At 42.3% G+C, this 57,671-nt stretch carries 51 protein-coding genes, 1 tRNA gene, 1 other RNA gene and 1 pseudogene (1 of these 54 running past the window's edge); 29 read left to right on the forward strand and 25 right to left on the reverse strand.

What is annotated here, in order from left to right:
* Positions 1–166: 166 nt before the first annotated feature.
* Both WDV74_RS12895 and WDV74_RS12900 read right to left on the reverse strand, forming a co-directional pair.
* Positions 167–408, reverse strand: a pseudogene (locus WDV74_RS12895) (Arm DNA-binding domain-containing protein); the annotation flags it as partial.
* 161 nt (positions 409–569) lie between these two features.
* A tRNA-Arg gene (locus WDV74_RS12900) sits at positions 570–646 on the reverse strand.
* Positions 647–836: 190 nt separating this feature from the next.
* Here WDV74_RS12900 and folD point away from each other — a divergent pair.
* From folD to sra, 3 genes are all read left to right on the forward strand, one after another.
* Positions 837–1,712, forward strand: a complete 876-nt coding sequence (gene folD, locus WDV74_RS12905; protein ID WP_338883176.1) for a bifunctional methylenetetrahydrofolate dehydrogenase/methenyltetrahydrofolate cyclohydrolase FolD — start codon at positions 837–839, stop codon at positions 1,710–1,712.
* The gene (gene ybcJ / locus WDV74_RS12910) at positions 1,712–1,924 is read left to right on the forward strand and encodes a ribosome-associated protein YbcJ (protein ID WP_338883177.1); all 213 of its coding nucleotides are present in this window, start codon (positions 1,712–1,714) and stop codon (positions 1,922–1,924) included. Before folD ends, ybcJ begins: the two co-directional genes overlap by 1 nt.
* A gap of 452 nt (positions 1,925–2,376) precedes the next feature.
* Positions 2,377–2,613, forward strand: coding sequence for a stationary-phase-induced ribosome-associated protein (gene sra / locus WDV74_RS12915; protein ID WP_338883179.1), 237 nt, complete (start codon positions 2,377–2,379; stop codon positions 2,611–2,613).
* A gap of 136 nt (positions 2,614–2,749) precedes the next feature.
* Here sra and cysS read toward each other — a convergent pair whose 3' ends face one another.
* A complete protein-coding gene (gene cysS, locus WDV74_RS12920; protein WP_338883180.1) occupies positions 2,750–4,132 on the reverse strand; it encodes a cysteine--tRNA ligase in 1,383 nt (460 codons plus the stop codon).
* Positions 4,133–4,403: 271 nt separating this feature from the next.
* On the opposite strand from cysS, the gene ppiB reads away from it, so the two are divergent.
* The 4 genes from ppiB (at position 4,404) to purK (ending at position 7,410) form a co-directional block, all read left to right on the forward strand.
* Complete coding sequence (gene ppiB / locus WDV74_RS12925) at positions 4,404–4,898, forward strand: peptidylprolyl isomerase B (RefSeq protein WP_338883181.1); 495 nt, start codon at positions 4,404–4,406, stop codon at positions 4,896–4,898.
* A gap of 17 nt (positions 4,899–4,915) precedes the next feature.
* Positions 4,916–5,638, forward strand: a complete 723-nt coding sequence (gene lpxH / locus WDV74_RS12930) for a UDP-2,3-diacylglucosamine diphosphatase (RefSeq protein WP_189759619.1) — start codon at positions 4,916–4,918, stop codon at positions 5,636–5,638.
* 177 nt (positions 5,639–5,815) lie between these two features.
* Entirely contained in the window at positions 5,816–6,340 is a 525-nt protein-coding gene (purE, locus tag WDV74_RS12935; RefSeq protein WP_223281696.1) for a 5-(carboxyamino)imidazole ribonucleotide mutase, read from the forward strand.
* On the forward strand, positions 6,337–7,410 hold the full coding sequence (purK, locus tag WDV74_RS12940) for a 5-(carboxyamino)imidazole ribonucleotide synthase (RefSeq protein WP_338883182.1): 1,074 nt from the start codon (positions 6,337–6,339) through the stop codon (positions 7,408–7,410). Before purE ends, purK begins: the two co-directional genes overlap by 4 nt.
* 67 nt (positions 7,411–7,477) lie before the next feature.
* On the opposite strand, the gene WDV74_RS12945 is transcribed toward purK, so the two are convergent.
* Positions 7,478–8,092: a riboflavin synthase subunit alpha gene (locus WDV74_RS12945; RefSeq protein ID WP_338883183.1), complete on the reverse strand. Its 615-nt coding sequence runs from the start codon at positions 8,090–8,092 to the stop codon at positions 7,478–7,480.
* Positions 8,093–8,501: 409 nt separating this feature from the next.
* Here WDV74_RS12945 and WDV74_RS12950 point away from each other — a divergent pair, with 409 nt between their 5' ends.
* The 3 genes from WDV74_RS12950 to WDV74_RS12960 are packed head-to-tail and all read left to right on the forward strand — an operon-like array spanning position 8,502 to position 11,720.
* Entirely contained in the window at positions 8,502–9,290 is a 789-nt protein-coding gene (locus tag WDV74_RS12950; RefSeq protein WP_338883184.1) for an outer membrane protein OmpK, read from the forward strand.
* 54 nt (positions 9,291–9,344) lie between these two features.
* Positions 9,345–10,622 (forward strand): MFS transporter, encoded by a 1,278-nt coding sequence (locus WDV74_RS12955; protein WP_338883186.1) that lies wholly within the window; start codon positions 9,345–9,347, stop codon positions 10,620–10,622.
* A 42-nt stretch (positions 10,623–10,664) separates the two neighbouring features.
* Complete coding sequence (locus WDV74_RS12960) at positions 10,665–11,720, forward strand: LLM class flavin-dependent oxidoreductase (RefSeq protein WP_338883187.1); 1,056 nt, start codon at positions 10,665–10,667, stop codon at positions 11,718–11,720.
* A 173-nt stretch (positions 11,721–11,893) separates the two neighbouring features.
* On the opposite strand, the gene ybbP is transcribed toward WDV74_RS12960, so the two are convergent.
* Entirely contained in the window at positions 11,894–14,326 is a 2,433-nt protein-coding gene (gene ybbP / locus WDV74_RS12965; protein WP_338883188.1) for a putative ABC transporter permease subunit YbbP, read from the reverse strand.
* The gene (ybbA, locus tag WDV74_RS12970) at positions 14,323–15,009 is read right to left on the reverse strand and encodes a putative ABC transporter ATP-binding protein YbbA (protein ID WP_189759625.1); all 687 of its coding nucleotides are present in this window, start codon (positions 15,007–15,009) and stop codon (positions 14,323–14,325) included. Before ybbA ends, ybbP begins: the two co-directional genes overlap by 4 nt.
* Between ybbA and tesA the strand changes: the two genes are divergently transcribed.
* The 5 genes from tesA to WDV74_RS12995 all read left to right on the forward strand — a co-directional run bounded on the left by tesA (position 14,980) and on the right by WDV74_RS12995 (position 18,866).
* Positions 14,980–15,612: a multifunctional acyl-CoA thioesterase I/protease I/lysophospholipase L1 gene (gene tesA / locus WDV74_RS12975; protein ID WP_338885611.1), complete on the forward strand. Its 633-nt coding sequence runs from the start codon at positions 14,980–14,982 to the stop codon at positions 15,610–15,612. The two genes, ybbA and tesA, sit on opposite strands and share 30 nt — an antisense overlap.
* 67 nt (positions 15,613–15,679) lie before the next feature.
* Complete coding sequence (locus WDV74_RS12980) at positions 15,680–16,459, forward strand: SDR family oxidoreductase (RefSeq protein WP_338883190.1); 780 nt, start codon at positions 15,680–15,682, stop codon at positions 16,457–16,459.
* 71 nt (positions 16,460–16,530) lie between these two features.
* The gene (locus WDV74_RS12985; protein WP_338883191.1) at positions 16,531–17,409 is read left to right on the forward strand and encodes a co-chaperone YbbN; all 879 of its coding nucleotides are present in this window, start codon (positions 16,531–16,533) and stop codon (positions 17,407–17,409) included.
* Between the two features lie 49 nt (positions 17,410–17,458).
* Positions 17,459–18,391, forward strand: a complete 933-nt coding sequence (locus WDV74_RS12990; protein WP_338883192.1) for an SPFH domain-containing protein — start codon at positions 17,459–17,461, stop codon at positions 18,389–18,391.
* A gap of 19 nt (positions 18,392–18,410) precedes the next feature.
* Complete coding sequence (locus tag WDV74_RS12995; protein WP_338883193.1) at positions 18,411–18,866, forward strand: NfeD family protein; 456 nt, start codon at positions 18,411–18,413, stop codon at positions 18,864–18,866.
* Here WDV74_RS12995 and cueR read toward each other — a convergent pair.
* The gene (cueR, locus tag WDV74_RS13000; protein WP_338883194.1) at positions 18,863–19,267 is read right to left on the reverse strand and encodes a Cu(I)-responsive transcriptional regulator; all 405 of its coding nucleotides are present in this window, start codon (positions 19,265–19,267) and stop codon (positions 18,863–18,865) included. The two genes, WDV74_RS12995 and cueR, sit on opposite strands and share 4 nt — an antisense overlap.
* Before the next feature lie 79 nt (positions 19,268–19,346).
* On the opposite strand from cueR, the gene copA reads away from it, so the two are divergent.
* The 5 genes from copA to WDV74_RS13025 all read left to right on the forward strand — a co-directional run bounded on the left by copA (position 19,347) and on the right by WDV74_RS13025 (position 24,440).
* Positions 19,347–22,094 (forward strand): copper-exporting P-type ATPase CopA, encoded by a 2,748-nt coding sequence (gene copA / locus WDV74_RS13005; RefSeq protein WP_338883195.1) that lies wholly within the window; start codon positions 19,347–19,349, stop codon positions 22,092–22,094.
* A gap of 129 nt (positions 22,095–22,223) precedes the next feature.
* Positions 22,224–23,036 (forward strand): TraB/GumN family protein, encoded by an 813-nt coding sequence (locus WDV74_RS13010; protein ID WP_338883196.1) that lies wholly within the window; start codon positions 22,224–22,226, stop codon positions 23,034–23,036.
* A gap of 75 nt (positions 23,037–23,111) precedes the next feature.
* Positions 23,112–23,588, forward strand: a complete 477-nt coding sequence (gene ybaK / locus WDV74_RS13015) for a Cys-tRNA(Pro)/Cys-tRNA(Cys) deacylase YbaK (protein ID WP_189759633.1) — start codon at positions 23,112–23,114, stop codon at positions 23,586–23,588.
* A 160-nt stretch (positions 23,589–23,748) separates the two neighbouring features.
* The gene (locus WDV74_RS13020; RefSeq protein ID WP_189760477.1) at positions 23,749–23,916 is read left to right on the forward strand and encodes a hypothetical protein; all 168 of its coding nucleotides are present in this window, start codon (positions 23,749–23,751) and stop codon (positions 23,914–23,916) included.
* A 167-nt stretch (positions 23,917–24,083) separates the two neighbouring features.
* Positions 24,084–24,440 carry an acetyltransferase gene (locus WDV74_RS13025; RefSeq protein ID WP_338883197.1) on the forward strand — a complete coding sequence of 119 codons (357 nt, stop codon included), beginning with the start codon at positions 24,084–24,086 and terminating at the stop codon, positions 24,438–24,440.
* Between the two features lie 170 nt (positions 24,441–24,610).
* Here the strand turns inward: WDV74_RS13025 and tnpA are convergent, their stop codons facing one another.
* Both tnpA and ushA read right to left on the reverse strand, forming a co-directional pair.
* Positions 24,611–25,066: an IS200/IS605 family transposase gene (gene tnpA, locus WDV74_RS13030; RefSeq protein WP_338882928.1), complete on the reverse strand. Its 456-nt coding sequence runs from the start codon at positions 25,064–25,066 to the stop codon at positions 24,611–24,613.
* Between the two features lie 230 nt (positions 25,067–25,296).
* The gene (ushA, locus tag WDV74_RS13035; protein ID WP_338883198.1) at positions 25,297–26,958 is read right to left on the reverse strand and encodes a bifunctional UDP-sugar hydrolase/5'-nucleotidase UshA; all 1,662 of its coding nucleotides are present in this window, start codon (positions 26,956–26,958) and stop codon (positions 25,297–25,299) included.
* Positions 26,959–27,199: 241 nt separating this feature from the next.
* On the opposite strand from ushA, the gene WDV74_RS13040 reads away from it, so the two are divergent.
* Positions 27,200–28,417, forward strand: a complete 1,218-nt coding sequence (locus tag WDV74_RS13040) for an MFS transporter (RefSeq protein ID WP_338883199.1) — start codon at positions 27,200–27,202, stop codon at positions 28,415–28,417.
* A 233-nt stretch (positions 28,418–28,650) separates the two neighbouring features.
* Complete coding sequence (ybaL, locus tag WDV74_RS13045) at positions 28,651–30,363, forward strand: YbaL family putative K(+) efflux transporter (protein ID WP_338883201.1); 1,713 nt, start codon at positions 28,651–28,653, stop codon at positions 30,361–30,363.
* Positions 30,364–30,430: 67 nt separating this feature from the next.
* Here the strand turns inward: ybaL and WDV74_RS13050 are convergent, their stop codons facing one another.
* The 9 genes from WDV74_RS13050 to apt all read right to left on the reverse strand — a co-directional run bounded on the left by WDV74_RS13050 (position 30,431) and on the right by apt (position 40,907).
* Positions 30,431–31,741 (reverse strand): inosine/guanosine kinase, encoded by a 1,311-nt coding sequence (locus WDV74_RS13050; protein ID WP_338885612.1) that lies wholly within the window; start codon positions 31,739–31,741, stop codon positions 30,431–30,433.
* 184 nt (positions 31,742–31,925) lie between these two features.
* Entirely contained in the window at positions 31,926–33,047 is a 1,122-nt protein-coding gene (wzz(fepE), locus tag WDV74_RS13055) for an LPS O-antigen length regulator Wzz(fepE) (protein WP_338883203.1), read from the reverse strand.
* 158 nt (positions 33,048–33,205) lie between these two features.
* Positions 33,206–34,171, reverse strand: a complete 966-nt coding sequence (gene hemH, locus WDV74_RS13060; RefSeq protein ID WP_338883205.1) for a ferrochelatase — start codon at positions 34,169–34,171, stop codon at positions 33,206–33,208.
* 224 nt (positions 34,172–34,395) lie between these two features.
* The gene (adk, locus tag WDV74_RS13065; RefSeq protein WP_338883207.1) at positions 34,396–35,040 is read right to left on the reverse strand and encodes an adenylate kinase; all 645 of its coding nucleotides are present in this window, start codon (positions 35,038–35,040) and stop codon (positions 34,396–34,398) included.
* 170 nt (positions 35,041–35,210) lie between these two features.
* Positions 35,211–37,100 (reverse strand): molecular chaperone HtpG, encoded by a 1,890-nt coding sequence (gene htpG, locus WDV74_RS13070; RefSeq protein WP_338885613.1) that lies wholly within the window; start codon positions 37,098–37,100, stop codon positions 35,211–35,213.
* Between the two features lie 201 nt (positions 37,101–37,301).
* Entirely contained in the window at positions 37,302–37,910 is a 609-nt protein-coding gene (gene recR, locus WDV74_RS13075; protein ID WP_338883208.1) for a recombination mediator RecR, read from the reverse strand.
* On the reverse strand, positions 37,910–38,239 hold the full coding sequence (locus WDV74_RS13080) for a YbaB/EbfC family nucleoid-associated protein (RefSeq protein ID WP_038219125.1): 330 nt from the start codon (positions 38,237–38,239) through the stop codon (positions 37,910–37,912). The genes recR and WDV74_RS13080 overlap by 1 nt, the downstream gene beginning before the upstream one ends.
* 47 nt (positions 38,240–38,286) lie before the next feature.
* Positions 38,287–40,248: a DNA polymerase III subunit gamma/tau gene (dnaX, locus tag WDV74_RS13085; protein WP_338883210.1), complete on the reverse strand. Its 1,962-nt coding sequence runs from the start codon at positions 40,246–40,248 to the stop codon at positions 38,287–38,289.
* Between the two features lie 107 nt (positions 40,249–40,355).
* Positions 40,356–40,907, reverse strand: coding sequence for an adenine phosphoribosyltransferase (gene apt, locus WDV74_RS13090; RefSeq protein ID WP_338883211.1), 552 nt, complete (start codon positions 40,905–40,907; stop codon positions 40,356–40,358).
* A 213-nt stretch (positions 40,908–41,120) separates the two neighbouring features.
* Here apt and WDV74_RS13095 point away from each other — a divergent pair, with 213 nt between their 5' ends.
* Positions 41,121–41,663 (forward strand): primosomal replication protein, encoded by a 543-nt coding sequence (locus tag WDV74_RS13095; protein ID WP_338883212.1) that lies wholly within the window; start codon positions 41,121–41,123, stop codon positions 41,661–41,663.
* Between the two features lie 19 nt (positions 41,664–41,682).
* Positions 41,683–41,847, forward strand: a complete 165-nt coding sequence (rsmS, locus tag WDV74_RS13100; protein ID WP_338883213.1) for a pleiotropic regulatory protein RsmS — start codon at positions 41,683–41,685, stop codon at positions 41,845–41,847.
* 50 nt (positions 41,848–41,897) lie between these two features.
* Here rsmS and mscK read toward each other — a convergent pair whose 3' ends face one another.
* Positions 41,898–45,281, reverse strand: a complete 3,384-nt coding sequence (mscK, locus tag WDV74_RS13105) for a mechanosensitive channel MscK (RefSeq protein WP_338883214.1) — start codon at positions 45,279–45,281, stop codon at positions 41,898–41,900.
* A 330-nt stretch (positions 45,282–45,611) separates the two neighbouring features.
* On the reverse strand, positions 45,612–46,262 hold the full coding sequence (gene acrR / locus WDV74_RS13110; protein WP_338883215.1) for a multidrug efflux transporter transcriptional repressor AcrR: 651 nt from the start codon (positions 46,260–46,262) through the stop codon (positions 45,612–45,614).
* Positions 46,263–46,404: 142 nt separating this feature from the next.
* Here acrR and WDV74_RS13115 point away from each other — a divergent pair, with 142 nt between their 5' ends.
* The 4 genes from WDV74_RS13115 (at position 46,405) to WDV74_RS13130 (ending at position 52,010) form a co-directional block, all read left to right on the forward strand.
* Positions 46,405–47,604: an efflux RND transporter periplasmic adaptor subunit gene (locus tag WDV74_RS13115; protein ID WP_338883216.1), complete on the forward strand. Its 1,200-nt coding sequence runs from the start codon at positions 46,405–46,407 to the stop codon at positions 47,602–47,604.
* Positions 47,605–47,618: 14 nt separating this feature from the next.
* A complete protein-coding gene (locus tag WDV74_RS13120) occupies positions 47,619–50,768 on the forward strand; it encodes an efflux RND transporter permease subunit (protein WP_338883217.1) in 3,150 nt (1,049 codons plus the stop codon).
* Between the two features lie 622 nt (positions 50,769–51,390).
* Positions 51,391–51,759 carry an Hha toxicity modulator TomB gene (gene tomB / locus WDV74_RS13125; protein WP_338883218.1) on the forward strand — a complete coding sequence of 123 codons (369 nt, stop codon included), beginning with the start codon at positions 51,391–51,393 and terminating at the stop codon, positions 51,757–51,759.
* A 47-nt stretch (positions 51,760–51,806) separates the two neighbouring features.
* Positions 51,807–52,010 (forward strand): HHA domain-containing protein, encoded by a 204-nt coding sequence (locus tag WDV74_RS13130; protein ID WP_047766794.1) that lies wholly within the window; start codon positions 51,807–51,809, stop codon positions 52,008–52,010.
* A gap of 87 nt (positions 52,011–52,097) precedes the next feature.
* On the opposite strand, the gene ffs is transcribed toward WDV74_RS13130, so the two are convergent.
* Positions 52,098–52,194: signal recognition particle sRNA small type (ffs, locus tag WDV74_RS13135), an RNA gene on the reverse strand.
* 544 nt (positions 52,195–52,738) lie between these two features.
* Here ffs and tesB point away from each other — a divergent pair.
* Positions 52,739–53,593, forward strand: coding sequence for an acyl-CoA thioesterase II (tesB, locus tag WDV74_RS13140; protein WP_338883220.1), 855 nt, complete (start codon positions 52,739–52,741; stop codon positions 53,591–53,593).
* A 73-nt stretch (positions 53,594–53,666) separates the two neighbouring features.
* Here the strand turns inward: tesB and amtB are convergent, their stop codons facing one another.
* The 4 genes from amtB to WDV74_RS13160 all read right to left on the reverse strand — a co-directional run.
* Entirely contained in the window at positions 53,667–54,947 is a 1,281-nt protein-coding gene (gene amtB, locus WDV74_RS13145; RefSeq protein ID WP_338883221.1) for an ammonium transporter AmtB, read from the reverse strand.
* 13 nt (positions 54,948–54,960) lie between these two features.
* The gene (gene glnK / locus WDV74_RS13150; RefSeq protein ID WP_047766799.1) at positions 54,961–55,299 is read right to left on the reverse strand and encodes a P-II family nitrogen regulator; all 339 of its coding nucleotides are present in this window, start codon (positions 55,297–55,299) and stop codon (positions 54,961–54,963) included.
* 168 nt (positions 55,300–55,467) lie between these two features.
* Complete coding sequence (locus WDV74_RS13155; RefSeq protein WP_338883222.1) at positions 55,468–57,237, reverse strand: SmdB family multidrug efflux ABC transporter permease/ATP-binding protein; 1,770 nt, start codon at positions 57,235–57,237, stop codon at positions 55,468–55,470.
* Positions 57,230–57,671, reverse strand: the final stretch of a protein-coding gene (locus tag WDV74_RS13160; protein ID WP_338883223.1) for a SmdA family multidrug ABC transporter permease/ATP-binding protein. It continues 1,307 nt past the right edge of the window; 442 of the gene's 1,749 nt are visible here — the last part of the coding sequence; its start codon lies beyond the right edge, outside the window; the stop codon is at positions 57,230–57,232. The genes WDV74_RS13155 and WDV74_RS13160 overlap by 8 nt, the downstream gene beginning before the upstream one ends.

Here is a 57,671-nt window from a genome sequence, read left to right on the forward strand (position 1 = left end):
TGGGCTGAAACTTTTTTTCATTATGTCACCTGTCTGATTGTTGAGGTCAGAATATTACCTTTACGACAGTGACCAAAATCAGTGCGCCACTTCATCAATAAACATGTTGCTATTGAGTTAGCTGGCTTCAGCTATAACCTCTCAAAGCAATAAGGAAGTCTTCTATCGGATCATTACCATCCGATAGCGTCCGCCGCGCATCATTTCTCTTGGTTCGAACTTCGGCAAGGGAGATTTCAGGATATACCCCTAACGCGAGCAATTTTTCTTTGCCTGCGATCCGATACGTTAACCTCCAATAGCGAAAGCCATTAGGGTTAACCAATAGATATAATCCGCCACCATCTGCAAGTTTAAGGGTTTTTCTTTCGGCTTTGCAGTGTCCACCTGTCGGGCTGTTAGCTTCACTTGGGGGTATCTCACTTCATTGAACCTGAATGTACCCCTAAATGTGCCCCTGATCGTAGATTTCAATATACCTTACTAGACTACAGGAGAACGGGAAAAGGCTAATACTGCGGATTTACTGGGGTTTTGTAGACTTTGGAAGACGTTACGATATGAATGGATGGTACGCCCTACAGGATTCGAACCTGTGACCTACGGCTTAGAAGGCCGTTGCTCTATCCAGCTGAGCTAAGGGCGCATTAGGGGATATAGAATAAGGAACATTATTAATGCCTTAACGCAGCACCGGATTATACGGGCATAATGGAATGAGTCAATGCCCTTTTCGCTCATATGTTCATTTTATGGTTATTAATAAAACTGACAGGCGGTTCATGTTCTGACAAAATAGTCCCCATTCCTATACTTGATAGTGGAATCTTAAATACATGTCAGCAAAAATTATTGATGGGAAAACGATTGCGCAGACAATCAGAAACGAAGTTGCAGAAAAAGTCAGGCAGCGCGTTGCCGCCGGAAAACGAGCACCAGGTCTTGCCGTCGTTTTAGTGGGAGAAAACCCAGCTTCTCAAATTTATGTCGCCAGCAAACGCCGCGCCTGCGAAGAGGTCGGGTTTATGTCCCGCTCTTATGACTTGCCTGATACTACCAGCGAGGCCGAATTACTCTCCCTGATAGATGACCTGAACGCCGATGCGCAAATCGATGGTATTTTGGTTCAACTCCCTTTACCTGCCGGCATTGATAATGTCAAAGTACTGGAACGCATTCATCCCGATAAGGATGTGGATGGTTTCCATCCTTATAATATCGGCCGTTTGTGCCAGCGCGCCCCTAAACTGCGCCCTTGTACTCCCCGTGGAATTGTAACTCTGCTTGAACGATGCAATATCAATACCTATGGGCTAAATGCCGTTATTATTGGCGCTTCTAATATCGTTGGGCGCCCTATGAGCCTTGAATTGCTGTTGGCAGGCTGTACAACTACTGTAACGCATCGCTTTACCAAAAACTTACGTCAGCATGTTGAACAAGCGGATTTACTCGTCGTTGCGGTTGGTAAACCCAACTTTATTCCTGGTGAGTGGATTAAGCCGGGCGCAATTGTGATTGATGTTGGTATCAATCGGCTGGAAAATGGCAAAGTCATTGGTGATGTTGATTTCGATAAGGCGTCCGAACGCGCAAGTTGGATCTCCCCCGTACCTGGCGGTGTCGGACCAATGACCGTTGCAACATTGATTCAAAATACCTTGCAAGCTTGCGAGGAATATCATGATGTGGATATAACTGAAGGTTATTGATGGAAATTTTTTATTTAGATGGTCACCCTTATGTCGAGTTATGTGATTTGCTGAAATTTCAAGGCTGGTGTGAAAGTGGTGCTGCGGCGAAAACCGTGATTGCAGAAGGTTTGGTTCAGGTTGATAGCCAACTCGAAACGCGTAAACGCTGTAAAATTACTGCCGGTAAGGTTGTTGCCTTTAATGGCGAATCTGTTCGCGTTGAAGCATAACTCAATAGGTAAACATTACCACTAATACTTTTCAGAAAAACAGTACCTTAATATACAAGGTACTGTTTTTTTTATTTTATATATACCAATCGTCTTTCAAGATGCGTCTTATTATTATCTCCCCGCTACGCGGGGAGATATAAACAATCACATTGAGTTGCAATTTACAACACGATATGAAACTTGATGTTTCCCCCGCTTCGCAGGGGCAATCATACGCATCTTGAAGTTAGATTGGTATAAACCAGTACAAGGTGATATATAAAATTAAATAATATGATGTCAATAATAACATCAATATTATTGGCAGATATTGTTTTTTCTGGCTACGGATTTATCTGTTTTTATTCGAAAAATATGTGACATTGACGATATATTGATAAACAATCATATCAATTTTTTAATAAGTCGCTATACTGGGAAACTTATGTACAACTGAAACGGAGTTAATTATGTTAAGTAATAGAGCTGCAAGAAGGTTGTTAGGTTTGCCTTATAAATTAAGTAATTCTAAACGCAGAGTAAAAATTTCTCTTCTTAATCCTGCTTCCAGTGATAACACTCATCAAATACCAGAACATCTGAGCCATTCTTCTTTCGTTGCCATGAAACGAGATGCGGTTTCTGGAAAAGTCACGTATCACGCTGGAAATGCTTTCTATCCTAAGCACTTAAGCAGTCATCAATAAATTTGTCGGTTTTATTCCGCTCATTTATACAAACCAAAACTACAACTAAAAAATCTCGCTAAGAAAGCGTAAAGACATTAAAAACTGAACCGCCCATCTAAGGGGCGGTTCTGGTGATCAAAAAAGCAAAAATCGATTATTTACGGCGCCATGTTGTTCCTTGTGGGCCATCTTCTAGCTCAATTCCCATTTCATTTAACTGATCGCGCGCCGCATCAGCCAATGACCATTCTTTGTTTTTACGGGCATCGTTACGCTGTTTGATTAATGCTTCAATTCGGGCAACATCGTCGTCCGCCTGTGCTCCGCCTTGCAAAAAGTGTTCTGGATCTTGTTCCAACAGACCAAGGATCCCTGCTAATTTACGTAACCTTGCCGCCAGACCATTAGCCGCAACCATGTCTTCGGTCTTCAAACGATTAAGCTCACGCGCCATATCAAACAAGACTGAATACGCTTCTGGTGTATTGAAATCATCGTTCATTGCTTCAACGAAACGAGCTTCAAACGCTTCCCCACCAGCAAGTTGGGCGAATTTATCCGTGCCACGCAGAGAAGTATACAAACGTTCAAGGGATGTGCGCGCCTGTTTCAGGTTCTCTTCCGTATAATTCAACTGGCTGCGATAGTGGCCGGACAACAAGAAATAACGCACGGTCTCAGCATCGTAATATTCCAGCACATCACGGATAGTAAAGAAGTTGTTCAATGACTTGGACATCTTCTCTTTATCCACCATGACCATGCCGGAGTGCATCCAATAATTGACGTAAGGACCATCATGGGCACAAGTGGATTGGGCAATTTCATTTTCATGATGCGGGAACATTAAATCAGAACCGCCACCGTGGATATCAAAGTGGTGACCCAGCGTCTTGCCGTTCATGGCGGAACATTCGATATGCCAACCCGGACGTCCTGCTCCCCACGGAGATTCCCAGCTCGGCTCGCCTGGTTTGGACATTTTCCATAATACAAAATCCATCGGGTTACGTTTTACATCTGCCACTTCAACACGGGCACCCGCTTGTAATTGCTCCAAATCCTGGCGGGAGAGCAGGCCATAATGAGGATTGGTGTCGATGGAGAACATGACGTCACCATTAGCGGCAACATAAGCGTGCCCGCGCTTAATCAGCTCTTCCGTGATGGCAATGATCTCTGGGATATGCTGCGTTGCACGAGGCTCTAAATCCGGGCGCAAGATATTCAATGCATCAAAATCGCTGTGCATTTCTGCCAACATGCGTGCGGTCAAATCGTCACAACTTTCATTATTTTCGATGGCGCGTTTAATAATTTTATCATCCACGTCAGTGACGTTACGGACATACGTCAGATTATATCCCAGATAACGCAGGTAACGAGCAATCACATCAAATGCCACAAATGTTCGGCCATGACCAATATGACACAAGTCATAAATGGTGATACCACACACGTACATGCCCACTTTTCCTTCGTGAATCGGCTTAAATTCTTCTTTTTGACGGCTGAGAGTGTTGAAAATTTTTAGCATCAGTGGGTTTCCGTAAAAATTAATGTACGTGTAATAAAATCAAATGAATTGGGTGATTATAGGCTTCTTTATCAGCAAGATAAATAAATGAGAATATAGAAAAGCCAGACGAGTATTTCACCTTGATATGCAATGCTTTGCAAGTGCCATAAACCGCCTTGTTCTGATACGTCTCAGAATACTGACTCAAAATCTGAGATATGATATAACAACGGTTGTTCCGAATCCCCTAAATACAGGGTCAATCAAAACTATTACTAGGATTTCTATTATGGTGACTTTCCACACCAACTTTGGCGATATCGTAATCAAAACCTTCTCTGATAAAGCACCTGTAACTGTTGAAAATTTCCTGAGTTACTGCTCGGAAGGTTTTTATGACAACACTATTTTTCACCGTGTTATCAATGGCTTCATGATTCAAGGCGGTGGCTTTGAACCAGGTATGAAGCAGAAAACAACTAAGGCTCCTGTCAAAAACGAAGCCAACAATGGACTGAAAAACAGCCGTGGCACTATCGCTATGGCACGCACCAATGATCCACACTCTGCAACTGCCCAGTTCTTCATTAACGTTGTCGATAACGATTTCCTGAACTTCCGTTCAGAGCGTCCAGATGGATGGGGTTACTGTGTATTTGCCGAAGTTGTTGAAGGCATGGACGTGGTTGATAAAATTAAAGGTGTTTCCACCGGTCGCAGCGGTATGCACCAAGATGTACCACATGAAGATGTGATCATTGAACGTGTCACTGTTGGCGAATAATTACTGTTAGACGCTACATGAGTACACTGTTTATTGCAGATTTGCATCTCAGTGAACAAGAGCCGGCAATTACTGCCGGTTTTCTGCGTTTTTTACGTGAAGATGCAATCCACGCTGAAAGTCTTTATATTCTCGGTGATTTTTTTGATTACTGGATTGGTGATGATGATCCCAACCCATTGCATACCAAAATCGCCCAGGCCCTTAATGAACTGAAACAACAAGGTATTCCCTGTTATTTCATGCATGGCAATCGTGATTTCTTGCTCGGCTCCCGTTTTGCCAGAGAGAGCGGTTTGATTCTGCTTCCACAGGAAGAAGTGCTGGAGTTGCATGGTAAACGTATTCTGATTTTGCATGGCGATACGCTATGCACCGATGATATCAACTATCAGCAATATCGTAAGCGGGTACATACTCCGTGGATACAACGGCTATTCCTGTTTCTCCCTTTATTTATCCGTTTAAAAATTGCAGCCAAAATGCGAGCAGGTAGCCACTATGCCAACAGCCAAAAATCCGCGTCTATTATGGATGTCAACCAAGAGGCTGTTATTGAGCATTTTAATAAATATCAAACAGATTGGATCATTCACGGGCATACTCATCGTCCAGCAATACACGATATTCAGATTGGCGATAAGACCGTGCATCGCGGTGTATTAGGGGCCTGGCATGAGCAAGGTTCGATGTTCAAAGTTACAGAAACGGCTATTGAATTGATATCCTTCTCTTTCTAAGCAACTTGCTTATTTTGTAAAAATCGATAAATCAAACGACGCAAACGTTTTCCTCATGCTATTGGCATGATATGATCCGCCATCTAAAATTTCATCTTTGTTCTGGTAGACACCCAATACAGGAGCATCCGATTTATGACGTCCAGCTCTGATCCCACACTAGCTATTACTCCTACAATGACTTTTCCAACAGAAATAGAATCCCAAAACCACGCCAAAGTCGCCATTGTCATGGGTTCTAAAAGTGACTGGGCAACCATGCAACATGCAGCCGATATCCTGACCGATCTCGCCATTCCTTTTCATGTTGAAATTGTTTCGGCACACCGAACGCCAGATAAACTTTTTCGTTTCGCAGAACAAGCGAAAGAAAACGGTTTTGATGTCATTATCGCGGGCGCAGGTGGGGCAGCACATCTACCAGGAATGTTGGCAGCCAAAACTTTAGTGCCTGTGTTTGGGGTTCCTGTACAAAGCGCTGCGCTTAGCGGTGTTGATAGCCTGTATTCTATCGTCCAAATGCCAAAGGGCATTCCTGTTGGTACACTGGCTATCGGCAAGGCTGGAGCCGCAAATGCCGCATTACTGGCTGCGCAAGTGCTGGCGTTGCATGACAGTGCACTGTTTCAACGTTTATCAGATTGGCGCAGTGAGCAAACCCAGGCTGTTCTGGATAATCCAGATCCACGGGAGGATGCATGAAGCCCGTTTGTGTATTGGGAAATGGTCAGTTAGGCAGAATGCTGCGTCAAGCCGGTGAACCGTTGGGGATCGCTGTTTATCCTGTCGGGTTAGATGCCGAACCAGAGGCAGTGCCTTACCAAAGCAGTGTGATCACCGCAGAAATTGAACGTTGGCCCGAAACCGCATTAACCCGCGAACTGGCTCATCATCAGGCTTTTATCAATCGTGAGATTTTTCCGCAACTGGCGGATCGTTTGCCACAAAAACAGCTCATGGATACGTTGGGTCTGGCAACCGCACCGTGGAAACTGCTTTCCTCTCCCGAACAATGGCCACAACTATTTGCAGAATTAGGCGATTTTATTATTGTCAAGCGACGGACTGGGGGCTATGACGGGCGTGGTCAGTGGCGTATCCGCCCAGGTGATGAAACAACGCTTCCACCTGAAATTTACGGTGAATGTATTGTAGAACAGGGTATTCCGTTTTCGGGAGAAGTCTCGCTGGTGGGAGCCCGTAATGCCAAAGGTGAATCAGTCTTCTATACTCTGACTCACAATTTGCATCAGGAAGGTATCTTACGTACCAGTGTTGCTTTACCTGATAATAGTGCCGATAAGCCATTTCAACAGCAAGCAGAGCAGATGCTATCCAGCATCATGAATCACCTGAATTATGTTGGTGTTATGGCGATGGAGTGTTTTATTATTGGTGATAATTTGCTGATCAATGAATTGGCTCCACGGGTTCATAATAGCGGCCACTGGACGCAAAACGGTGCTTCTATCAGCCAGTTTGAACTTCACCTGCGGGCGATCTTGAATCTTCCTATGCCACAACCAGAAATCTTTGCACCATCCGTTATGATCAATCTGATCGGCACAGAGGTGAATCCCGCATGGCTGAATTTGCCGCTGGTTCGTTTACATTGGTATGAAAAAGATGTTCGTCCTGCACGTAAGGTAGGTCACTTAAATGTTATCCATGCAGATAAAGGGACATTGGAAACAACGTTGCAAACATTAGCCTCGCTATTGCCAGCAGAATATCAAAGCAGTCTTAAATGGGCACAAGATAAATTAAGTTAATCGGTTATTTTAGGAAGTGGTAACGATTAACATAAACTACCACTTCCCATTCCAGCCCGGTCAGCGATTATCGCATTCTTGATAGCGTTCGGGACAGTGTATCCACGATAGTTCTTGTCGTTTGATCTATTTCATAATTAAGGAAATCACCGACCTTAATCTTACTGAGATTGGTCATTCTTAATGTTTCCGGGATCAGGTTTAAAGCAATTGTCTTATTTTCTTCATCAATGCCATTAATGGTTAAACTACAACCATGTAATCCAATAAAACCTTTCAGGAAAAAATAGTTAATATTGTCTTGAGGTATCCGAATAACTAACCGATAAGTTTCACCAGTCACAGTAAACTCTACCACTTCTGCTATACCTTCTATATGCCCATAAAGATTATGTCCGCCATTTTCTTTATGCATCTGATGTGAGCGTTCAATGTTGACTTCATCTCCCATGGAAAGCAACTTTAATGTGGTGGTATCGGCAGTAAAGTCAGAAATATCAAAAGAAACGCTATCGCCACTAAATTGGGTAACAGTCAGGCATGTACCATCAATCGCAACACTGGCCCCGACTGTAACATCATCAAAAAAATGATTATTATTGCTAATAATCAGTGTGCTAAACCCATTATTTTTATTGAGCGATAATACCCTTTCTTTTCCTTGTACAATACCTGTATACATAATTACCCTCTTCTACTTTATATCAAATCATTTCAATCTTAATACTTTTATCATAATTTAATTATTTTATTTAAAAGCAATTAAATAATTGTGATGAATATCGGCATATTAATATACCAATCTAACTTCAATATGCGTGTTATTTCTCCCCGCTTAGCGGGGAGAAATCAGGTTTCATTTAATGTTATAAATTGCAACTTAAAATTGCATTCGTATATATTCAATAACATCTTAGGTAAATTAAAAAAATATATCTATTTTATAAGGAAAAATTATTTACCTTCCCATTTATATGAAAAATAGCTTCAATTTGTTTTCATTCTCGAGAGAGAATTTTTTTGACAAAATTACCCTGTTAAGAGGATGCTATTATCCATCGCCAAGTCATAAATGTGAAAGGAGAAATCACTTGCGATTTACCAACAACTTGAAAGACCTTATGATTAGGATGGCTTTATCTCCGATCTTATTGTTATTTGTTGTCAGTTACGCCCACGCAAACAACTTTGTCAATTTTCAATCAATTGATACCAGCCTTTACTTCCAATTTGAGAATAAAGTTGCCCCTCAAAAAACCCTTTCCCCAATTGTGGAAGCGTTTGGTGATTACAAAATTGGCGATATGTATGTTTACAGTATTTGGCAAAATTCGCTGCAACACGATTACCAAGGCGACAAAAGTACCTATTACTATAAGTTTGTACCAAGGCTTAGTGCCAGCAAAATCACAGGGTATGACCTCTCCTGTGGCCCATTAAAAGATGTCTTGTTTGCCCAATGGATAGCCAAAACCAAAAACGTAAGATACGACTATTTCCCTGGTATCAGCTTTGATTGGCAAGTCGGCGGATTCAATTGGTTGCGCACTATCTTTTATTTTGAAAATAATGCTAAGGGAAACTGGAACGATCAGCGTATCCATATTGATTACGGTATTCCTTTCAGGAATCAATTGGGCGATTTCCGCATTGTAGGCACTTTCGATTATACACTGGGATTAGGTGATAACCCTGAAATGATCGATTTCAAACCCGAATTGCATTATGACTTAGGCAAAAAATTAGGCTATCAAACCGGCCATCTGTGGACTGGGGTTGTCGTGAATCCCGTCAAAAATAAGTACAAAATAAAAGATACGCCTGGCTTTCATACCAATCAATTTAGCTATGGTGTGTTTATTCGATACAGCTTTTTCTAATAAACACATAAAATAGTGCCGCTTTTAATCGTTTATATCCTTGATGGAGTCACAATGTCCATTCAACATGACAAATTCGGGCGTACTTATCAGTGGTTTTTGCTGATACTTTTAGGCATGGTCTATTTTCTATCCACAGCAACAACCTTTACGTCATTAGGTGTTGTCCTGCCGAGTATGATTAATGAACTGGGCTGGAGTTGGACAAATGCGGGGTTAGGGTTCACACTGCTCGGCCTGACTTGCGGGCTATCCAGTTTTCTGCCAACGATATTTATTCGTAAAATTGGTGTTCGTTTTACCCTGTTTACCGGCCTGCTGATTTTTCTGGCGGGTTTCTATAGCCTTTATCACACATACGCTATTTCATCCTATTTTATCGGTACGGCTTTAATGGGTATCGGTTTTACTTTTCTGGCGACAGTACCGGGCACTTATGTGATTTCACGGCTATATGAGAAACAATCCCTTGCGTTTGGTTTCTACTTCACAATCGGTGGGCTAGGTGGGGTAATTGGCCCGTGGATCTACTTTCTGGCAACTCGTATTTGGGGAACATGGCGAATGCATTGGATGATTTCCGCGATTATCCTCTCCATTTTCGTCATCCTGACGATTATTATTCTTCAGGAAGGTAAACGGGAAATCGCCCACGCCAAGGCAATAAACCAGAAACATAACAATCAGGATACACCCAGCATTTATCGCACTAAGCAACGCTGGACTGCACATCAAGCACTGCGGACGTGGCAGTTCTATGTGATTGCTGCCACTTATACCGCATTTTTGTGGTGTGGCATTACCGTCAACAGTTTTGCAGTTGCTCATATCATCGAAAATGGTTTCAGCGAAGCTATCGCCGCAGGGTTACTGAGCACGATGGCTTTTATCAATGCCTTTTCCCGCTTAGCCGGTGGTGCTGTTGGAGAGTGGGTAGAACCGAAAAAGTTACTGATTATCAGCCTGTCTATTATTATACTTGGCTTGATTGCACTGAGTATCGCCTCGTCATGGCCATTCTTGATTGCATTCACACTGTGTGTCGGAATGGGATATGGCATGACTTTCCTTGCATCCAGTGTATTGCTGGCTAACTATTTTGGCCGCAAGCCTTATCTGGAACTGTTTTCTATCATGAACCTGATATCCACCCTGGCTTGTCTGGCGCCTTTTTTCGCCGGTGCCATCAAAGATTATTCAGGCAGTTTTACCTCTGCATTCCTGATTATTGCTATTCCCGTATTTGTTGTTCTTATCGTAACATTAATGATGAAACCACCTGCTCATAAAATGAGAAAACCCGCGGTTGAAAACACCCAATTTACTCAATAAGGTAAATATGAACTGAAATAACGTAGAAACAAGGAAATAGCGATGTCAAAGAAAGAGTTCGGTGTATTTCTACCCATCGCCAAAGGTGGGTGGATCATATCCAAAAACACACCACTACTGGATGCGTCTTATAAACAGAACCGAGAGGCTGCTATTTTGGCCGACCAGATTGGCCTTGATTTCATTATGTCCATGGGAAAATGGCGCGGGTTTGGTGGTGAAACCGATCATTGGGGCTGCTCGCTTGAATCCGTCACCATGATGGCGGGCATTGCCGAAGTGACCCACCGCGCAAAATTAATCGCAACGGTTCATGCCGGGCTGCATAATCCGGCGGTTACAGCCAAAATGATCGCCACGCTGGATCATATTAGTCAGGGACGTGCGGGGCTGAATATTGTTTCCGGTTCATTCCAAGATGAATTTGAACAAATGGGTGCATGGGATGATAGTTTGAACCATGACCAGCGTTACGCCATGACTGAAGAGTGGACTCAGGTGATCAAACGACTTTGGCGTGAGAAACAAGTCAATCATGAAGGCACTTATTTTCATTTAAGACAGTGCGTTTCTGAACCCAAACCCCTTTCCCTTCCTTACCCTTATCTCGTTTGTGCCGGCCAATCCGAACAAGGACTGCGTTTCAGTGTACGTCACACCGATGTTTGTTTTATCGGTGGCAAAGATGAGACTGAAACGCGCAATATCAGTTTAACCGCAAAGCGTATCGCTGCTGAATACAACACAACCGCTAAGACATTCTGCATGTGTACCGTCATTTGCGCTGAAACAGATGCCTATGCTGAAACCCTCGCCCAGTTCTATCGCCAAGGCTTGGATGTGGAAGCGGTCAAAAATATGATGCATAGTTTTGGCGTCGATACGGATGGGAAATGCAATGCGATGATAGAACGCTCCCAAAACGCCTTTATGACTCATACTGCCATCGGTACACCAGATACCTGCTACAAGCAAATAACAAATTTAATGCGTACTTGTGAGTTGGATGGCGTTATGTTGATTTTCCCCGATTACATAAAAGGATTAAAGATTTTTGGCGATCAGATCCTGCCCAAGTTAAGAGAAGAATTTGCCTGATAATATCTGGTCAAATGACCGCTGATATACACATTAAACTTTAAGTTGCAATTTATAACACGATATGAAACCTTGATGTCTCCTCCGCAAAGCGGGGAGACATCGCACGGATCTTGAAGTTAGATTGGTATAAACCTCGTTGGTTTAAGCGAGATTTATCAAAGAGATGAAAATTATTCCGGCAAGCGCCGATATTGCCCTGGCCTCCGTAATAACCTGACGCCCAACCAGCCACCACATAGTGAAAGCAGTAAGCTACTGATGATGGGAAGCAGAAACCACATTTGCCATTGTGGTTGCCACGGAAAATCAAAGACCTGAGTCTGTAACAACCAAAGTGCAATTTCTGCACCCAATGCCGCGGCCAAACCAGCCATAAAACCAAGCAGGGCAAATTCACTCCACAATGTACGACGCAAAAGTTTTTTGCTTGCCCCTAATGTGCGATATACCACCAGTTCAAGTTGTCGCTGGCTCATGCCGACCTGAATTTGTGCCAATAACAGCAAGCCACCACAAATCATCACCAAAACGACCATCACTTCTAATGCCTTGCTAACTTGCTGCAAAATGCCTTGTGCTTGTTTGATTATCGAACCAATATCCAACATGCTGATGGTTGGGAAATGACGGTTAATTTCCGTTAGTAGCTTTCCATCACCGTCATAATGAAAGCTGGTTAACCACATTCTGGGCTGATTTTCCAACGTCTCTTTGGCGAAAATAAAAATGAAATTCGGATTTATGCTCTCCCAATCCACTTTGCGAATGCTGCTTACCGTAGTATGAAATGTTCGAGTATCTCCGGTGAATGTGAGCCTGTCTCCAAGGTTGATTTTCAACCGCTCAGCGACGCCTTGTTCTATCGAAACTTCATTCGGTTTCGGCGGCCATGTTCCCGCAATCAAGGTATTAAAAGGCGGCAATTCCGCTTTCCATGTTAAGTTCAGTTCACGACGTACCGTAGTACTATTAGGGTGTTTTTCATTTGCCCATTCCAGCGCAGATTGTCCATTCACTTCCGTCAAACGTGCCAATACTACGGGATAAAAATCAGTAGGCTCTACCTGGTATTTAGCCAATAAGTCATTAACTTGAGCAGTTTGTGGTTGGGTCATGTTAAGCAAGAAATAATTAGGGCTATCCGGCGGTAATTGCTGTTGCCATTGGTTCAATAAATCTCCCCTTGCCATAATCAGCAAAGCCAACAACATGAATGACAGGGAAAATGCCGCCAATTGGGTCATGGTCTGAAATGGCCGACACAGTAACCGATTGACTGCCAGACGCAGGCTTAACTGACGGAACGTCACACGGCGCAATAGCCATAATCCTCCCCATCCCAATAATGCCAGGAACAACGCGACAACCGGTACTCCCGCTAACAGCGACCATAATAACGGCTGAGTACCTGCCAGTAATACTAATCCTCCCGTTATGATGAATGCCACCGCAGGCAAATAATAACGCAAGGGCCAAATGGATGCTGTTACGTCACTTCTCAATACCCGTGAAGGCTGGGTAGCCATAAGTTGGCGATAAGGGCGAACACCCACTAATATGGCAATCCCAAACAGCGCAGCAACCGCCCATACCCACGGCCATATTCCCGCAGCCGGTAACATCTTAGGTAACATTCCAGCCAAAATTCGAATCAGTGCAGATTCAAAAGCCAAACCTAGAATGGAGCCTACCACTATGGCGGCCAGTAATATCACTAGCCATTGCCCAATGATCCATTGACGCAACGCCCAACGCCCTGCCCCTAATGTCTTCAAAATGGCAATCAGGTTATGTCGGCTACGGCAATAATGCGCCATAGAAACCGCCATCGCCGCGACGGCAAGGAGTAATGTCAACAAAGCTGACAGCAGTAAAAATTGCTGGGCACGCTCAATAGATTGTGCCATGACACCATTATCCTGTTTCAAGGTCAGCCAGCGTTGATCGGCTTTTAGTTGTGGCTCCACGAATTGCTGGAATGATTGGATGGCGGCAGGAGAGCCTGCAAACATATAACGGTAAGTCAAGCGACTGCCGGGTTGAATCGCTCCGGTTGCCTGGGCATCATCAATATTGATTAAAATTCGGGGAGAAATCTGAAAAGGATTGAAACCGCTGTCAGGCTCTTGCAACAGCTCCCCACGGATCTTCAACGTGGTATCCCCCACGTCAATATTACCCCCAACCTTGACACCTAATAATGTCAACAATCGTGGTGCCACCAACACAGAACCTTTTTCCGGCTTTAACCCATGCGGATTGGTTTCCAGTTCGCCATACAGCGGATAACGCGCATCTGCCGCTTTCACCTGAGCCAGTTGCGGAATATCTCCTGCATATGTCATGGTCGAAAATGAGATCTGGCGACTTAATGTCAACCCCTGTTCTTGTGCCTTTTGCAACCAGGTTTCATCAACGGGATACGAAGCCCTTAAGACAAGATCACCCGCCAGAAAATCACGGCTTTGATAATGCACACTTTGATCAATACGATCACTAATACGCCCTAATGCCAGTACACAGGCCACCGCTAAGGTCAGGGATAACCAAACAATCAAGAGAGAGGGTGTACGCCATTCACGCCAAAACCAGCGCCAGATCATGCTTCCTCCCGCAATTTGCCATCTACCAGACGTAAACGACGCTGGCAACGCGCCGCCAATTGGTTATCATGCGTGACTAAAATCAATGTGGTGGCGTAATCATGATTAAGGGAAAACAGCAAATCAGCGATGCGATCTCCTGTTTGGCGATCAAGGTTACCTGTTGGTTCATCAGCAAACAGAATTTTAGGACGAGTACAGAATGCCCGCGCCAAAGCCACCCGCTGTTGTTCTCCCCCCGAAAGCTGGGCTGGCATGTGTTTCAGGCGTTTTCCTAACCCTAATAATTCGAGTAGCTCAATGGCTTGTTCACGGCTTTGGTTTTCCGATTCACCACGCAATAGTGCCGGAAGCTGGACATTCTCCAATGCATTCAATGTGGGGATCAACATAAACGACTGAAAAACAAAACCTACATTTTCTGCCCTTAACTGCGCACGCTGCTCTTCATTCATGCGACTGATATTTTGCCCCAATAGATGAACTTCCCCTCCACTGCCATCATCTAATCCGGCAATAATGCCCAGAAGCGTTGATTTGCCTGATCCTGATTCACCAATTAATGCAATTGTCTGTGCTGGCTCGACAACCAACTCAATACCTTGCAATATATTAATTACCTGTTCCCCTTGACCGACATGTTTAGTGAGATGATGAACTTCAAGAATACTTTCTACAGCCATGTATTTTTCCTTTTATTGTTGGTGCTATGCAGTGCCAGAGCAGTGGCGGCAGATACCCTGCTTATATTAGGCGATAGCCTCAGTGCCGGATATCGTTTGCCAGTTGAGCAGTCATGGCCTGCCCTGATGGCAAAACAGTGGCAACAAGCCGGCAAAAAAACAGTCATTGTTAACGGCAGTATTAGTGGCAATACTGTAGCGCAAGGGCTTGAACGTTTGCCTGAGTTATTGAAACAGCACAATCCAAAATGGGTTTTGATCGAGCTTGGTGCTAATGATGGACTGCGTGGTTTTCCCATTCAAAACATAGAACAAGATTTGCAACAGGGCATCAATCTGATTAAACAAGCCGATGCGCAACCACTGTTAATGCAAATCCAAATTTCACCCAATTATGGAAAGCGATATACCGAATCTTTCGCCAAAATTTATCCTGTGCTTGCTAAACGTAACCAAATTCCTTTGCTGCCATTTTTCATGGAGCACGTTGCTATCAAACCAGAATGGATGCAAGATGACGGGTTGCACCCCAATCAAGCCGCACAACCCTTTATTGCTGATTGGATGTCCAACATATTGTCGGCATATATCAACTATCCTTAAGTAAAAAATATTTCTTAATAGTAAATCATTTATTTCCATAAATTGATGCAGATGGACAGGTAAAGTTATGCAAAAAGCCATTTTTATTACTGGGTGTTCTAGCGGGATCGGGTTAGTCGCGGCCAAAACCCTCCACCAACGTGGTTACCGCGTACTCGCAGCTTGCCGCAAGCTCTCTGATTTGGCACATATGCGTGAGTTGGGGTTCGATCCCATCGAATTGGATTTAGATGATAAAGAAAGCGTAGAGCGCGCAGCCAGGAAAGTTATCGAATTAACCAACGGGCGTTTATTCGGGCTATTCAATAATGGGGGATTTGGTGTTTACGGTCCATTGGAAAGTATTTCCCGCGAACAGATGGAAAAACAGTTTTCCACCAATTTCTTTGGCACCCATCAACTGACGTGCCTGCTACTGCCAGCGATACGCTCTTATGGCGCCGGGCGGATTGTCCAAACCAGCTCTGTGATGGGATTGATCTCGACGCCAGGCCGTGGGGCGTATGCTGCCAGTAAATATGCCCTTGAAGCCTGGTCAGATGCCTTACGTGGCGAATTGGCAAAAACAGACATTAAAGTCAGCCTGATAGAGCCTGGTCCAATCCATACCCGTTTTACGAAGAATGTTAATCAAACGCAGCAGGATCACCCGGTTGAAAATCCAGGTCTTGCTCGTCGTTTTACGTTAATGCCTGAAGATGTCGTTTCTAAGCTCATTCATGCGCTGGAAAGTCCTAACCCAAAATTACGCTATTCGGTTACGTTATTGACCCATACAGTAAAAGTGATGCGGCGTCTACTTCCTGAGCGATGGATCGATAGGATCTTACGCTGGCAAAGTAAATAGACATTGAAAAACGGACAAACAAGTCTTATTTATTCATGTAATCACCTTACAACGACTCAGAGAAAAATCCCATGGAACCAACCGCAAATACAAACAACAATACTGCCTCTATCATTAATATTGATGAATCGAATATTGCCCAGGTTGTGCAGCACTCTCTCACCCAGCTTGTCGTATTCTACTTCTGGTCCCCACAAGACCTACATTGCCATGAGTTAGAAACCACGCTTGATAAAATAGCCCATGAATATGCCGGGCTATTTACCCTGGCTAAAGTCAATTGTGACCAACTTTCTCATATCGCTGCACAATTTGGTGTGCGTAGCTTACCTACTGTACTGTTTGTAAAAGAAGCTCGCCCTGTTCAAGGTTTTGAGGGGATACAGACAGATGAAGCCATCAGAAAAATTTTTGCCACTCTCCTGCCCCAAATGGAAAAATCACCATTAGAGCAAGTTAACGAGCTACTTGTAGAAGGTAAAAATCAGGAAGCATTGCCTTTACTAAAAGAAATCCATCAAGAAAATCCACAAGATACAGAGATTACCCTATTGCTAGCCCAAGTGAATCTTTCACTCAATCATCTTGAAGAGGCCCAAAAAATACTGGATACCGTTCCATCAGAAGCACAAGATGAATACTATCATGAGTTACTTGAATACCTTAAGTCACAGCAAGAGGCGGCGGATTCGCCGGAGATTCGACAACTACAACAAACGTTGGTAACTCAACCAGAGAATGCAGAATTAGCCGTACAACTGGCTGACAAATTACACGAAGTTGGCCGTAATGCAGAAGCCCTGGAATTGCTATTTAGTTTTCTGAAAAAGGATCTTTCCGCTGCCGAAGGTGCAGTGAAAAAGACGATGATGGATATTCTCTCTACACTGGGTACTGGAGATGCTCTGGCATCTAAATACCGTCGTCATGTATACTCTTTACTCTACTAAGTAGAGAAGATTTATATATTCCATAATTAACTTTAATAAGGGAATTGTTATGGATTTACTCTCTTTTGGTGCTGTCCCGATTTTAATCGTTATTGCGATTGCTATCGTCTTTACCTGTGTCAAGACCGTTCCACAAGGCTATCAATGGACTGTTGAGCGCTTTGGACGTTACACTCGTACATTAACACCAGGCCTGCACATTATCACGCCATTTGTTGATCGTATCGGTCGTAAAATCAATATGATGGAACAGGTTCTGGATATTCCATCGCAGGAGGTCATTTCTCGCGATAATGCCAATGTCACCATTGATGCCGTCTGCTTCATCCAGGTTGTCGATCCCGTACGTGCTGCCTATGAAGTCAGCAATCTGGAACTGTCCATCATCAACCTGACCATGACCAACTTCCGTACCGTGCTAGGCTCCATGGAGCTGGATGAAATGCTGTCCCAACGCGATTCCATCAACAGCCGATTGCTGGCAATCGTCGATGAAGCGACTAACCCGTGGGGCGTCAAGATCACCCGGATTGAGATCCGTGATGTGCGTCCACCAAAAGAGTTGATCTCCGCCATGAACGCCCAAATGAAAGCCGAGCGTACCAAACGTGCAGATATTCTTGAGGCAGAAGGTATTCGTCAGGCCGCCATTTTGAAAGCGGAAGGAGAAAAACAGTCGCAAATTTTGAAAGCAGAAGGTGAGCGCCAATCAGCCTTCCTTCAGGCTGAAGCCCGTGAACGTGCCGCCGAAGCAGAAGCGCGGGCAACCAAAATGGTTTCTGACGCTATTGCAAATGGTGATATGCAGGCAATTAACTACTTCGTTGCCCAAAAATATACCGATGCCCTCACCAACATCGGTGCCTCAAATAACAGCAAAGTGATTATGATGCCACTGGAAGCCAGCAATTTAATGGGAGCCATTGGTGGTATTGCTGAATTAATTTCCGAAAGCAAGAAAAGCAAGCAAGATAATAAATAGCCATACAGGGTAAATTGTTATGATTGAACAGATCGCCGCTCAGCCAGCCTGGTTCTGGCTCTGTTTTGGTGGCCTGCTTCTGATTGCAGAATTGCTGGGAACAGGAGGATATCTGTTGTGGACAGGAACCGCAGCCATCGTTGTTGCCCTGCTCACATGGATTTTCCCTACTATGGGCTGGGAATTGCAAGGTACTCTGTTTGCTGTCTTAACCTTGCTTTCTGCTATTGCATGGCGTAGCTGGCTACGCCATCGCCCACGCCTGACTAGTGATAAGGCGCTCAATCAGAAAAACCACCAGCTGATTGGAATGCGTACCCGTTTAATCACGGATACCGAAAACGGTTTTGGGCGAGTCAAACTGGCCGATGGCAGTTGGCGCGTTCATTGTAACCAAGCGCTTCCAGCCAATACCGAAGTTGAGGTTATCGCCGTTGACGGGATCACATTAAAGGTGAAGCCAGTTTCCCATTAACCATGATGCTTACAGCAACCAGATAAATGCTCAATGATGGGACAATCAGCCCCATCATCTCCTGGGCATTCAGCCACCAACACCAGCAATTTTTCCTTTATCTTTTGCAATTCCAACATCGTTTTTTCTATTTCCGCCACTTTTTGCAGGGTTGCCATTTTTACATCAGCACTGTGGCGGTGAGGATTGCGAAATAATCGCAACAATTCGCGACACTCCTCCAACGTAAATCCGACTTCTTTTGCCTGACGCAAAAGCATCAGTTCGTCAATATGCCTTTTCTGGTAATGACGATAGCCATTATCTCCCCGCGCTGGTGCGGTAATGAGATCTTTTTCTTCATAAAACCGAATCGCTTTGCTGGTTAAACCGGTCTTACGGGCAATTTCACTGATATTCATTATTTCCCCTTGACCTTCCCCTTGCAGGAAGGTTTAGCCTTAATGATAAGTATATCACTCTGTATCAGGAGATATTGTTATGTCCACAACCACCATTCTCGCACTTCAAGGCCTGACTTGTATGCATTGTGTCGGCAGGGTTAAAAAAGCGCTGGAAAGAATACCTGGCGTTGAGCTGACAGATGTGAACCTCAATTATGCCAAAGTTATCAGTAATGTTTCACCTGATGAATTGATTGCGGCCATTGTTGCCGAAGATTATCAAGCCTCTGTAGCCACCCAACCCGATGTTGTATTACGCCTGTCAGGTTTAAGCTGCATGAAATGTGCAAATAAAACACAAAAGGCATTGGACGCGGTAGAAGGTGTTATCGCCACAGAAGTTGATACCCAAACTGCAAAAATCTATGGTAAAGCAGAGAACAGCGCCTTAATCTATGCAATCGAACAAGCCGGATATCACGCTGAATTAGCAACGGAAGCCGAGTACCCAAAAACTAAGCCGCTGGCAATACATGTTCCACAGACTCCGGAGTCTTTGGCAGCGGCAATATCTTCGACTCCGGTAAAAACCGTTTCTGTTGAGCACAGCAACAAAAATGATGTGAATGGTAATGACAGTATTCAGCTCCTGCTGGATGGCATGAGCTGTGCAAGCTGTGTCAGTAAGGTACAAAAAGCCCTGCAATCCGTTGATGGCGTGGAACATGCCAGAGTCAATCTCGCGGAAAGAAGCGCATTGGTCACAGGCCACGCCTCACCAAATGCCTTAGTGGAAGCCGTCATCAAGGCCGGTTATGGTGCGGAAATCATTCAGGATGAAACAGAACGCCGTGAGCGTCAGCAACAAGTAGCACAGGCCAATATGCGCCGCTTTCGCTGGCAATCGGCTCTTGCGTTAGTGGTTGGGTTGCCTGTCATGGTGTGGGGTATGATAGGCGACAATATGATACTCACACCAGCAAACCACACCATTTGGCTGACTATTGGTTTGGTGACGCTGGCTGTAATGATATTTGCAGGCGGGCATTTTTATCGTAATGCGTGGCAAAGTCTAAAAAATGGCAGTGCGACAATGGATACCCTCGTAGCTCTGGGTACTGGTGTCGCATGGCTCTATTCAATAAGCGTCAATTTATGGCCAGAAATTTTCCCCCTCCAAGCCCGCCATCTTTATTATGAAGCCAGTGCCATGATTATTGGTTTGGTCAATCTCGGCCATGCCTTAGAACAACGTGCCCGCCAACGCTCTTCCAAGGCTCTTGAGCGATTATTGGATCTCACGCCACCAACCGCGCGGCTAGTTACCTCTGAAGGTGAAAAAACAGTGCCACTGGCTGATGTCATGCCCAATATGGTACTGCGCCTGACAACAGGAGATCGTGTTCCGGTTGATGGTGAAATTACTCAAGGTACAGTTTGGCTGGATGAAGCCATGCTGACAGGTGAACCTATTCCTCAGCAGAAAACAACTGGCGATACCGTCCATGCCGGCACTGTAGTCCAGGATGGTACGGTATTGTTTAAAGCCAATGCCGTTGGCAGCCAAACAACCTTGGCACGTATTATTAAACTTGTTCGTCAGGCACAAAGCAGCAAACCTGAAATCGGCCAATTGGCCGATAAAATATCTTCAATATTCGTGCCTGTTGTCGTTGCTATCGCTCTGATTGCGGGCGCGATTTGGTATTTTGTCGGCCCTGCCCCACAAATCATGTACGCACTGGTCATCATGACAACCGTCTTGATTATCGCCTGTCCTTGCGCACTTGGGCTGGCAACTCCCATGTCCATCATGTCAGGGGTAGGACGGGCAGCCGAACTAGGTGTATTGGTGCGTGATGCTGATGCCCTGCAACATGCCAGTCAACTGGATACGATTGTCTTTGACAAAACAGGAACCTTAACTGAAGGTATGCCACAAGTCACAGAGATCCACACCTTTAATGGTTTCACCGAAGAGCAAGTATTACTGTGGGCTGGTGCATTAGAAAATGGCTCTAATCACCCCTTGGCAAAAGCTATTTTATTGCAGGTTGAAGGGCAAAAATTACCCGAAGTACAAATATTCCGAACCCTCGCAGGACTGGGTGTTAAGGGAGAAATTGGAGAGGCTACGCTATTATTAGGTAACCAAAAATTACTTGAGCAGCATCAGATTGAAACAGCAGAATTAAAGCCATTTATTGCGGCACAGGCAGAAAGAGGCATTACTCCCGTTATTTTGTCGGCCAATGGGAAAATCGCAGCCCTGTTTTCTATCCGTGATCCCTTGCGCCAGGATACCGTTTCTGCCCTGCAACGCTTACATCACCAAGGCTATCGTTTGGTTATGTTAACCGGAGATAATCCCATCACAGCGAATGCTATCGCCCAAGAAGCAGGTATTGACCAGGTGATTGCCGGTGTTTTGCCTGATGGCAAAGCCGCAGCCATTCAGTCACTTCAATCAGAAGGCAGAAAAGTGGCGATGGTCGGCGATGGCATAAACGACGCCCCTGCATTGGCGCAAGCGGATGTCGGCATCGCAATGGGAGGCGGTAGCGATATCGCCATAGAAACCGCAACAATTACCCTGATGCGCCATAGCTTGCATGGGGTTGCTGATGCAGTTGAATTATCCCGCGGTACATTGCGTAATATGAAACAAAACCTATTTGGTGCATTTGTCTATAATACTTTAGGCATTCCAATTGCGGCCGGCATTTTATACCCATTTACGGGCACTTTATTAAATCCTGTCGTTGCAGGTGCGGCCATGGCATTGTCTTCTATTACTGTTGTCAGTAACGCCAATCGCTTATTACGCTTCAAACCTAAGTCCTGACCTAATTTATTTTTTCCATGAAAAGCTAAACCTATTCCGTTTAGCTTTTTATCCCGCATTTTTCCCTCTTTCTTGTTGGCGATTAACAGGTTAGCATACCGACCAATGCCAACTATTGGAGGATGTAATATGGGAAAATTACTGTCATATTTCAGTAAAATATTGGGACTCAATTCCCAACGACATTACCCTTATCCTGCTTTTGACATCAATTTAAATAACAACAAACAGTTACATATTGTTGGCAGCATTCATATGGGTACTAAGAACATGTACCCACTTTCTGAAGTATTGTTGGAACAGCTAGAGCAAGCGGATGCTCTGATTGTCGAGGCAGATATCACGCAGGCCAATTCCCCTTTCAAAGAAACATTTCCTGAACAGACCGAGTTATCACAACGTTTATCTCCCGAACATTTTGCCTGTCTGCAACACTATTGCCGAGAAATTCAACATCCTGTCACGTTGCTGGATCCATTGCCATCGTGGCAAGTCGCATTGATATTACAGGCCGCCCAAGCCCAATATTTGGGGTTACAACCCCAATATGGTATCGATTGCCAATTACTAAACAGTGCACAAGCACTCAATAAACCCATTATCGAGTTGGAAGGCACTGATGCACAAGTTAGCCTTCTCACCAACTTGCCAAACGGTGGGATCTCACTATTGGAAGATACCATCACCCATTGGCATACTAATGCCCGTGCTTTACAGACCATGATTAGCTGGTGGATGAATTACAAACCGGAGAAACAAAATCAGGTAATACCCATGACATTCTGCGAAGAGATTTATCAAACCTTAATGGCTGAACGCAACCGTCAATGGAGTGAACAGTTACATAGCTTACCAGCAGGACAATATTTGGTTACAGTGGGCGCTTTACACCTTCACGGTGAGAACAACTTACGCCAGATGCTGGCAAAACCGCAAACATAACAACTTCATCTGCTTCATTCTGAAAGTCAACCATTACGGATAAGCAGTGATAAATTGATCTTTATAGGAAAAAATATGACTCCCGCTGTTGTCTTGCTGGAAAAACAAAAAATTAATTTCAAACTTCATCCTTATGACCACGATGTCAATGAACATAATTTTGGTGATGAAGTGGTGAAAAAACTCGGTTTAGATGCCAATCAGGTTTTTAAGACATTGTTGGTTTCATTGAATGGTGATCCTAAACATCTTGCTGTCGCCGTTACGCCTGTCTCTGGGCAACTCGATTTGAAAAAAGTGGCTAAAGTTTTCAAGGCCAAGAAAGCAGATATGGCCGATCCTCAACTGGCACAAAAGGTAACGGGTTATTTAGTGGGTGGCATTAGCCCGTTGGGACAGAAAAAGCGTCTACCTACCGTGATTGACAGTCAGGCGCAAACCTTACCAACCCTATTTATTTCGGGTGGTAAACGTGGTTTAGATATTGAGTTGTCCCCCATAGATTTATGTCAATTACTTCATTGTTCATTTGCTGATATTGCTAAAATTTGAAAATCAATTGCAATTCTCGCTGAATTTTTTCGAGCTGGCTCTGTTTTCTTTAAAACAGAGCCTTGTGATAAACAATAATGCCGATATACTTTCCTCACAACGAAAAATCACTAATTACCATTTCAATTAACTTAGTTTATTTAAATGAAAGAGGAATAAAATGGCAACTTCATCATTTTTCCGTCCCATCGTTATCACTGATCCAAAAGCAATTAAAATGCTTAGAAAGGCTAATAGGAAGCCAAGGGAAAATAATTTTGAGACAATCGATTTTGAAGCACAGCAAAAAGAGGCTATAGAGATATTAAAACGAAAATTCTCACTCTAAGTAAAATTCTGGCGGCCTTTGGTAGTGACAGAGCAAGAGAATATTTACTCTCATTTTCTTGTCCCCCTAACCATGATGTAGAATCATTTTTACATTTAAAATCAATTAGATTTGAACAAGCTGATGCAACAAGAACCTATTTAATTCTAGATAAAGAAGGATTATTATTGGCTTATTTTTCTTTAACATTTAAGGAGATATCAACAAATAATCTTGCCATTTCGAAGACAAAGATAAAAAAACTTAACGGTATCAGTAAAAATGCAAATTCTCTAAAAGTTTATTTAATTGGTCAAATAGCTAAAAATTTTTCATTACGTAAAAACCCAATAAGCCTTAGAGACATTTTATTTCATATCAATGTCACCATTGAAAAAGCTCAAGAATTAATAGGAGGGAGAGTAACTATTTTGGAATGCGAAAACAATTCAAAAATTATCACCTTATATGAAAAAAATGGACTTGAAAAACTACCAACCAAAGGAGAAAGTAATTCATTAATTACCATGCTATTTAATCATTAAATTATTATTCAGTTTCAACCGTTCTTATTTATGCATAACACGCCTTATTGCTAATCATAACCACCCGCATAGCGGGTGGTTTGCTCTAGCCCTATAAGGGCATGTTACCGACTGCGCCTAAATGACGCGGCTTTCTCTTCGTTCAAGCTAAGTGTCTTTGCTTCTTTGGCTTACCCCTTGAAGGGGTCGTTATACTCTCGTGTACTTAATTTATCTTGAAGTAAATCTGACTTTTCTTGCTCTCTGATATAGTTACGGATTGTGGCTTCATTCAGCCCCACTGTGCTGACGTAGTATCCTTCCGACCAAAACTTCCGGTTGCCAAATTTGTATTTTAAATTGGCATGTTTATCAAATATCATCAACGAGCTTTTACCTTTTAAGTACCCCATAAAACTGGAAACACTTATTTTCGGGGGGATACTCACCAGCATATGAACATGATCTGGCATTAAATGCCCTTCGATTATTTCGACTCCTTTGTACTTACAAAGGTTTCGTAGAATCTCACCTATACTTGAACGGATACTATTGAAGATGACTTTTCGTCTATATTTCGGCGAAAAGACGATATGGTATTTACACAGCCACTTTGTATGCGCTGAGCTTTGTGCTTTAATTCCCATAAACACCTTTCCTTATTTAAGTTACGGATATTAGCTTGAACATCTATATCGTAACGGAAAGGTGTTTTTCTTGGTATAACCCTTGAACTCCACCCGCATAGCGGGTGGTTTTATGTTTAAGCAGCTGATGCTACTTAAACTGGCTAAAGCCATAATAAGCAAAAGACCATCTGCAAGAACAGATGGTCTTTTTATGCAAATAACTAATAAAGTAATCTATTGCTCAGGGATTAATTATTGATACGAATTTCACCTTTCGGTTCATAATCAGAGGATTTCAATGGAGAGTGTTTTTCAATATATCCTTTCAATACTTCAGCATCGACAAACCCTGTATCAACATAACCAGGCAAATTATCAATCCGTGGATAACCATCTCCGCCAATCGCGTTAAAGTTCAACGTCGCCATGCGGTAAGTTTTATTTGGATCTAATGGCTTACCACCAATTTTTACCTCACTGATATTCTTACCCTCTTTCACGAAGCTCACATTATAAAACTGACCATAAGCGCCAGAATCCTTTTCCATATTTGCAACAGCCGTCAAATAGGTCAAAACTTCGCTACCTTTGAAGTCCACATAAACCAGTTGGTTAGCAAATGGATGAACTTTCATGACATCCTTGTAAGTAATATCCCCTGCTTCAATAGAGTCACGGATCCCACCACCGCTCATCACTGCAAAATCAGCGTTTGTCCGTTCCATCTGAGCAGCTAATACAAGGTGTGCCATATTCGTTTGCACGAAACGTACTTTACTGCGATCACCTTCTAATTTGTTATCTACTGAGCCTATTTTCACATTAAGGATCTTGCTGCCCTTATCTTCATAAGGTGTCAACAACTTAAGCATTTCAGGATTTTGCTTAATTTCATGGGTATAGTAAACACGTTCCGTACTGCCATCTTCTTTTGTTACTTTTTTCTTTAAGTTAATCGGGATCAATTGATAATGAACTAACTTGAATTCACCATTACGGAATTGAAAATCAGCCCGACCTACATATTTCCCCCATTCGTGAGCCTGAACAATCCATGTACCATTTTGGCGATCAGGAGAACAAGGTGTACCCGGAACATAATCCACTTGTTTATAGTTTTTATTCTCCGCAGACATACACACCGGATCTTGTGAGTGTCCCCCCACAATCATGTTCAAATAACCTGCAGGCAAACTACGTGCCATTTCAACATCTCCCGGCGCATTCGTACCATGATGACCATCGTCATAGTGCCCCATGTGGGTTGCTGCAATAATCACGTCCGGCTTTTCATTCTTTTTCAGCTCTTCAATAACTTTTTTGGCTTCTTCAGCAGGAACACGGAATTCAACATCCGGAAAATTAGCCGGATTACCGATTTTCGCGGTGTCATCGGTTGTCAGGCCAAGAACCGCTATTTTCACACCTTGCTTATCAAAAATAACATATGGCTTAAACAAGCGCTTGCCTGTACTGGTTTGGTAAATATTGGCAGAGAGAAATGGGAAGTTTGCCCATTTTTGTTGCTGGAACAAGACATTTAAGGGCTTATCAAATTCATGGTTCCCCAATGCCATTGCATCGTATCCCACCAGATTCATGCCCTTAAAATCTGGTTCAGCATCTTGCATATCTGATTCTGGTACGCCAGTGTTAATGTCACCACCTGACAATAGCAATACGCTACCCCCTTTCTTGGCAACCTCCTGACGAATGGAATCTACCACCGTTTTTTGAGCCGCCAAACCATATTCACCATAATCGTTATGCCAGAAATGGCCATGATGGTCGTTAGTATGCAAGATGGTAATGTCATAGGTTTTATCTTTTTCCCAGGCGTTTGCAATTAACGGTGCCAGTGACAGCGAAACTGCAAGGGCGCAAATTGACGCTTTAAACGATAGTTTCATGGGGTATCTCCATGTATTTCAAAATCTTATTAGTTATATGATGGTAGTGGTTCATCCCTTTCAAACCGCGGCTTAAAAGATTTCACCTTTTTGATATTGCGGCCAAATTATATAGGTATAAATAAAAATTTTGTTAATTATCTAAGATGTATTATGGTGTAAAAATTAAACAGAAATTCAACAAACCTAAAAATTTCCCCCTATAAACTTTGTTGATAATGACATTGATAAGCGAATAGATATGAGTGAAAAAAGTAAAACAACCTTGTTTCCAACTTCACCAACAAAAAAACATCGCACCGTTTTTTCAATTCTCGGCGCCATCAGCTTATCTCATATGCTGAATGATATGATTCAATCGTTGATTCTGGCGATTTATCCACTGCTGCAATCTGAATTTACTCTCAGTTTTATTCAGGTTGGGATGATAACTCTAGCCTATCAGGTAACAGCATCTCTATTGCAACCCCTTATCGGTTTGTATACCGATAAACATCCGCAACCCTATTCACTGCCTATCGGTATGGGATTCACCCTATCTGGTTTGCTTCTGCTAGCTTATGCTGAAAGTTTTTCAATTATATTAATGGCTGCCGCATTGGTTGGTACGGGATCATCCGTTTTTCATCCCGAATCATCACGAGTCGCACGTATGGCTTCAGGTGGACGTCATGGTCTAGCGCAATCTTTATTTCAAGTAGGGGGAAATTTAGGAAGTTCATTAGGCCCGCTGTTAGCCGCCATTTTTATTGCGCCTTATGGCAAGGGGAACGTCGGTTGGTTTTCCCTGGCAGCACTGTTGGCTATCGTAATCCTCTTGCAAGTCAGCCAATGGTACAAGATGCAGCATCGGGTTATCTCCCCCCTGTCTTCCCGTACTAATGCCCTGCCAAAGCTGCCGAGAAAAACCATTATAAATTCTTTTGCCATTCTTCTGTTACTGGTTTTCTCCAAGTATTTTTACCTAACCAGTATCAGTAGCTACTATACTTTTTACCTGATACAGAAATTTGGCTTATCCGTGCAAAATGCCCAGATCCACCTATTTATCTTTTTATTTGCCGTAGCGGCAGGTACCCTGATTGGCGGGCCGATTGGAGATAAGATAGGTCGGAAATATGTCATTTGGGGTTCAATTCTTGGCGTGGCACCTTTTACCCTGCTGTTACCTTATGCCTCCTTATTCTGGACAAGCATATTGACGGTTATTATTGGTATAATATTGGCCTCTGCGTTCTCTGCTATTTTAGTCTACGCTCAAGAGCTTATTCCCGGCAAAACAGGCATGATTGCCGGTTTGTTCTTTGGCCTGGCCTTTGGTATGGGGGGCATTGGGGCTGCCGTACTTGGCTATGTCGCAGATAAAACCAGTATAGAATTGGTTTACAAAATTTGTGCTTTTCTGCCACTTCTTGGTATTTTTACGCTGTTTTTGCCAAATTTAGAAAAAAACACGTGAAAAACACAAGGAATACCCTGGATAAACACCATAATTATTAAAGTATTCTTCTTTGTAAACTAGCGTAAATTATGGCAAAATCTACATAAAATTACATTAAAATAATGTTTATGTAGATCACTCTCTTTTTTGCCACTCAATATATTTTTTTGTAATCTTTAATTATTTATAAAATATATTATTACCTCACCTAACTACACAATTTATATACTCGCTACCCAGAAGGAGCCTTGATGGAGCACTCGACACCTCTTATCACGACCATTGTTGGCGGTTTTGTTCTTGCTTATCTGCTTGGTATGCTTGCACAGCGCCTGAAAATTTCACCTCTGGTAGGATACCTCGTTGCAGGTGTACTAGCGGGTCCCTTCACGCCTGGTTTTGTTGCCGATACATCTTTAGCTCCAGAACTGTCAGAAATTGGCGTGATCTTACTGATGTTTGGTGTCGGTCTACATTTTTCACTTAAAGATTTGCTAGCCGTCAAATCAATTGCCATTCCTGGTGCTATCGCCCAAATTGCAGTTGCAACCTTATTAGGTACCGGGTTATCAGTGCTGCTCGGCTGGGGATTACTCAGTGGCATTGTATTTGGTCTTTGTCTGTCTACCGCCAGCACAGTAGTATTGCTCAGGGCATTAGAAGAACGACAGCTCGTTGATAGTCAAAGGGGACAAATTGCCATTGGTTGGCTAATTGTTGAAGATCTGGCCATGGTGCTAACGTTAGTATTACTTCCTGCAGCAGCAGGAATTATGGATAGTCAAAACGCAAATATTAGTCAATTGCTGTTAAAAATCTCTCTCACCGTTGGAAAAGTCGTTGCTTTTATTTTGTTGATGATTTTCGTCGGACGACGTGTCATTCCCTGGTTACTGGCGAAAACCGCAGGGACAGGTTCCCGTGAACTTTTCACGCTGGCTGTACTTGCCATTGCGTTAGGTGTTGCTTATGGTGCAGTGACACTATTTGATGCTTCATTTGCCCTCGGTGCCTTCTTCGCTGGCATGGTACTAAATGAATCAGAATTGAGTCATCGGGCGGCGCAAGATACTTTACCGCTAAGGGATGCTTTCGCAGTTCTGTTCTTTGTTTCTGTTGGTATGCTGTTTGACCCTATGGTCTTACTCCAACAACCTCTGGCGATTATAGGAACCCTTGCCATTATTATCATTGGCAAGTCATTAGCTGCTTTGCTACTGGTCAGAATGTTTGGGCACTCACGACGCACAGCCCTCACTATTTCAGCCAGTCTCGCCCAAATTGGTGAATTTGCCTTTATCCTCGCCGGGCTTGGTGTCACGTTGGGATTCCTGGATGGGGAAGCCCGTAACCTTGTACTAGCTGGCGCTATCATTTCAATCATGCTGAATCCTGTGCTATTTAGCTTATTGGATCGCTATTTGGAAAAAACAGAAACCATTGAAGAACAGTTACTCGAGGAAACACTGGAAGAAGAAACCCAGATCCCAGTCAATATTTGTGGTCATGCTATTGTGGTGGGTTATGGCCGAGTGGGGGATCAGCTTTGTCAGCGTTTACAAGAAAAAAATTTTCCTGTTGTGGTCATTGAAGATACACGCGCCCGGTTTGAAGAGTTAGGCGAAATGGGTATCAGTGCCGTGATGGGTAATGCCGTCAATAAAGAGATCATGGCCCTGGCAAGGCTCGATTGCGCTTGCATTTTATTCCTGACAATCCCTAATGGTTATGAAGCCGGTGAAATCGTTGCGAATGCCAGAGAAATCAGGCCAGATATCAAGATTATTGTTCGAGCCCATTATGATGATGAAGTCACTTACATTACAGAGCGTGGCACTAACCACATCATCATTGGTGAACATGAAATAGCACGGGCAATGGCTGATGCACTACCCGAATATGAAGAGGGTTGTCCAATAGAGCCGCCATTATTACACTCACCTGCGACTTCATCGCCAACATAACATACGAGTCAAGGAATATCCCCAAAATGAGGGATATTCCCATAAAAACCCCATACTACTAGCAGAGTCAGCGTTCCCAGTAAGACTCTTCCAGACTATCTTCTTTCTCCGGCAACCCTCGGGTTAGACGCGGAGAATGCTGACTCAATACCTGATAACTCACTCTATTAGCGTACTTACATACCTGAGCCAAAGAAGAATAGGTCAAATAAGAGCGCGCATGTTTGCTGGAGTTAGGTACATTCATGCGATGATAACTGTTGGCTGTGATATCATGCAGCAATGCAGATAACGCACCATCCCCAGCACCATTAGTATTCATGATTTTTTCAGGCCCTCCCATATAGGGCTCAATATGGGAATAAACCCGCATTGGGTTTTGGCAATCCACCTTACGCATCGCCCGGCTGAATTCATAACGGTTAAATTCTGCAATCGCACCAGGCAGCAAAGGATGCAATGTTTGGCGCTTTTGTTCTTCCTCAGTGTAACCCGCCATATATAATCCAGCAGGCCCTGCGGTACATAACACCAAATCCACCCAATTTAGCGCCATGTCAGCTGCTAATAAAGGATCACTGAAACCGGTTAATTCACAAGCTTCATCTTCATTCATTGCAACAACAGAAACATTTTCAGCCAGAAAATCGCGCCACCATTGTGGATCATCCGCAATGACGTATTTTGTTCCTAATGTTAATACAACAGGTACGTTATGCTTCTTCGCATATTCAATGGCTTTCATTGTTGCTTCTGGCATTGGCTCACCCGGTTTACAACGCACCAAATAAGCGGTGATCACCAATGCTGACGCTTCCGCAATAATATGTTCAGGGATGCTTTCTGGACGAAGCTGATTCATTAACCCCGGGCTGATCGCAAATGTTCTTTCACCATTTTCCGTCACTAAAGTAAAACAACGGCCAATTGGGCCATCAACGCCCTGAAGATGATTGAGATCCATACGACTGGATGTATTGCAGAGATAACAATATGCATAACTTCCTATTTGGATGTTATTACACATTGCGCCAAGCAGGACGGATTTATCATCAGCCAGCACAGAATAGTTATGCAAAGTATTGCCGATAGTGCCACCCGCAAATTCATGGCTGATGAGATTCTTTTCTGTCAGTTCCTTGTAAAGCGCCTCGGCTACATCATCTTCAATGACTAACGAGTGTCCCTGGCTTAGGTTATAACGCTGAATAAAATCCTCATCAACTTTGGCTTCAATATCAACTAGTGTCTGGTCAATGCCAACAATGTAGGCTTGATTATTTTCAGTATCCATCATCTCTTTGATGGGTTGGAGCAGAGGATCTCTTAAACTGACAGGAAAATAGTGTTTAGATTTACGTTTACCAGGGAATTTCATAATTAATTGTTGCGGTAGAGCCAAAATATGCGGCATGTTAGCATAATATAATGTGCCACAATACCGGAGAGAAACAAAAATATGGAGATAAAAATGAAGACAGCCAATACTGTAATAGCATTGGCTGTCAAAATATCAACTATCAAAACATATTATCTATAACATATTTGAATTATAAACAATATTAAGCCTCTTGTTTTTGGCGACTACGTACCATGTGGCGCAACAGAACATACATGATGGATAAAATAAATCCGATAAAACCTGCTCCAATCAAAATCAGCAAACGCTTAGGTGAATCTTTTGATGTTGGTTCATAAGGTTCCTGCATGTACTTGAATGGTACAAAATCAACTGTACTCACATTCACGTTTTCCAGATTTTTAATATACAACTGGCGGTTACGCAGGTCCGCATCAATTTTTGTTGGATCGATAACTTCTTCAGTAATCTGTAATTTACGTTGCAGTGCATCGGAACCCAACGCAATCGAATAATCTGGGTCATCCTTGATCATGGCTCCGCCATTTGATACTGGCTTTTTAATCCCGGCAGAATCCGCAAGAGAAATCGCATACTTCAGTCGCTCAATATCCACACTGCGCATATTGCCAATACGTTCTAAATCAAGGGAGTAAAGCTTTTGGGAGTAATCCAATTTCTGGTACACCATATCACTCAGTTCCTCTTTCACTTGATCACGAACCACCGAAGAGACAAATTTGATATAGCCATTTAATAAATTGTAAGCATTTTCTGCATTGTCAGCACTGAAAGAAAGTTTAACCTCATTAAAAATGTCATCCTCTTTCTCTTTTTTCTCGTTATGAGGTAAAGATATGGTAATATTTTTATTAACAATTTTCTCGATCAGTTTTCTTTTTTCCTGAACCGAACCACTATGATTCTGAGCTAGCAAGGTCTTAAAGTACTCGGTGCTAACCAAATATTTTTCACGCAATACACGTGAATTATAGTTTTCAATAAACCGCTTATACAGCGATTCTTCTGTCACTTTGGGATCTATATTCAGAACATGCAAATCCGTTAACGCATTTTTCAGTGGCTGGAACTCTTCTAAATCCGGTTTTACTACAGCGGCTGTACTGGTCCATTTTTGCGGTAAAAATGATGCAATACTGAAACCAATAATTGCAAAAACGAAAGATACTGCAATGATCAAATATTTTGATTGGAAGAGAACAGAAAATAGTTCAAACAAATCAATTTCATCCTCCCGCGCTGGAGGATAATAGTTTGTATGCTCTTCGTAAAAATCGGGGTGCTTAATAGGTTTATTACTCATTATCTATAATCCAAATAATTTCTCTTTCCATTGATATGCAAGCATTTTCTCTCGCTTATCGAATTTACTGGTTAAAAACCATATTCCTTAAAATAATACGATGATCAATGTCTGCCATTCACCATACGTGATAATGTTATACAATCAGTAATTGCAAATTATTTCATGAAATTGTTTACTAACTGTTCAAGCAAAGAAATGTGGGCATCATTATCATTAAGTGCAGAGATATATTCAAACTTTTTCCCACCAGCCTCTAAAAAAGTAAGTTTATTCTGTTGGTTAATCTCTTCCAACGTTTCCAAACAATCTGCTGCAAATCCCGGACACACCACTTGAATATGTTCCACACCTTGGCTCGGTAATGAAGCTATGGTCTTATCTGTATAAGGAGATAGCCACGGCAAATAACCAAAACGCGACTGATATGTCATCATAATTTTATCTGCTGGATAATCTAGTACCTGATTCAACAGTTCAGTCGTTGCCTTACAATCCTGTGGATAAATATCCCCCATCTTTGCTAGACGTTCAGGAATACCGTGATAGGAAATAATTAACCGATCAGGCTGTCCATGCTTTTCAAAGCTCTGCTCGATAGTTTCCTTTAGTGCTGCAATATAGGCAGGGTGCGTAGCATAACTACGGACAAAATGCAGGGTAGGAATTGTCCGATATTCCCGTAATATTTTACTGATCCCGTCAAAAACCGCTGCCGAAGTTGTACTGGAGTATTGGGGGTAAAGCGGCAGTACAATGAGAGCCTCAATGTCCTGCTGCAACAAACTCTCTACAGCCTGAGACAAAGAAGGAGAGCCGTAAGTCATCCCCAAAGCAATAGGAATATCCACCAACCTCTCACCCAACAATTTCTGTTGGCGACGACTATAAACTAATAAAGGAGAGCCTTCTTCCATCCAAATTTCTCGGTAAAGCTTAGCAATTCGAGAGACTCGGAAAGGGAGAACGAAAGCATTTAAGATAGGTTTCCAAATCAATGGAGAAATATCAACTACTCTTCTATCACTCAAAAATTTTGCCAGATAACATCTTATTGCTGCTGGTGTTGGCGCATCAGGTGTACCAAGGTTCACTAATAGGACACCATACCTCTTGCTACTCATTCCTCAGAGCTCCATTAAAATGACTGACGATATAGTATAAAGCATGAAAGATAGTTACATGTAACATTTCATGGAGTAAATTTCTCTAAGGTAACGTAATATATAAAAAAACCAGGCGGTATGAAGGCCGCCTGCTATAATAACTTAAGAGCTATCCCCTCTCTTACAAGCAAAAGCCAGAAGTCTCCTCTTGGAGATATCCCTTAAAGGTACACACTAAATCATTAACCCAGAATGTTAGCCAGCTCTGCGCTCACTTCCACTACTTGACGAGTACCATCAAGTTTAAAGTATTTTGTGTTACCGGCCTGTGCTTCTTGCTGATAGTAAGAAACTAAAGGTGCAGTTTGTGCGTGGTACTCAACCAGACGTTTACGGACCGTATCTTCCTGATCATCTTTACGAATAGTCAGCTCTTCACCTGTAACATCATCTCTATTTTCCACTTTTGGTGGATTGAATTTGATGTGGTAAACACGGCCTGACGGCGCATGCACACGACGACCAATAATACGTTCAACGATGATTTCATCAGGAACGTCAAATTCCAACACATAGTCAACCTCGATACCAGCGTCTTTCATGGCATCTGCCTGAGGAATAGTGCGTGGGAACCCATCCAACAAGAAGCCATTATGACAGTCATCTTGTTTGATGCGCTCTTTAACTAAAGCAATGACCAGTTCATCAGTGACTAGCTTGCCATTATCCATCAACTCTTTTGCTTGCAAACCCAACTCGGTACCCGCTTTTACTGCAGCACGCAGCATATCACCTGTAGAAATTTGGGGTATCCCATATTTCTCCATAATAAATTGTGCCTGAGTCCCTTTACCAGCGCCTGGTGCGCCCAGTAGAATAATACGCATTGCGTAAATCCCCTTGCTATTTACTTTTCATATTTTAAAGAAAACGTACTACCATACCATTTGAATGGGGAATGGCTCAAGAAAACAGGTAAACGTTTCCGCACTAACTAAAAAATAAACCACGCCTCATTTTTCTTTGAAGCGTGGTTTTTATAATTATCTCAATAAGTTTAAGCTTTTTCAGCTAATAATAATTGATTCATACGACGAATAAACTGATTTGGATCATCCAATGTGCCACGTTCAGCAAATAACGCTTGATCCAACAGCAACTCTACCCAATCAGCAAATTGAGCATCATCATCAATATCAGCCGCTTTTTTAACCAGAAGGTGTTCTGGATTCAGCTCAAAGTTATAACTGACTTCTGGCACAGACTGGCCCGCTGCCGCAAATAGCTTCGCCATTTGGGTGCTCATCGCATTAGCATCAGTTGTTACAATAGCTGGAGTATCGGTCAGACGATGAGTTAGCTTCACTTCTTTCACGCGTTCACCTAGCAGAGTTTTCACGCGCTCAACAAATGGCTCCAGTTTTTTGTCTGCTTCTTCTTGTTCAGCCTTGTTTTCATCAGCCAGTTTATCGAGGGATTCATCCGCTTTGCTGACTGATTGGAGTGACTTACCATCAAATTCAGTCAGGTAGCTCATCATCCATTCATCAATGCGGTCAGACAGTAACAGAACCTCAATGCCTTTCTTACGGAACAGCTCCAAGTGTGGGCTATTCTTCGCTGCAGCATAACTATCCGCAGTAATGTAATAAATCTTCTCCTGCCCTTCTGCCATACGGCCAACGTAATCTTCCAGAGAAACAGTTTGAGCGGAGCTATCATTATGAGTCGTAGCAAAGCGCAATAACTTAGCAATAGCTTCTTTGTTTGCGCCATCTTCGGCTGGACCTTCTTTCATCACTAGGCCGAACTGCTGCCAGAAGGTCTGATATTTTTCTGCATCGTCTTTTGCCAGCTTATCCAACATTTGCAATACACGTTTAGTCAGCGCGCTGCGCAAGTTACGTGTGATTGAACTATCTTGCAAAATTTCACGGGAAACGTTCAATGGCAGGTCGTTGGAATCGATCAGACCACGGACAAAACGCAAGTAATTTGGCATGAATTGTTCAGCTTCATCCATGATGAATACACGCTGTACGTATAGTTTCAGGCCATGTTTATGTTCGCGGTTCCACATATCCCACGGTGCCTGGGAAGGGATATATAGCAAGCTGGTGTATTCCTGCTTACCTTCAACGCGGTTATGACTCCAAATCAGAGAGTCAGTAAAGTCATGGGAGATGTGCTTATAAAACTCTTGGTACTCTTCATCACTAATTTCAGCTTTATTACGAGTCCACAAGGCTTGGGCTTTGTTGATTTTTTCCCATGTAACGGTAACTGAATCATCTTCTTCATTTTTGGTTTGGGTTTCAATTTCAACTGGCAAGGCAATATGATCAGAATACTTGCCAATGATAGAACGCAGACGCCAATCATTGAGGAACTCGCTTTCCCCATCTCGCAGATGTAAGGTAATTTCTGTACCACGATCTACTTTTTCAACATCAGCAACGGTGTAGTCACCTTCTCCCGTTGATTCCCAGAACACACCTTGTTCAGCAGGTGCCCCTGCTGCACGGGTACGTACGGTGACTTTGTCAGCGACGATAAAAGCAGAGTAGAAGCCTACACCGAATTGGCCAATTAATTGGCTGTCTTTTGCTTGATCAGAACCAATGGACTCAAGAAATGCTTTAGTACCAGATTTTGCAATCGTTCCGAGATTATCGATCACTTCATCACGGGACATACCGATACCATTATCACTGATGGTGATAGTTTTCTGTTCCTTATCAAGAGCCAGACGAACACGCAATTCGCCATCATTTTCATACAGCTCAGGGGCAGACAATGCACGGAAGCGCAATTTGTCAGCCGCATCAGATGCGTTTGAAATCAGTTCACGGAGAAAAATTTCTTTATTGGAATAGAGAGAATGGATCATCAACTGTAGCAGTTGTTTGACTTCAGACTGAAATCCACGGGTTTCCTGATCTTTCATGCTCATTTATTACCTCAATCTAAATCCAGTTCAGATATGTAAAATCGGACGATGGTAATCAAATGGGGATAGATACGGAAAGTTTCAAGTTAAGATAGCAATAAGAATATAAAATTAGTTTAATAAGCGGGTAAGTCAACTATGGATGGCGGCATAATCAGCAGCACCATCCATAAAATTACCCATTAATCGGGAACAAAATCACAAGTTCGTGATTTTTTGCCGGCCAGCCAACGAATGAGACAGTGTCGTACCATCCACCATTTCAAGCTCTCCGCCCACAGGAACACCATGAGCAATTCGGCTGGCTGTCACACCATATTGAGAACATATTTCTGCAATATAGTTTGCCGTTGCCTCTCCTTCGACAGTTGGATTAGTTGCCAGAATGATTTCTGACAAGGTTTCAGAAGATAAACGTTCTTCTAAACGATCTAAACCAATATCCATTGGCCCGATACCATCCAGTGGCGATAAATGCCCCATCAAGACAAAATAACGTCCCGCAAACTGACCGGTTTGTTCGACAGCATGAATATCTGCGGGGCTTTCCACTACACAAATCTGGCCATTCTGCTGACGACGCGGATTGGCGCAAATCGTGCATTGTTCCTGTTCCGTGAATGTCCGGCAGTCCTGACAATGACCAATTTCAGACATCGCTCGTGTCAGTGCCTGGGCCAATCGCATTCCACCACTGCGATCTCTCTGCAATAGATGAAATGCCATCCGCTGTGCAGATTTTGGGCCTACGCCGGGCAAACAGCGCAGGGCTTCCATCAGAGATTCAAGAAGAGGACTGGTTTGCATTAGAATGGCATCTTAAACCCAGGTGGTAACTGCATTCCACTGGAAACACTGGCCATTTTTTCTTTCTGGGTTTCTTCAATACGGCGAGCTGCATCATTGAATGCCGCTGCAATCAGATCTTCCAGCATGTCTTTATCATCGTCCATTAAACTTGGATCGATTTCAACCCGACGGCAGTTATGTGCACCATTAATAGTGATTTTTACCAAGCCTGCGCCAGATTCGCCTGTCACTTCCAGATTTGCAATTTCTTCCTGCATTTTCTGCATTTTTTCTTGCATCTGCTGGGCCTGTTTCATCAAATTGCCCAAACCACCTTTACCAAACATAATTTTCTCTCTTCGCTATCGCCACAGCATAAAATACACTACGGCAGTTAAACAGGCCGGATACTTTCTTCATCCAATTCTGCATCAAATAGTTGCTGAAGTGTTTGAATCGTTTTATCCGAAATAATGGATTGACGCGCTTGTGCCAATTTTTCTTCATAAATGGCTTGTCGCCATTCCAGAGGCGTTTTTACCGCAGGATTATCATCTTCAATGATATTGAGTTCAATAGGTTTTCCATGCAATTCTCTCAATGCTTCGGTCAACACTTTCTGAGCCGATGCTGAATTAAGATGGCGCTGCTTTGAACGTAAATGCAGACAAAGACGATTTTCATCAATCTGTTCTTTAAAAGCATTCAGTGCTACCTGCTGAACCAATTTTGGAATCTGCAGTTTATCAATTTCCGCAGCCCATGGATCCCTTTGTTTCGATTCAATAGCCAGTTTTTCTACCAATTCTGTTGTTTTCTCGTGCTCCAAAGCGGCTTTGATCGCTTTTGGTGTCGTAGTCGGGCGCGGTTTCTCCTCTCCACTATTCGTTGCCCGCCAGCGATAAGATTCCTTTTTTACCGGATTAGCTGGATTAGATTCCCGTGCTTTAGGGATATAAGATTGAGACCGTTGTTCTGCCACCGCCACCAGTCGCTCCAGTGCTGAGCTTGCCGGTTTAGCAGACTCTGCCGGCTCAGGCTTTTTTAGTGGCGTATTTCCTTGACGTGTCAGCGAACTTCTTGCTTGCAATAGCTTCGCTGTAGGACTGTTTGCAATAGGCGATTCACTGCCTATCGATTGGGATATTGTCTGCTCAGCAGGACGCTTATTTTCGTCTTTATTTGAAGTCAATTGCTTTGCAGATAGCGAGGCCGAAGGTGATGCTACAGGGCTTTCCACAGCAGGAGGTAATATTTCCTCAATGACTGTTTTAGGATGAAAAGCCAGAGCACGCAATAACGCCATTTCCACTCCCATCCGTCGTTCTGGTGCATAAGGAAGCTCTTTGCGCCCCACCAGTAGCGCTTGATAATACAGCTGCAAATCCGTCGGGGAAATCGCTCTTGCCAACAAACGCAACCGCCCTTCCGTTGAAGAAGGCTCACTTTCAGGTTGCTGAGGCAATAGTTGGAGCATGGCAATCCGATGCAACAGCGACAATGTTTCAACCAGCAAATTTTCCCAATCGACACCACGAGTTGCCACTTGTTCCACCAATGCCATCATTTGTTGACCATCTGCACGCACCAACGATTCGATCATTGCCAATGGTTGGTCATCATCCAGTGTTCCCAGCATCTGGCTAACAATATCTGATGTCAGCTTTCCGCCACCAAGAGCAATAGCTTGATCCGTTAAACTCAAGGCATCACGCATACTGCCATCTGCTGCGCGGGCAAGTAACTGACGGGCTCGAACATCACTTTCTATTTGCTCCGCATTAAGAACATGTTCCAATTGGCTGCTAATTTGATCCACATCGAGTGTTTTCAAATGGAATTGTAAACAGCGTGAAAGGATAGTCACTGGCAGTTTCTGTGGATCAGTTGTGGCCAAAAGGAATTTCACATGTTCCGGTGGTTCTTCCAATGTCTTCAACAATGCATTGAAACTATGGCGAGAAAGCATGTGAACTTCATCGATAAGGTAAACTTTGAAACGACCTCTGGCAGGCGCATACTGGACGTTATCCAACAACTCGCGAGTATCTTCTACTTTTGTTCGGGAAGCAGCATCGATTTCAATCAGATCAACAAACCTACCCTGTTCAATTTCAAGACAGTTGGTACACTGACCACACGGAGTCTTTGTTATGCCCGTTTCGCAATTCAGTCCTTTTGCCAACAGACGTGCAATAGTGGTTTTTCCCACACCACGAGTGCCGGAAAAAAGATAAGCGTGATGGAGGCGTTGGTGTTCGAGACCATTCGCCAATGCAGTCAACACATGTTGCTGACCAATCACATCAGAAAATATTTGTGGGCGCCACTTACGGGCAAGTACCTGATAGCTCATGAATACCGAGGAAATTGAACATGATTATCTAACATGCTAGCACAGCCTCACCATTAACGGCGAGGCTGATATATTAATATGTATCAATATTGCAAAAAATAGAATAATCAGTGGCCGGGAAATTCAACGATGGTATAGCTGTTAACACCTTGTTTTTGCAAACGTTCAACGCCACCTAAATCCGGTAATCCAATAATAAAAGCCGCTTCAGAAACTTGTCCACCTAGACGACGAATCAAGCGTACTGTCGCATCAATGGTACCACCCGTTGCAAGCAAATCATCAATAACCAGAACTTGATCCCCTTCCTTGATGCTGCTTTTATGGATTTCTAATGTATCTGTACCATACTCCAGATCATAAGTTTCGCTCAGCGTTTCACGCGGCAATTTACCTTTTTTACGAACAGGAACAAAACCAACCCCCAAACGCAGTGCAACAGGAGCCCCGAATAAGAAACCACGAGCTTCAGTGCCAACGATTTTCGTAATGCCTGTATTCTGATAACGAGCTACCAATAAATCTATCGTAGCTTGGTAGGCAACTGGATTATCAAGCAATGTGGTAATGTCACGAAAAAGTATTCCTGCCTTTGGATAATCAGGGATTGTTTCGATACTATCTTTAATTAATTGCAGTTGTTGTGCGTTAGCGGTCATAATCGATGTCAGCCAGGTTTAATGAAGAGAGCAAGAAAGCGGTAAAATTTATTCAAACTACTGTGAAAAAGCAACTGCCAAACAAGTCGTTACTTATATTTTGTTGACTTAAGATAAACCCCACACTTAGCAGGTTCAGTGTGATTGCAACCAAATCTGCGAAACTAATTAAAAGACTTTGACAAACTGATTATTAATCATAATGAGATACTAATGGGTATACAAAATTTATTATGTGTACTTGAAAAACAGGTCAGTATTCTGGAAAAAGAACTCGCCTTACTACCTGATACCCCTTTTTCCAGTGCCCGTTTTGATCAAATGTTGTTTCACCACCGCAGCAATAAACTCGATGGATATATGCAAGAGATCCGACAAAATCTGGAACAACTGAAAGCCTGTGTAAGCGATTCTCGGATTGAACAAGTGAAGTTCCTTGCTGAGCGTTTAGTGGTACAAACCGAAGCACTTAAGCGCGAGATATCAACCCAAGCGCTACGAAAACAGGAAGATAAATTTGAGTACCGCTCACAAAGCCAAGATCTTTATCAACGTCTGGCAGAGCATCAAGATTATGAACGTCGTTTAATGGCAATGATTGATGACCGGGAATTACAGTTAAATAAACAAACTACACTTACCAATAAGCACAAACTGCAAAAAGAAATTGCAGCCCTCGCGGGTAGGCTCGCCCGCTGCCGTCAAGCATTAATGCGGATCGAGAAATCGATAGAAAAGCAAGAACATTTAGATTAATCACAGAGGAAAACTAGCTATGGCCCTAGAACAAGCACCACCTGAAGTACAACTTGCAGTAGATCTTATTTATTTGCTTGAATATAACGAAATTTCACCTGCTATTGCATTAGCAGCACTAGAAATTGTCAAACATGATCTTCAAGGAAAATTAGAAAAACAAGTTCAAAAACCTGATGAATAAGTTTGATTAATGCTTACTCCTCAGATTTCGTGTTTCAACGATAAAACAACTTAAAATGGTTTATCACCAGATAAAAATCTTTTATCTGACTGATTGCCTTCATCATTCAATGGATTCTGTACTTCTTGCAAACTATCACCCTGCCGATTGTGTAAGTAAACTTCTAGCTGATTGAATGCAATATTGATGTCGTTTTCCCGACATAATTTATCAATACTGCGGTTAATTTCATCTACAGTACGGCTACGATCACCCAGTTCTCGGACGTAAAGCCTCAACTCGTGATCCAATGTACTGGTGCCAAAATTCATAAAGTAGACTTGTGGCCCTGGCTCACTCATTACGCGGGCATTTTCGCTTGCCGCTTTTAACAAAACCTCTTTAACCTTATCAAGATCAGAGCCGTATGCGACACCAACCTTAATAATAATCCGCGTAATGGTATCGGAAAGCGTCCAGTTAATTAGACGTTCTGTCACAAATGCCCGATTAGGGATAATTACTTCTTTACGGTCAAAATCTGTAATTGTCGTCGCACGAATACGGATTTTGCTAACAGAACCAGAATAAGTTCCTATCGTTACGGTATCGCCAATCCGGACGGGGCGTTCGAACAAAATAATCAATCCCGAAACAAAGTTAGCAAAAATTTCCTGTAAACCGAAACCTAAACCAACCGAAAGCGCCGCCGCTAGCCATTGTAATTTATTCCACGAAACACCCAATGTTCCTAATGCTGTAATTCCGCCAATACCAATGATTAGGTAAGTCAGTGTTGTTTTAATGGCATACGAAGAGCCTTGTTGCAACTGCAAACGGGATAACACCAACACTTCTAGTAAACCTGGTAAGTTTCTCATCATGACCCATGAGATGACTAACATCGCTATTGAAAGTACCAAATCTTTCAAAGTCACGTGATTTAGAACGTTACCAAGTTCCGTTGCAGTACTGTATTGCCACAAATTGATCCCATCAAGATAAGAAAATACCGTCACCAGATCAGACCAGATCCAATAAAATGCACCTAAAAAGATCAAAAACAGCACCATGGTAGTTAAGCGCAATGATTGCTGATTAATGCGATCTAAGTCCATTGGCGGTTCTTCCATCACTTCACCTTCAGCCCCTTCTTTCGTGAGGGACTGACGCCGGGCAACGGCACGCTGATAGGCAATGCGACGCGCTGCAATACCCAATCCTCGCAAACAGGCTTGGTAACTAATATGCCAGAGAAACAGTAAATACAAACTATAGAGCCAACGTTCTGCTAAACGTAAAGTTGTGTAGAAATAACCCGATACCATCAACACCATCATAATCAATGGTGCAAAAGTTAATGTCGTCACTACGATGGTACGGATCATATGTGAGCTTTTTTCACGCCATACATAGCGGCAGAATGGAAAAATAAACAGGAAGACAAATAACAGGCAGACCAATACAGTGCACTGACCAATAACATCATCAGACAGTCGCAAAGGATATTTAGCCCCCAATGTTATCCAGAATAAAATAGGAAATAACGCAATCGACAGACGAACAAGATTTTTGCGGAATAAACGACAAGCTACACTATCTAGAAAAAAATGCTGCTCTCCAATCCCACCTTTCGCAAGGATCTGGTAGCTACAACTATACATAATCCAAAAAAGCGCCAACTGGCGGGAAAACCCCCAAATCAAATCCCCAAAATCATCACCTGATTTCGAATACCAATAACCTATCGCCAATACGATGAAAGCAAATGGTAATGTTTTTATTAATGTCAGTAACAGTGCCAATGGCGTATGTAGTTGGCTGTCACGGCGAAACTGCCCCACTTCGCCTGCTATTTTTTTCAACTGCTCGTTAATACCTTTGGTTTGCCAACGTAAAAACAAGCCAACTAACACAAGAGGAATGACAAAATGGATAGAATTTTTCAGCCCTGTAATCATGCCATGAAAAGTCAAACGAATATCTAAATGACTCAGTTCTTCTTGAATTAGTTCAGGTAAAGATTTCAACCACACTGCATTCATTGGCTTATTACTGTTAACCCAAAAGATTTGTTGGACAAGGGTCTGCTCCAGTGATGCAGAGACATCCAACAATTGCTGCTGATCCATTTGCAAGTTAATAGCATGAGTAATCTGATTTCCCAATTGATTATTAAGCTGCTCTAAAAGATCACAATGAACGTCTAGGATCTGATTGATAGCATTATGTATTTCATCCATTATTTCATTGGATGCATTTTTTATTTGATTACGATTATTACTCAATAATTTATTGACATAGTCATTCCCTTGACAGAATCGATCTCGTTCCTGATTAATTTCAAATTGCTCCAAGCGCAAGTCTGCTATTTTCGTTGATAAATCTTTTGTTAGAACATCCTGCGGTATTTTCATCTGTTCTTGAAACAAGATACGTGATAACAATAAGCTGCCACGTAACACATTAATTTGCTCTTTAAGGTTACGCTCTGATTGGATGGTTCGCTCCAAGAAGTTCTTAACGCGAATACTTTTCTGCGCCAGTTGGTTATTATCACGTGTTGCTGCAATTAACCGTTTACTCAATTCACGGTTATGCTCAATTTCTGCCTGAACTAATGAATTATCTTGGATATGTAAATTTTTACCATCCTTAGTTTGTGCTTCTTTCGCGGTTTCCTCAGAAAGAACCAGCCGTTTTCCACTCATTACGTTTTGAATAAACTGAACATTGCGTTCCAATTGCTCAATTTGGAGAGCTGTATAATCCCGTTGCCGTTGTAAAAGCACTTGTAACTGAGTATTCGCTTGCAGAGATTCTCTTTGATATTCATTTTGCTGAGTCAGAAAAAGTTGTTCTACCTGCAATAACTCTGTCCGGGTAGGACTCGATTCTGACTGCTCAGTCAGTGCATTATTGAGTTGGTTGCGAATCTGTTGCAATCTCTGCATGTTACGGAATAGCGCATTTTGCACGCGTTCTGGTTGAGTTTGCAGCCCAATCAACTGACTGTTGTAGCTAGCAAGATTTTCCTGTGCCTTCTGCAGGTTATACCATGTGTTATTCAGTTTAGATTCGAGCTGCTTTAGAGACAGTGTTTCCAATGTCTGTTTATATGCATCCTGCTGATCGTTATTTTTCAGATTCTCTAATTCAGTCGTAACCTGATGTGATTTTTGTGGCACATTTTGCACATTTTTTCTGAGTAGATCGAAATCCAGCTTCAGTTGTTCTATTTTGTCAAAGAAAGAGAGCGTCTTTTCCAAATCAGCTATCGATACTTTTTCTTCAACAGTATGCTCCTTACGTTCCGTTAGTATCTTAAGCTGATTTTGAATATCACTACGGGTTGGAATATCGCTACCAAAAGCCGCACTTACCGAACAAGAAAAAGGCAACAGAAGAAAAAACAGTATCGTGGAGAAACATATCGCAGAGAGTTTGTTACACAAACTCTCCTTATTGAGTAAAATACCCAAATATCGGTTAACTAAACCATGAACTTATCTACTCATCATTTACTACGCCATCAACCAATGCCAGTTTACTAATTCCTCTATTAGTTCAGACTTTGCACAATTTAACTTCAACATCTTGTACAGTCAAAATTTCCAGCATTTGTTTTAAATTATAGCCTTCTTTAGGCGTTTACCTGGCCAAACCAGCAACCATAGCATTAAACATTAAGCACAATGGATTATCTCAACGTATTAAAAGGATTCAGCCATATGCTGCGACACTGGCAATCATCAGAACGGCTCTCATTGATATTTACGCCGTATTCAAGATGTATTTTCTTTGCCGTTTCGCAAATGATAGCTGTATTTAAGTGTATCGATGAAACTATCCACTAAATGAACAGATTGTTCTTGAAGATTAAAACTGTCCGGTGAGAATGACCAGTTCTCGAATATCCCAGTCATCAATGCTCTTAACATGATGGCAGAACGCTTGAAATCAAGATCATACGGTAGTTCTCCAGATTGAATACAAGCAAGTAGCATTTTTTCAATCTTCTTGTAATCGGAAATGCATATCTCCCTAATCTCTTCTACTAGTGGAGATATTTCTCCAACAAATTCACATTTATGGAAAAAAATTTCCATTAATTGACGAATCTGAGAATCCTCCATCATCATTCTTAACACGGAAATTAATAAATATCTCAAAGCAATAAGTGGATTATCAGGATATTTTGATTGATACTTTTTCTCTAGTTCGTCTATTTTATGCTCTGGCATTCTACAAACAACAGAAAGTAGATCTGTTTTATTTTTAAAGTGCCAGTAAATTGCTCCGCGTGTTACACCTGCGGCAGTTGCGATATCGGATAATGAGGTAGCAGAAACACCACGCTCAGAAAAAATCTTTATCGCAGCATCTATGATTTGCTGACGAGTTTGATTTGCTTGCTGTTTAGTTTTTCGTGCCATTTTAGTGCCATAAACTTTGTTTTTGACTGAGGCTGATTTACATACATTCATGTATGTTTGTACTATAGCATCCATTAACCAACGAAGTAATGATTTCACTTGTTAGATTAACGAATCAACATTGAAAAATTGAGGTTTACTTATGCGAAAGAACAGGGGAGTTTTGCCTCTGGCCACATTACTGGTAATTTCAGGCAGTTTCATTCTTTCAGGATGTAACGACAATAAAAATACACAGCAAGAAGCTGCTGGCCAGCATGTTCCTGAGGTTGGTATTGTAACGCTGAAGGCAGAACCTCTCACTGTCATCACAGAACTACCAGGCCGTACATCAGCTTATCGTGTTGCCGAGGTTCGTCCTCAAGTCGGTGGCATCATACTGAAACGTAACTATAAAGAAGGGAGTGATGTGGTTGCCGGTGAGTCGTTATACCAAATAGATCCAGCAACTTATCAAGCAGAATACAGTAAGGCCAAAGCAAGCTTAGCCAGAGCACAAGCCAATGAGAATGTTTCCCGCTTAACTGTTGAACGTTATCAATCCTTGTTAGGCACACAATACGTGAGTAAGCAGGAATTTGATAAAGCAAATTCAGAATATGCTCAAGCAAAAGCAGATGTGCAATCTGCTCAGGCCGCATTGGAAAATGCCAGAATCAATCTGGCATACACCAAGGTGACCTCCCCTATTTCTGGGCGGGCGGGTAAGTCTACCGTCACAGAAGGAGCATTGGTTTCTGCAGGTCAACCAACAGCCCTGACAATTGTTCAGCAGTTAGATCCTCTCTATGTTGATATTACTCAATCAAGTGACGACTACCTGCGATTCAAAAATGAAATCGCAAAAGGAACTGTTCAAAAAGAGAGCAAAAAAACCAAAATCCGTCTAATCACTGACACCGGACAAGAATACAATCAAGAAGGTTACCTTGAGTTTTCTGACGTAACGGTTGACGAAACAACAGGCTCCATAACTATGCGTGCCGTGTTCCCAAACCCAAATGAAGAATTACTCCCAGGTATGTTTGTTCGCACCAAGTTAGAAGAAGGAGTGCGCAAAAATGCGATTTTGGTTCCTCAGCAAGCTGTTACCAGAACACCTCGTGGTCAAGCAACCGCGCTGATTGTAGATAAAGATAACAAAGTAGAATTACGCAATATCAACGCTACTCAGGCCATTGGTAACAAATGGTTGGTGACAGAAGGTCTGAAAGCTGGAGATAGAGTAATCGTTACAGGATTGCAGAAAATAGCACCGGGAATAACTGTAAAACTAACGGAAACAGATTTAAATGCTAATCCTACGGCTAATCAAGCTGAGTCTGCAAAAAAGTCTCAATAAGGAGTCGATGATTAATGCCTAAGTTTTTTATCGAACGGCCAATTTTTGCATGGGTAATAGCAATTATCACTATGCTATCTGGCCTGCTGGCAATCATGAAATTACCCGTGGAGCAATATCCTGCTATTGCGCCACCTACTATTTCCATTTCAGCAAATTACCCAGGGGCTGACGCGAAAACAGTACAAGATACTGTAACACAGGTTATCGAACAGAATATGAACGGCATCGATAACCTAGTGTACATGTCTTCGAACAGTGATTCTGCGGGACACATGAATATCATGCTAACCTTTGAAGCAGACACAGATCCAGATATCGCGCAAGTTCAAGTCCAAAATAAACTTCAATTGGCAATGCCACTATTGCCTCAAGAAGTTCAACAACAAGGTGTTAATGTTGATAAAACAACCAGCTCATTTTTGATGGTGGCAGGTTTCATCTCTCAAGATGGTACCATGACTCAAGATGACATAGCTGACTATATCGGGGGGAGTGTCAAGGATACCTTAAGCCGTGTTACTGGCGTAGGTGAAACAGAACTCTTTGGTACGCAGTATGCCATGCGCATCTGGCTCAACCCTGACAAACTACTCAACTATAAAATCACCACTCAGGATGTTATTAGTGCAATCAGAGCTCAAAATAATCAGGTTGCTGCCGGACAATTAGGAGGAACACCACCGGTTCCAGGTCAACGTTTGAATGCTTCGATCATCGCACAAACTCGCCTGAATTCGGCAGAAGAATTTGGCAACATTTTGCTACACATGAATCCAGATGGTTCACAAATTCGCTTGCATGATGTCGCTACTATTCAATTAGGCGCTGAAAATTACAGTATCATTGGTCGCTTCAATGGCAAACCAGCATCAGGTATTGGTATCAAACTAGCAACAGGTGCCAACGCCTTGAATACCTCCAAGGCGGTCAAAGAAGCACTGGCTGAGATGCAACCTTTCTTCCCACATGGGTTAACTGTTGTTTATCCCTATGACACCACTCCATTCGTTAAAATTTCCATTTTCGAAGTGGTGAAAACATTGGCAGAAGCCATTCTGTTAGTGTTTATCGTTATGTACCTGTTTTTACAAAACTTTCGAGCAACCTTTATCCCAACAATCGCAGTTCCGGTTGTCCTGCTCGGTACATTTGCCATTCTTGCTGCGTTTGGCTATTCCATCAATACATTGACCATGTTCGCTATGGTACTTGCCATAGGCCTGCTCGTGGATGATGCCATTGTTGTAGTCGAAAATGTCGAACGAATTATGCAAGAAGAGGGGTTATCACCGAAAGAAGCTACCAAAAAATCAATGGGACAGATCCAAGGAGCTTTGGTCGGTATTGCACTGGTACTTTCCGCCGTATTTGTACCAATGGCATTCTTTGGAGGATCAACAGGCGCGATTTACCGCCAATTCTCAATCACGATCGTTTCAGCAATGGTGCTGTCTGTTCTGGTAGCTCTAGTCCTGACTCCGGCACTGTGTGCGACCATGCTAAAACCTGTTGCTAAAGGCAGCCATGGAACTCACACTGGATTCTTTGGCTGGTTTAACCGTCTATTTGAAAAGAGCACACATCATTATACTGATAGTATCGGCCGTATGTTACGTGGTACAGGACGTTACTTGGTAATTTATGTCATGTTGATCGCGGGTATGGCCTGGATATTTAAGAATCTGCCATCGTCTTTCTTGCCAGAAGAAGATCAGGGGGTTTTACTGGCAATAGTTCAATTACCACCTGGCTCTACTCAAGAACAGACACAAAAGGTATTGGATGGAATCAATAATTACTTCTATACCAAAGAAAAAGATGTTGTTAAATCTGTATTTACAGTTAATGGCCTTGGTTTTAGTGGTCAAGGGCAAAATACTGGTCTGGCATTTATCAGCTTAAAAGATTGGAAACTACGTAAGGATTCGAAAGATAAGGTTCCGGCCATTGTTGCTAGAGCAAATGCGAATTTTGCTCAAATCAAGGAAGGTCTCGTCTTTGCGTTCAATATTCCTTCAATTGTGGAATTGGGTTCTGCCAGCGGATTTGACTTCCAGTTGATTGATAAAGGAAATTTGGGGCATGCAGCACTGACAGAAGCACGTAACCAATTGCTTGGTATGGTTGCACAACACCCAGATATGCTGACGAGTGTCCGCCCTAATGGACAAGATGACACACAACAGTATCGTATTTATATCGATAAGGAAAAAGCGGAAGCCCTAGCTGTATCCACGACAAATATCAACTCGACCTTGAGCACAATGTTTGGTGGTGTTTACGTCAATGACTTTATCGACCGCGGTCGAGTCAAAAAAGTCTATATTCAAGCTGATGCTCCTTACCGTATGTTACCAAGCGATATTAGCAAGTTGTATGTTCGTAACTATCATGGGGAAATGGTGCCGTTTTCTGCGTTTATAGATGCATCAAAAGAGCCTTGGATTTATGGTTCACCACGTCTGGAACGCTACAACGGTCTTCCTTCTATGGAAATTGTGGGCGAAGCTGCGCCTGGTCAAAGTACTGGCGATGCAATGGCTTTTATGGAGCAACTCGCATCACAATTACCTTCAGGAATTGGCTATGACTGGACAGGAATGTCTTATCAAGAACGTCTATCTGGTAATCAGGCTCCTGCTCTATATGCACTATCATTAATTGTTGTATTCCTTTGTCTGGCAGCATTATATGAAAGCTGGTCTGTTCCGTTCTCGGTCATGCTAGTCGTCCCTCTAGGGGTTATTGGTGCATTGCTGGCAACATCAATACGTGGACTGGGTAACGACGTTTACTTTAAAGTTGGTTTATTAACAACTATCGGGCTATCTGCGAAAAACGCCATTCTTATCGTCGAGTTCGCCAAGGATTTGATAGAAAAAGAAGGTAAAGGATTGATAGAAGCGACTCTTGAAGCAGCCAGAATGCGTTTGCGCCCAATCCTAATGACTTCTCTCGCCTTTATGCTTGGCGTTATGCCTCTGGTATTGAGTAATGGCGCTGGTTCAGGTGCACAAAATGCCGTAGGAACAGGAGTATTGGGTGGTATGATTGCCGCTACATCGTTAGCAATTTATTTCGTCCCTGTATTTTTCGTTGTCATTAAGCGGCGGTTTACGAAAAAAAATGAGGAACTTGAACATATCTCGACCCCTCATTAAATTCAACTATGTTAAAAAGGCCACTTATGTGGCCTTTTTAATGGATAAAAACGCCTTCGAACAACAAATTACAAGATGACAATATCTGTGTTAAAAATCACCCATAACCTAATTAAAATAAATACTTATGAATGAACAGGTAGGTTTAAAAGACAACACTTTCTATTTTTTTATAATAAACAAAAGTTAACTTGGTAATTTTCCTTGTTTTTCTCTTAATTACATCTTTAATGTTAAAAAGTGTTCCATCTAGATAGTGACATATGTAATAATGACGCTATATTGATTTTGAAAGTCGCAATACAATCACCTATAATGATTGCTGTGCTATTGCTACAGCATCTACTGTATTAGTATAATTTAATATAATCATGGTATATGTAGATATTGCTATCTTTCATAGTAGAATGTTAGCACATATCAGAAACGGAACTTTTTCATAACCAAACGTAAATGGGGCATTGTTAAAAAAAACCTAGTTAGCAAGATATGTAAAATAGGGCGTTAACATTAATAAATAATAATCATGTTTTGATAGGCTCCATTCTAAAATAATGACTATAATAATTAGCATGTATAAGCCTTGGTTCAAATAAGCTGTGCGTCGTTTACGGAGGTGATTATGGATGAATATTCACCAAAAAGACATGATATTGCTGAATTAAAATACTTATGTGAAAATTTAATTCATGAGGCGCTTTCTGTCCTGAATCGCACTGATAATCATTGGATTCTCGACCTAACCTCCGAGAAAAGTTTAGAACTAAACGAATTGATTGAACACATTGCAGCTTTTGTTTGGAACTTTAAAATTAAATATTCAGACAATCACACTCTGAACACCTTAATTGATGGTTATCTAGATGAAACATATAATTTGTTTGGAAGCGATAAGATAAGCTTCCCTGAACTTACAAAATGGCAAAAAACAAACGAACACTTAACTAACGTTCTGTTACATGATTTGAACGCTTCTCTAAGCAAAATCTGATAAATATATTTCTAACTATTTTTTATACCAAATAAGATAAGGCGATTATGACTAAAACTGACTATCTGATGCGTTTAAGAAAATGCACTTCTATTGAAACACTGGAACGTGTAATCGAAAAAAATAAATACGAGCTTTCGGAAGATGAACTCGAATTGTTCTATTCCGCAGCTGATCACCGTTTGGCCGAACTTACCATGAATAAACTCTATGATAAAATTCCATCGTCTGTTTGGAAATTTGTCCGCTAAGCTGTAATGTTCAGATAGAAAGTGACTTGAGCCGGTAGCTATTATCGGCTGACATATAAGCTCATGATGGGCTAGAATTGGTGAGGGCTCTGCCAGCTACATCCCGGCACACGCATCCCTTGCTATGGCTGCTTCTTTCCAGACCTGACCAAGTTAACAAGTTAACGTTGCGGGAGAACCAACAGAGCCCCCATTGATGTTAGCTTCTCAAATTTTGAAGCGGTGGCCATTATCTTTCAAACATGATGAAATAGCAAGAAAACTTCATTTGAATGCTGCTTTATCATCCATAACGTTGTAAAAAACATCAAAACCCTAATGATTTTACTTAACAGAATATCTTTAGCTTTTTTAAATCAAAAATCATAGTAAACAAACAGTAAACAGACTCAATAAACAATAGATATAGTTAATAACTCTAATGAATCATTGTCATATCATATAAAAATCACATAATTTCACAATTTCAACCTCTAAGTTAAATAACAATCTCCCTATCCTTAAAATTTAAAATAACCATACAAATCAAAAGATAAAATTACAAAGAAGCATATTCGCATTATTCGACAATGCATTGATGAGATTAACAGTGATAATTCACATCTAAAATAAAAACTCATGGATAATTTTATTTACAATTTAATCTATTTATTTTCAAATAAATAAAAACTTATTACCCATAATCTTTCATTTATACTTTTCAAATGCTCTAAAAGTAAAGGCATGTTATGAGTCAAGCATTACAAAACTTAATTAACTTGATACATTTAGAAAAAATAGAAGAAGGCATTTACCGAGGACAAAGTGAAGACTTAGGATTTCCTCAAGTTTTCGGTGGGCAAGTCATAGGCCAAGCGCTATATGCAGCAAAACAAACCGTTGCGGATGATAGAATGATCCATTCCTTTCATAGCTATTTTCTACGTCCAGGTGATAGCCATAAGCCCATTGTTTACGATATTGAAGTATTGCGTGATGGAAAAAGTTTCAGTGCCCGCCGCGTTAGCGCAATACAAAATGGTCATCCTATCTTCTACATGACCGTGTCCTTTCAAGGACATGAAGATAGTTTTGAACATCAAAATACTATGCCCTTGGTTCCTTCTCCGGAAGAGTTAGATTCCCAAGAGGAAATGGTAAAAAAAATGGCTAGCTCCCTCCCGGCAAAGTTAAAAAAAGTTTTTTCCACGCCCCCCTTGGAGATGAAATTCGTTCCTCTTAAAAATCTATCTAATCATTCATCCTCAGTCCCTGTGCGTTATATTTGGTTCCGTAGCAACGGAAAAATGCCAGAAGATCCCGTCATTCATCATTGTTTGCTGGGTTATGCGTCAGATTTCAATTTCCTACCCACGGCACTACAACCCCATGGCGTAAAATTCATGGCGGAAAATATGCAAATAGCCACGATTGATCACTCAATGTGGTATCACCGTCCTTTCAATATGGATGACTGGTTACTCTATTCAATCGAAAGCCCATCAGCATCAGGGGCACGTGGTTTTGTCCGTGGGCATATCTATAACCGTGCAGGCGTGCTTATTGCTTCTGCGGTTCAGGAGGGAGTAATTCGTAAGTTATAATGAATTGACACCGTATGCCGTAATCAATTTTTCTGTTATTACGGCATACCTATTTGCAAATAGATAAAAATGCTCAATTATAAGCACTTTCACCATGTGAAGTAATATCAAGCCCCTCTCTTTCTGACTCAAGATTAATACGTAACCCAACCAATTTATCAGCGATCTTAAATGAAATATAAGCCGCTATTGATGACCAAACTATGCAGACCAATATACTAATAGCCTGAATCCCGAGCTGCCTTAACATTGTCATTCCTTCAGTAAATCCTGTTCCACCTAAAGCGGATGCAGTAAAAACACTGGTCAACAAACAACCAACAATGCCGCATACTCCATGTACACCAAACACATCACAAACATCATCAACATGTAGCCATTTCTTCAGTATGACTACTCCCCATAAGCCAGCAATACCTGCAATCAACCCCATCACCAATGCACCACCGATACCCACTGTTGCAGCAGCAGGCGTAATGACTACTAAACCCGAAATACACCCGGAACATGCTCCTAAAAGCGAAGGTTTCTGGCGAAATAGCCACTCACAGAAAACCCATGACAACACGGCTCCCGCCGTTGCTGCCATCGTATTCACTAGGGCCAGCGCCGAAATAGCATTTACTTCACCAGCGGATCCCACATTAAAACCAAACCACCCAATATAAAGGATCGCTGTTCCAATAAAGGTCATTGGTAGGTTATGAGGTTTAAATGCTTCCCGCCCAAAACCTGAGCGCTTCCCAAGTAAATAAGCACCAACTAAACCTGCTGCTGCCGCATTAATATGAACAACAGTCCCACCAGCAAAATCCAAGGCTCCATCCTGAGCCAGCCAGCCGCCACCCCACACCATATGTGCCATAGGAATATAAGATGCGGTCAGCCATAACACACTAAAAATCAGCAATGCAGAAAAACGAATTCTTTCACATAACGCACCTACCACCAAAGCAACCGTAATACACGCAAATGCACCTTGGAAAACAACATGAATTAACTGATAAAAACTACCAGTTAGATCAGTTATGGATATATTTTTTAACATAACCTGACTAAACCCTCCCCAAAAAGCGTTACCCGTCTCAAAGGTCATGCTGTATCCATAAATAATCCAAAGCACACACACCAATGAAAAACTGACAATCACCTGTGACATTAGTGACAACACATTTTTGCTGCGTAGTAATCCCCCATAAAATAAGGCAATGCCCGGTATTGTCATAAAAAGTACAAGTATCGTATTGATTAACATAAAGACCGTGTCTGCTTTATTGGGATTACTTTCCGCAGCAATCGCAAACGAAGGAAAACTGGCTGCAATACACGCTATGGATAAAAATTTATTCTTCATTTTCCCCTCCCATTTACAGTGCTGCATCATTCGTTTCACCCGTCCTGATCCGGACGGCATGCTGCAATTCAAAAAGAAAGATTTTTCCATCCCCCATTTTTCCGGTGAAAGCCGTCTGCTGAACAACATGGATAATTTCTTCAACCCGTTCATCATTGGTAGCAATATCAATCTTAACTTTGGGCAAAAAATTAACGTTGTATTCAGCACCCCGATAAAGTTCGGAATGGCCTTTTTGACGTCCAAATCCCTTTACTTCTGTTATAGTCATACCTTGTATACCTATATCAGCAAGTGCTTCCCGCACTTCCTCCAGCTTAAATGGCTTTATGATGATGGTGATAAGTTTCATATTTCCCCCGTTTTTCACTACGTTGGTACAAGGAAATATTTGCAAGGGATATGCCAAAAGTTAAAAACGATGTGTAATCAGTCTGTTATCGAAAAACATCTTTAAAGAAGGAATAAAAAAGGGAACAGAAAATACATCTGCTCCCCCTGTACTGCCTAAATATGCACGCTAAACGTGCACTGATTCATTCAACGTCTCACCAACTTGCTGAAGTTGGTACATTTGATAATAGCGTCCACGTTTTTCCAATAGCTGTTGATGCTGACCTTGCTCAACAATTGCACCACGATGTAGCACTAATATGGAATCAGCGTCAGTAATGGTTGAAAGACGATGAGCAATCACCACCAATGTCGTCTGTTTGCGGATCATTCTCAATGCTTTCTGTACTGATTGTTCTGTCCCAGAATCGATATTCGCGGTTGCTTCATCCAAAATAAGGATCTGGGGCGTTTGCACTAAAACTCTAGCCATTGCTAACAACTGTTTTTGGCCGGCTGAAAGTGTATTCCCTTGTTCTCCCAAAACGAAATTCAGACCATCGGGTAAATGACGAACAAAGTCAGCTAATTGAACTAATTCTAGTACTTCCCATATTTTCTCTTCGCTGATATCCCGCCCTAGCGTGATATTGTTGAGGAATGACGCGGCCAAAACAACAGGATCTTGCTGCACCATTGCCACTCCATTACGCAGCACTGAATGAGAAAGCGAAGATATGGAACGCCTGTCAAGATAGATCTCACCGTCTTGCCACGGATAGTACCCCATAATCAAATTAGCCAAAGTGCTTTTTCCACTCCCTGTATGCCCAACCAAGGCCACAAACCCATGTGGAGGAACATGCAAGTTAATATCGCTTAAGACAAGTTTGTCATCGCGATACGCAAAATTTAAGTTTTCAATATCAATTCTGCCACTTTCTAACGCCCGCAGATCATTGCCATATTGCTGTTGTGGACTATCCATCAATTCGAAAACACGTTCTCCTGACACCACCGCTTGCTGCAATACTGATTGCTGTGAAGTTAACTCAATCAGTGGCTCATTTAATCGCCCAAGATAATTAATAAAGGCATACAGTACACCAACGCCAATAACCTCAGTGCCTTTGATACCAAACAATAAGAGCAAACCACACAATATTGCGGCAGAAAAGAAACTCAATAATGGCCTTAATAAGATGCCATCTAACCGTAAAGCCTGCATACGAGCCTGATAATGTGCTCGGTTGGTAGACAACATTTTCTCGCCAAAACGAGCTTGCTGACGAAACTGCTGAATCACACTCATTCCATTAATGGCTTCATTGAAACCATCATTAATGTCAGCCAGATAACCGCGAACCCGCCTAATTATTGGGGTACTAAGACGCTGATAGATCACCATGACAAGAAAAACTGCCGGAAATATTACAATCGCAACACATGCCATACGCCAATCTAAAACAAACATGGCTATCAGCATAGCACCAATTAGTGCAACACAGCGAAATACCATTGGAATCACATTAACAAACAGATCCTTAATGACTTCAGTATCATTTGTTACGCGGGATATCAGTTGTCCAACGGGTTGATTATCAAAAGCGCTTAATGGTTGACGTAATGCTGAATCCATCACATCAGTACGAAGTTTCTGCACCACGCCCACGGATGCTTGATTAAAAAGTAATGTTTGATAGTAGTGTAAAGCGGCAGCAATAAACTGCAAAATCAAGAACATTGTGGCAAGCCCACCGACAATATCGAGCGGTAAGTTTCCCGTTGCAACCATATTGTCGATAAAATAGCTCACAAGCAGAGGTCCGCTTACCTCTGCCAATGCAGCAATCCACAACATCAATACAGCAATGAGCATCGGTTTGCGGTAGTTTTTGCCGTAAGAAAGCAAGCGCTTTAATGACGGCCATAGCTTACCTATATGAGTTTTAGTCATTTTCTCCACCCAATGCAGCTTCTAGTTGTTGGTAATGATACATATCGGAATACCAACCTGATTGGGTGATAAGCTGTTTATGCTGGCCGTGTTGTATAACTGAGCCATGTTGCATAACCAAAATATTATCGGCTTCCGTTAATGCCGACAGCCGATGCGCACTGATAATAACAGTGCGCTGTTGCCGCCATTGGCTAAGATTTTTCATAATCTGGTGTTCCGTGTGACCATCAACGGCTGATAGGGCATCATCAAGGATTAAAATCTCCGTCTCTAACAACAAGGCCCTAGCAATGGATATACGCTGTTTTTGTCCCCCGGAAAGCATCACACCGCGTTCTCCAACTTCCGTTTGATAACCTTGAGGTAATCGCAAAATATCATCATGTACACTTGCTAAACGAGCGACTTCTTCTATTTGCTCTTGGGTTGCA

It is taken from the genome of Xenorhabdus sp. TH1, assembly GCF_037260955.1.
In the GTDB taxonomy this organism is placed as follows: Bacteria; Pseudomonadota; Gammaproteobacteria; order Enterobacterales; family Enterobacteriaceae; genus Xenorhabdus; species Xenorhabdus griffiniae.

What these genes read in the sequence shown, in the direction of transcription:
- ybaK (WP_189759633.1), top strand. Translation starts at nt 23,112, where the DNA reads ATGACTCCCGCTGTTGTCTTGCTGGAAAAACAAAAAATTAATTTCAAA.
- lpxH (WP_189759619.1), top strand. Translation starts at nt 4,916, where the DNA reads ATGAGTACACTGTTTATTGCAGATTTGCATCTCAGTGAACAAGAGCCG.
- amtB (WP_338883221.1), bottom strand. Translation starts at nt 54,947, where the DNA reads ATGAAGAATAAATTTTTATCCATAGCGTGTATTGCAGCCAGTTTTCCT.
- ybbA (WP_189759625.1), bottom strand. Translation starts at nt 15,009, where the DNA reads ATGGCTGTAGAAAGTATTCTTGAAGTTCATCATCTCACTAAACATGTC.
- cysS (WP_338883180.1), bottom strand. Translation starts at nt 4,132, where the DNA reads ATGCTAAAAATTTTCAACACTCTCAGCCGTCAAAAAGAAGAATTTAAG.
- ushA (WP_338883198.1), bottom strand. Translation starts at nt 26,958, where the DNA reads ATGAAACTATCGTTTAAAGCGTCAATTTGCGCCCTTGCAGTTTCGCTG.
- ybcJ (WP_338883177.1), top strand. Translation starts at nt 1,712, where the DNA reads ATGGAAATTTTTTATTTAGATGGTCACCCTTATGTCGAGTTATGTGAT.
- WDV74_RS12985 (WP_338883191.1), top strand. Translation starts at nt 16,531, where the DNA reads ATGGAACCAACCGCAAATACAAACAACAATACTGCCTCTATCATTAAT.
- rsmS (WP_338883213.1), top strand. Translation starts at nt 41,683, where the DNA reads ATGGCCCTAGAACAAGCACCACCTGAAGTACAACTTGCAGTAGATCTT.
- ybaL (WP_338883201.1), top strand. Translation starts at nt 28,651, where the DNA reads ATGGAGCACTCGACACCTCTTATCACGACCATTGTTGGCGGTTTTGTT.
- tnpA (WP_338882928.1), bottom strand. Translation starts at nt 25,066, where the DNA reads ATGGGAATTAAAGCACAAAGCTCAGCGCATACAAAGTGGCTGTGTAAA.
- tomB (WP_338883218.1), top strand. Translation starts at nt 51,391, where the DNA reads ATGGATGAATATTCACCAAAAAGACATGATATTGCTGAATTAAAATAC.
- recR (WP_338883208.1), bottom strand. Translation starts at nt 37,910, where the DNA reads ATGCAAACCAGTCCTCTTCTTGAATCTCTGATGGAAGCCCTGCGCTGT.
- WDV74_RS12960 (WP_338883187.1), top strand. Translation starts at nt 10,665, where the DNA reads ATGTCAAAGAAAGAGTTCGGTGTATTTCTACCCATCGCCAAAGGTGGG.
- WDV74_RS13010 (WP_338883196.1), top strand. Translation starts at nt 22,224, where the DNA reads ATGGGAAAATTACTGTCATATTTCAGTAAAATATTGGGACTCAATTCC.
- tesA (WP_338885611.1), top strand. Translation starts at nt 14,980, where the DNA reads ATGAACTTCAAGAATACTTTCTACAGCCATGTATTTTTCCTTTTATTG.
- acrR (WP_338883215.1), bottom strand. Translation starts at nt 46,262, where the DNA reads ATGGCACGAAAAACTAAACAGCAAGCAAATCAAACTCGTCAGCAAATC.
- dnaX (WP_338883210.1), bottom strand. Translation starts at nt 40,248, where the DNA reads ATGAGCTATCAGGTACTTGCCCGTAAGTGGCGCCCACAAATATTTTCT.
- tesB (WP_338883220.1), top strand. Translation starts at nt 52,739, where the DNA reads ATGAGTCAAGCATTACAAAACTTAATTAACTTGATACATTTAGAAAAA.
- hemH (WP_338883205.1), bottom strand. Translation starts at nt 34,171, where the DNA reads ATGAGTAGCAAGAGGTATGGTGTCCTATTAGTGAACCTTGGTACACCT.
- WDV74_RS13095 (WP_338883212.1), top strand. Translation starts at nt 41,121, where the DNA reads ATGGGTATACAAAATTTATTATGTGTACTTGAAAAACAGGTCAGTATT.
- htpG (WP_338885613.1), bottom strand. Translation starts at nt 37,100, where the DNA reads ATGAAAGATCAGGAAACCCGTGGATTTCAGTCTGAAGTCAAACAACTG.
- purK (WP_338883182.1), top strand. Translation starts at nt 6,337, where the DNA reads ATGAAGCCCGTTTGTGTATTGGGAAATGGTCAGTTAGGCAGAATGCTG.
- WDV74_RS13155 (WP_338883222.1), bottom strand. Translation starts at nt 57,237, where the DNA reads ATGACTAAAACTCATATAGGTAAGCTATGGCCGTCATTAAAGCGCTTG.
- cueR (WP_338883194.1), bottom strand. Translation starts at nt 19,267, where the DNA reads ATGAATATCAGTGAAATTGCCCGTAAGACCGGTTTAACCAGCAAAGCG.
- WDV74_RS13020 (WP_189760477.1), top strand. Translation starts at nt 23,749, where the DNA reads ATGGCAACTTCATCATTTTTCCGTCCCATCGTTATCACTGATCCAAAA.
- WDV74_RS13115 (WP_338883216.1), top strand. Translation starts at nt 46,405, where the DNA reads ATGCGAAAGAACAGGGGAGTTTTGCCTCTGGCCACATTACTGGTAATT.
- WDV74_RS13120 (WP_338883217.1), top strand. Translation starts at nt 47,619, where the DNA reads ATGCCTAAGTTTTTTATCGAACGGCCAATTTTTGCATGGGTAATAGCA.
- glnK (WP_047766799.1), bottom strand. Translation starts at nt 55,299, where the DNA reads ATGAAACTTATCACCATCATCATAAAGCCATTTAAGCTGGAGGAAGTG.
- WDV74_RS13130 (WP_047766794.1), top strand. Translation starts at nt 51,807, where the DNA reads ATGACTAAAACTGACTATCTGATGCGTTTAAGAAAATGCACTTCTATT.
- apt (WP_338883211.1), bottom strand. Translation starts at nt 40,907, where the DNA reads ATGACCGCTAACGCACAACAACTGCAATTAATTAAAGATAGTATCGAA.
- WDV74_RS13040 (WP_338883199.1), top strand. Translation starts at nt 27,200, where the DNA reads ATGAGTGAAAAAAGTAAAACAACCTTGTTTCCAACTTCACCAACAAAA.
- copA (WP_338883195.1), top strand. Translation starts at nt 19,347, where the DNA reads ATGTCCACAACCACCATTCTCGCACTTCAAGGCCTGACTTGTATGCAT.
- ybbP (WP_338883188.1), bottom strand. Translation starts at nt 14,326, where the DNA reads ATGATCTGGCGCTGGTTTTGGCGTGAATGGCGTACACCCTCTCTCTTG.
- adk (WP_338883207.1), bottom strand. Translation starts at nt 35,040, where the DNA reads ATGCGTATTATTCTACTGGGCGCACCAGGCGCTGGTAAAGGGACTCAG.
- WDV74_RS12955 (WP_338883186.1), top strand. Translation starts at nt 9,345, where the DNA reads ATGTCCATTCAACATGACAAATTCGGGCGTACTTATCAGTGGTTTTTG.
- WDV74_RS13080 (WP_038219125.1), bottom strand. Translation starts at nt 38,239, where the DNA reads ATGTTTGGTAAAGGTGGTTTGGGCAATTTGATGAAACAGGCCCAGCAG.
- purE (WP_223281696.1), top strand. Translation starts at nt 5,816, where the DNA reads ATGACTTTTCCAACAGAAATAGAATCCCAAAACCACGCCAAAGTCGCC.
- folD (WP_338883176.1), top strand. Translation starts at nt 837, where the DNA reads ATGTCAGCAAAAATTATTGATGGGAAAACGATTGCGCAGACAATCAGA.
- WDV74_RS12945 (WP_338883183.1), bottom strand. Translation starts at nt 8,092, where the DNA reads ATGTATACAGGTATTGTACAAGGAAAAGAAAGGGTATTATCGCTCAAT.
- sra (WP_338883179.1), top strand. Translation starts at nt 2,377, where the DNA reads ATGTTAAGTAATAGAGCTGCAAGAAGGTTGTTAGGTTTGCCTTATAAA.
- WDV74_RS12990 (WP_338883192.1), top strand. Translation starts at nt 17,459, where the DNA reads ATGGATTTACTCTCTTTTGGTGCTGTCCCGATTTTAATCGTTATTGCG.
- ppiB (WP_338883181.1), top strand. Translation starts at nt 4,404, where the DNA reads ATGGTGACTTTCCACACCAACTTTGGCGATATCGTAATCAAAACCTTC.
- WDV74_RS12980 (WP_338883190.1), top strand. Translation starts at nt 15,680, where the DNA reads ATGCAAAAAGCCATTTTTATTACTGGGTGTTCTAGCGGGATCGGGTTA.
- WDV74_RS13050 (WP_338885612.1), bottom strand. Translation starts at nt 31,741, where the DNA reads ATGAAATTCCCTGGTAAACGTAAATCTAAACACTATTTTCCTGTCAGT.
- WDV74_RS12995 (WP_338883193.1), top strand. Translation starts at nt 18,411, where the DNA reads ATGATTGAACAGATCGCCGCTCAGCCAGCCTGGTTCTGGCTCTGTTTT.